Source organism: Stutzerimonas azotifigens DSM 17556 (genome assembly GCF_000425625.1).
Taxonomy (GTDB): Bacteria; Pseudomonadota; Gammaproteobacteria; order Pseudomonadales; family Pseudomonadaceae; genus Stutzerimonas; species Stutzerimonas azotifigens.
This window is the reverse complement of sequence record NZ_AUDU01000016.1, coordinates 1-56,517: the sequence shown is the minus strand read 5'-3', so window position 1 is coordinate 56,517 and position 56,517 is coordinate 1. Positions and strand designations below refer to the sequence as shown.

The window sequence follows — 56,517 nt, the reverse complement described above, 5'->3', positions numbered from 1 at the left end:
CCGGAGTGGCCAACCGGCTGACGCTCGAAGCCGTCGCCGGTGGTTCGCCGTTCAACGTGGCAGTCGGCCTGGCCCGGCTCGGCGTGCCGGCCGCGCTCTTCACCGGGCTGTCGACCGACCCCCTCGGGAACCAGCTGCTGCGCGTGCTGCAGGACGAAGGCGTGGAACGGCGTTTCCTGGTTCGCTTCGATGCGCCGACCACCCTGGCGACGGTCGGCGTCGGGGCCGACGGCTCCCCGGTGTACGGCTTCCGCGGCGACGGCTGCGCCGATCGCCTGCCGCGCCTGAAACACCTGCCGGCACTGGACGATGCGATTCGCGCCATCCACCTCGGCTCCTACTCGCTGGTGGTCCCGCCGGTCGCCGACACCCTGCTGGCGCTGGTCGAGCGCGAACAGGGCCGGCGCCTGATCAGCCTCGATCCGAACGTGCGTCTCAACGTCGAGCCCGATGCCGGAGTGTGGCGCGGGCGCGTCGAAGCGCTGGCCCGGTACGCGCACCTGATCAAGGTCAGCGACGAGGACCTGCGCGCGCTCTACCCGCACAGCCCCGCCGAGGCGATCGCCGAAAGCTGGCTCGGCGAGCGCTGCGAGCTGGTCCTGCTCACCCGCGGCAGCGGCGGCGCCAGCGTCTTCAGCCGGCGCCATGGCGCGCTCCACCTGCCTGCGCAGGCAACCCGGCTATGCGACACGGTCGGCGCCGGCGATACCTTCCAGGCGGCGGTGCTGGCCTGGTTGCACGCGCGCGGGCTCGCCGGACGGGAAGCCCTGGGCAGCCTGAGCCGCGCCGATCTCGGCGCCATGCTGGGCGTCGCCATCGCCGCCGCCAGCGTGACCTGCTCACGCACCGGCCCGGACCTGCCCCGCCGCCACGAGGTCCCCGGCCTGTCGCCGGCGGCCGGCTAGACCCTGCCGCCCGGCCTTTCGTACAGTCCCGCTGGCGCGATCCAGCCATCGACGGAACGACCACCGTGCACAACCACAGAACAACAAGAAACACCGACCCTTCCTACGAGCTGATGGACGACCACGACGGCCAGTCCCTCATCTATCGCGAGCACGGCTTCCCCTGCCCGCTGGTGCGCTGGCACAACCACAAGGAATACGAGCTGCACCTGATCGTCGCCAGCTCCGGCAAGGTCTTCATCGGCGACTATGTCGGCAATTTCGCACCCGACAGCCTGTTTCTCACCGGCCCGCACCTGCCGCACAACTGGATCAGCCAGGTGGACGAGGGCGAGGTGGTGCGCAAGCGCGACATGCTGGTCAACTTCACCGACGAGCTGCTGCAGGCCGCCAGCGGGGTGTTCTCCGAGCTGCGCCAGCTGACGCCGATGCTCGAACGCTCGCGCTACGGCATCGAGTTCCGCTGCCCCCGCACCATCCGCCGCGCCCGCCAGCTGATGCAGCAGGTGGCCGACTCGCAGGGCATGACCCGGCTCGGCTACTTCCTGATCATGCTGGAGCTGCTCGCTGCCTGCGACGACTATCAGCTGCTCTCGGGCGCGACCGCGGTGCAGCTCGGCGACGACCTGCACGTCGATCGCACCAACCTGGCGGTGAACTACATCTTCGCCCACTACATGCGCGAGCTGCCGCTGGAGGAAGTGGCCTCGCACCTGGGCATGAAGCCGACCTACTTCTCGCGCTTCTTCAAGCGCGCCACCGGGCGCTGCTACGTGGAGTTCGTCAACAGCCTGCGGATCAGCAAGTCCTGCGAACTGCTGGTCGACAGCGACAAGCCGGTCACCGACGTCTGCTTCGAGTCGGGCTTCAACAACCTGTCGAACTTCAACCGGCGCTTCCAGCAGCTCAAGGGCATGACGCCCTCGCGCTACCGCCGCCTGGCGATGGAGCGCCTCACCGAGCAGAACCGCGCCGGCTAATACGCTTTGCGCCGTCAAGAAACCGGACAGCCCGGCGCCCGGCCGCACGCCATGCGCCCTGCTCCACTGTGCGCCAATCTGCAGGACTGCAAGAAAGTATCGATCGCAGTGCCTCCAGGGCTTTGTCGGCGTGCGCCGGCGGGGCTGTAATGCTCCCGAACGCACGCCCAAGGGCATGCGAAAACAACAATAAGAGCTTCCGCCGCAGCGGGCGCGGAAGAGGAGTCCGACAATGAAGATCAGCAACGCGCTCATCGGCACCGGCTGCCTCGCCCTGGCGGGCTTCGCGCAGGCCGCCGAGACGGTCACCATCGCCACCGTCAACAACGCCGACATGATCCGCATGCAGCGCCTGTCGCAGACGTTCGAGCAGCAGCACCCCGACATCGACCTGGAATGGGTGGTGCTCGAGGAGAACGTGCTGCGCCAGCGCCTGACCACCGACATCGCCACCCAGAGCGGCCAGTTCGACGTGCTCACCATCGGCATGTACGAGGCCTCGCTGTGGGGTGAGAAGGGCTGGCTGGCGCCGATGACCGACCTGCCCGCCGACTATGCCGTCGACGACGTCTTCCCTTCGGTGCGCGAGGGGCTGTCGGTCGACGGCACGCTCTACGCCCTGCCCTTCTACGGCGAGAGCTCGATGACCTACTACCGCACCGACCTGCTCGAGCAGGCCGGCCTGGACATGCCCGAACGCCCCACCTGGACGCAGATCGCCGAGATGGCCGGCAAGCTGCACAAGCCCGAGCAGGAGCAGTACGGCATCTGCCTGCGCGGCAAGGCCGGCTGGGGCGAGAACATGGCCCTGGTCACCACCATCGCCAACGCATTCGGCGCGCGCTGGTTCGACGAGCAGTGGATGCCCGAATTCACCAGCCCCGAATGGCGCAAGGCGACGCAGTTCTACGTCGACACCCTCTCCAGCTACGGCCCGCCTGGCGCCTCGAGCAACGGTTTCAACGAGAACCTGGCGCTGTTCAACAGCGGCAAGTGCGCGATCTGGGTCGATGCCACCGTTGCCGGCTCCTTCGTCAGCGATCCGTCGCAGAGCAAGGTGGCCGACTCGGTCGGTTTCACCTTCGCCCCGCACGAGACCACCGAGAAGGGCTCGGCCTGGCTGTATTCCTGGGCGCTGGCCATCCCCACCACCTCCAAGCAGAAGGACGCGGCCATGGCCTTCGTCACCTGGGCCACGTCGCAGGCCTACGCCTCGCTGGTCGCCGAGACCGACGGCGTGGCCAACGTCCCGCCGGGCACCCGCGCCTCCACCTACAGCGAGGCCTACATGCAGGCGGCACCCTTCGCCGAGGTGACGCTGGAGTCGCTCAAGCAGGTCGACCCGGCCAACCCCTCGGCCAAGCCGGTGCCCTACATCGGCATCCAGCTGGTGACCATCCCCGAGTTCCAGGCGATCGGCACCCAGGTCGGCAAGATGTTCTCCGCGGCCCTGACCGGGCAGATGCCGGTCGAGCAGATGCTCGCCGCCGCCCAGCAGAGCACCGCCCGGGAGATGAAGCGCGCCGGCTACCCGAAGTGAGCCGCTGCGCCTGTACCACCCGGACACGCGAACGGCCGGACCTCACCCGCTCATGCTCGCCCAGGGAACGGGCCGGATCGGAGTTGCCGAGATGAACACCACCACCCTCCCTACCGCTCCCCGCACCACGGCGCCTGCGGCGCGGGCGGCCCGTGCCATGCGCCGGCTCGGGCCCGGCTGGTTCCTGGTCAGCCCCTCGGTCGCGCTGTTGCTGCTCTGGATGCTGGTACCGCTGGCGATGACCGTCTACTTCTCGACCATCCGCTACAACCTGCTGTACCCGGGCGACAACGATTTCGTCGGGTTCGAGAACTTCTACTACTTCCTCACCGATGCCGGCTTCGTTCCGGGCATGCTCAACACCCTGCTGCTGGTCGGCAGCGTGCTGCTGATCAGCGTGGTGCTCGGCGTACTGATCGCCGCCCTGCTGGAGGCGGCGGAATTCCCCGGCCGCGGCCTGGTGCGGGTGTTGCTGATCTCGCCATTCTTCATCATGCCCACGGTCAGCGCGCTGATCTGGAAGAACCTGCTGTTCCACCCGGTTTCCGGAATCCTCGCCGCGCTGTGGAAGTTCTTCGGCGCCCGCCCGATCGACTGGCTGGCCGAGTACCCGCTGCTGTCGGTCATCATCATCGTCTCCTGGCAATGGCTGCCGTTCGCGATCCTGATCCTGATGACCGCCATGCAGTCGCTCGACCAGGAGCAGAAGGAAGCCGCACGGCTGGACGGTGCCGGGCCGCTGGCGATCTTCTGGCACCTGACGCTGCCGCACCTGGCGCGGCCGATCGCCGTGGTGGTGATGATCGAGACGATCTTCCTGCTCTCCGTGTTCGCCGAAATCTTCACCACCACCAGCGGCGGCCCTGGCTACGCCTCCACCAACCTCGCCTACCTGATCTACAACCAGGCGCTGCTGCAATTCGACGTCGGCATGGCCTCGGCCGGCGGCCTGATCGCGGTGGTGATCGCCAACATCGCCGCCATCGTGCTGGTGCGCATGCTCGGCAAGAACCTGACGGAAAAGTACTGAGGGCCCCTCGATGCTCACGCTCAAGCAAAGCCGTCGCCTCACCACGGTACTGACCGGCACCCTGTCCTGGGCGCTGGCGCTGCTGCTGTTCTTCCCGATCCTGTGGATGCTGCTGACCAGCTTCAAGACCGAGCTCGAGGCCTTCGCCACGCCGCCGCAGTTCGTCTTCACCCCGACGCTGGAAAACTACCTGCACATCCAGGACCGCAGCGGCTACTTCAAGTACGCCTGGAACTCGGTGTTCATCGCCTTCGGCGCCACCGCGCTGGGCATGTTGATCGCGGTGCCGGCGGCCTATTCCATGGCGTTCTTCGAGACCCGCCGGACCAAAGGCACCCTGCTCTGGATGCTGTCGACCAAGATGCTCCCGCCGGTGGGCGTGCTGGTGCCGATCTACCTGCTGGCCAAGCAGTTCGGGCTGCTCGACACCCGCACCGTGCTGATCGTGATCTACACCCTGATCAACCTGCCGATCATGGTCTGGATGATCTACACCTATTTTCGCGACATTCCCCGCGACATCCTCGAAGCGGCGCGCATGGACGGCGCCAGCACGCTGCAGGAGATCGTCCAGGTGCTGCTGCCGATCGCCCGCGGCGGCCTGGCCTCCACCGTGCTGCTGTCGGTGATCCTGTGCTGGAACGAGGCATTCTGGTCGCTGAACCTGACATCGTCCAACGCCGCCCCGCTGAGCGCGCTGATCGCCTCCTACTCGAGCCCCGAAGGCCTGTTCTGGGCAAAGCTTTCGGCGGTCTCGACGCTCGCCTGCGCGCCCATCCTGATCTTCGGCTGGATCAGCCAGAAGCAGCTGGTGCGCGGCCTGTCCTTCGGCGCGGTGAAGTGAGCGTGCGCCGCCGGCCCATTCCCTCGGAGACCCGACATGGCTGAACTGAAGATCCGCAACCTGACCAAGGGCTTCGACGGCCTGGAGATCATCAAGGGCATCGACTTGGACATCCGCGACCGCGAGTTCGTGGTATTCGTCGGGCCCTCCGGCTGCGGCAAGTCGACCCTGCTGCGGCTGATCGCCGGGCTGGAGGACGTCAGCGGCGGGCAGATCGAACTCGACGGCCGCGACATCACCGACCTGCCGCCGGCCGCGCGCGACCTGGCCATGGTGTTCCAGACCTACGCGCTCTACCCGCACATGAGCGTGCGCCGCAACCTGTCCTTCGCCCTCGAGCTGGCCCGCGCCGACAAGCAGGAGATCGCCCGCAAGGTGGAGGACGCCGCGCGCATCCTCGAGCTCGGTCCGCTGCTCGAACGCAAGCCGCGCCAGCTGTCAGGCGGCCAGCGCCAACGGGTGGCGATCGGCCGGGCGATCGTGCGCAACCCCAGGATATTCCTCTTCGACGAACCGCTATCGAACCTCGACGCCGCGCTGCGCGTGCAGATGCGCCTGGAACTGGCGCGCCTGCACCAGGAGCTGAAGGCCACCATGATCTACGTGACCCACGACCAGGTCGAGGCCATGACCCTGGCCGACAAGGTGGTGGTGCTCAATGGCGGCCGCATCGAACAGGTGGGCTCGCCGATGACGCTCTACCACAGCCCGGCGAACATGTTCGTCGCCGCCTTCATCGGCACACCGAGGATGGGTTTTCTCAAGGGCCGGGTCGGCGCGGTGAACGCGGACGGCTGCGCCGTGGAAGTCGATGCCGGCTGCCGCCTGGTGCTGCCGCTGGGCGGCGCGGCGCTGGCCGTCGGCGATCCGGTGACCCTCGGCATCCGCCCGGAGCACCTGAACCGCAGCGAAACCGGCCCCTGCCTGATGGAGGTGACCGCCGACGTCAGCGAACGGCTCGGCAGCGACACCTACTGCCATGTGCGCACCGACTCCGGCGAGCCGCTGACCGTGCGTATCCGCGGCGATTTCTCGCCGCGCTACGGCGAGCGCCTGCGCCTGTCGCTGGACGTCGACCACTGCCACCTCTTCGACCGCGACGGGCAGGCCATCGGCCAGCCGCTGCAACAGGTCGCCTGAATTCCGCCGACCAGAGCGAGTACCGACGATGAAGTTGAATCGCCCGCATCTCAACGACCTGCCCGCACGCGTGGCGCGCCCCGGCTACGACCTGTCGCGGGTGCGCCCGGGCATCGCGCACATCGGCGTCGGCGGCTTCCACCGCGCCCACCAGGCGGCCTACACCGATGCCCTGATGAACACCGGCGAAGGGCTCGACTGGGGCATCTGCGGGATCGGCACGCGCGCCCCCGAACGTGCCATGCGCGATGCGCTGGCGGCGCAGGATCACCTCTACACGCTGGTGGAACTGGACGACCGGCCGGACACCGAGGTGCGCGTCATCGGCGCCCTGCGCGACATGCTGCTGGTGGACGATTCGCCGGAAACGGTGGTGGCGCAGCTGGCCGATCCGGCGATCCGCATCGTCTCGCTGACCATCACCGAAGGCGGCTACTGCATTGACGACGCCACCGGTGCATTCCGCGCCGACCTGCCGGAAATCCAGCATGACCTGGCCCAGCCGCAGGCGCCGATCAGCGTCTTCGGCCTGCTCTGCGAGGCCCTGGCGCGGCGTCGCGCGGCCGGCACGGCGCCGTTCACGGTAATGTCCTGCGACAACCTTCCGCACAACGGCGAGGTGACGCGCAAGGCCTTGCTGTCCTTCGCCCACCTGCGCGACGAACCGCTGGCCGCCTGGATCGAGCGCGAGGTGAGCTTTCCCAATGCGATGGTCGACCGCATCACGCCCATGACCAGCACCGCGCACCGCGAGGCGCTGGCCCGCGAGCACGGCGTCGAGGACGCCTGGCCGGTGGTTTGCGAGCCGTTCGTGCAGTGGGTGCTGGAAGACCGCTTCGTCGCCGGCCGCCCGGCCTGGGAAAAGGTCGGCGTACAGTTCACCGAGGACGTCACGCCCTACGAGGAGATGAAGATCCGGCTGCTCAACGGCAGCCACCTCGCCCTCACCTACCTCGGCTGGCTGCGCGGCTACCGCTATGTCCACGAGACCCTGGAGGACCCGCTGTTCATCGCCTACCTGCGCCAGTACATGGACCGCGATGTGACGCCGCAGCTGGCACCGGTGCCCGGCATCGACCTCGACGACTACAAGGACACGCTGATCCGGCGCTTCTCCAACCGAGCGATCGCCGACCAGCTGGAACGGGTGTGCTCCGACGGCTCGTCGAAATTTTCCAAGTTCACCGTGCCGACCCTCGAGCGACTGATCGCCGACGAGGCGCCGCTGGAGCGTGGTGCGCTGGTGGTAGCCGCCTGGGCGCTGTACCTCAAGGGCGTCGACGAGCATGGCGAGCGCTATGCGATTCCCGACCCGCGGGCGACCTTCTGCCAGGCGCTGGTGGAGGATGACGAGCGCCTGACTGAACGGCTGCTCGGCCGTGAGGAAATCTTCGGCCGGGTGATTCCGCGTTCACGAGCCTTCGTCGAGGCGTTCGAGCGCAACCTCGAACGCCTGCGCCGCGACGGCGTCGCAGGCGCGCTCCGGGCCGTGCTCGGCAACTGAGGGCGGCAGCATGTTCCTCGGCATCGACTGCGGCACCCAGGGCACCAAGGCGCTGGTCCTCGACGCGGCGCGCGGGCGGGTGCTCGGCGAGGGCGCGGCCTCCCACACGTTGATCAGCGGCGCCAACGGGCGCCGCGAGCAGGATGCGCCGCAGTGGATCGAGGCGCTGGTCGCGGCGAGCCGGGAAGCCATCGCCGCGGCCGGCATCGAGGGCGCGGCCATCGAGGCGATCGGCGTGTCCGCGCAACAGCACGGGCTCGTGCTGCTCGATGCAGACGGCACCCCGCTGCGGCCGGCCAAGCTCTGGTGCGACACCGAGTCGGCCGCCGAGAACGACGAACTGCTGGCCTGGCTGGGCGGTGCCGAGGGCTCGCTGGAGCGGCTCGGCGTCGCCCTCGCGCCCGGCTACACCCTGTCCAAGCTGCTCTGGACCCGGCGCCATCATCCCCGGCTGTTCGAACGCATCGCCCACATCCTGCTGCCGCACGACTACCTCAACCACTGGCTGACCGGCGAATGCCGGACCGAATACGGCGACGCCTCGGGCACCGGCTATTTCGATGTGCGACGGCGCCGCTGGGACCTGGAGCTGCTGCGCCACATCGACCCCGGCGGTGGCCTGGAGCGCGCCCTGCCCATTCTGGTCGAGGCCTCGGATGCGGTCGGCCGGCTGCGACCCGAGGCCGCCGGACGGCTCGGCCTGCGCCCGTGGGTAGCGGTCGCCAGCGGCGGAGGCGACAACATGATGGGCGCCATCGGCACCGGCAACATCGAGCCCGGCGCCATCACCATGAGCCTCGGCACCTCGGGCACCCTTTACGCCTACTCGGCCGAGCCGCGGATCAGCCCGCACCCGGCGGTCGCCACCTTCTGCTCCTCCAGCGGCGGCTGGCTGTCGCTGATCTGCACCATGAACCTGACCAACGCCAACGCCGCGATCCGCAACCTGCTGCAGCTCGACTTCGCCGATTTCGACGCCCAGGTGGAGCAAGCGCCGATCGGCAGCGCCGGCCTAACCCTGCTGCCCTTCTTCAACGGCGAGCGGGTCCCGCCGCTGCCACAGGCGAGCGGCAGCCTGCATGGCATGACCCTGGAAAACCTGACCCGGCCGAACCTGTGCCGGGCGGTGCTGGAAGGCGTGACTTTCGGCCTGCGCTACGGGCTCGACCTGCTGCGCGAAAGCGGCATCGCCAGCGAGCGCATCCGCCTGGTCGGCGGCGGCGCGAAGAACGCCCGGTGGCGACAGATGATCGCCGACGTCATGGCCACGCCGGTGATCTGCACCCGCCATGCCGAGGCCGGCGCGCTCGGCGCGGCGCTCCAGGCCGCCTGGTGCCATGCGCGTGGCCAGGACCCGGCGGCCAGCCTGGCGAAACTGTGCGAACGCTGCGTGGCGCTGGCGGAAGAGACCCAGACCTGGCCGCAGGACAGCGCCGTGCAGGCCTACGAGCAGGTCTATCGCCGCTATCGGGGGCTGGTGGAGCAGCTGTATCGCTGAGCGGCGTTCAGACGTGCAGCTGCGGCGGCTCGCGACCCTGGCGCTCGGCCAGGTAGCTTTCGATGAGGTAGCGGGCGATCGAGCGCGGCGGAGGCAGGGCCGGCAGGGCGTCCAGGCCGAACCAGCGCGCGTCCTCGATTTCCTCGGGCTGCGGAACGATCTCGCCGCTGTCGTAGGTGGCGTGGAAGCCGAGCATCAGCGAGTGCGGAAACGGCCAGCCCTGGCTGGCCCGGTAGCGCAGGTCGCGCACGGCGACGCCGACTTCCTCGCGCACCTCGCGCTCGACGCACTGCTCCACCGATTCGCCCGGCTCGACGAAGCCGGCCAGCGTGCTGTAGACGCCAGGCGCGAAGCGCGGCGAGCGCGCCAGCAGCAGCTCGTCGCCGCGGGTGACCAGCACGATCATGCTCGGCGAAATCCGCGGGTACTGGTGCAGCCCGCAGGCGGCACAGTGCATGGCACGCTCGCCGGGGTGCTGGGTCATGGGCCCGCCGCAGCGGCCGCAGAAGCGATGCTGGCTGGCCCAGGTGCCGATCTGCGCCGCATAGCCGAGCATCCGGAACAGGTCGTTGTCGGGCGTCTGCAGCATGAACTGGCGCAGACCCTGCCAGTGTGCCCCCGGCACCTCGGCGGTGTCGGTCAGCTCCAGCAGGTAGACGGGGTCGCCGTCGAAATAACCGAGGCCATGCTCGCTGGCCACGGGCAGCTCCAGCCGCCTGAGCCAGTCGCGCGGGAACAGCACGCCGTTGGGATCGGAAAGGAATTGCTGCCGGCAGTGCACCACCGCCCAGCCACCCGCCTTCGCCGGGTCGAGGACGGCGGCCTGCCAGCGCAGGCTCATCAGGCGGCCACCGGCATACCCAGCGCCCTGACGCTCTCGGCAGCCAGGTCCAGCACGCTCGAGCGGGACTGGTCATGGCGCAGCGCCGCGCCGCCCTCGAGGTAGTACTCGAGGCTGGTCAGCGCATCGGCGAGGGTTTCCAGCATCTGTTCGGAGGGCATCTGCGCACCTTCCACCATCTGTTTCTGGATGTAGTCGGCGCAGGCGCCGATGAGTTCCGCAGCGCGCGGCTGCTCGAGGAACCAGAGCCCGCCGCGGACCGCCTGCAGGCTGAACGGCACGTTGGCCAGGTGCAGCCTTTCGCCGCTGGATTCCAGATAGGCGGTGATCGCCCGCTTGGCCAGCGCGAGCCCCGCTGCCGCCTCGTCGAGCACCACGATGCGCGCTTCGGTCAGCTGGTGGTTGGCGAAGGCCTCGCCCTCAAGGCCCGGCAGCGCTTCCTGCGGGCGCGCGTCGCGGCGCTCGCCCCGCTCCAGGTTGGCCACCATGCTTTCCACGTACAGCACCGCATCGGCCAGCTTCTGCAGCTGCAGGGGCGCCGGCGGTTGCTCGTGGCTCCAGCCGGACACGGTGGACAGCTGCACCTGCAGCGTGTTGGCGGCCGACGACAGGCCGACCATGCCGAGCGTCTTGGCCAGCTTGCCGAGCAGGCTGTGCAGGCTGGAGAAGCCGTCGGCCGGCGCCGCGCCCCGTTCGATGAGGTCCAACAGGTCCTTCAGGCTGGTCAGTTCCTCGCGGATCGCCGAGGACAGCGAACGCATGACCGCCTGGCCCGGGCCGGCCAGGCGCTGGTATTCCTCTTCCAGCAGATGGTCGGTGAACGGCAGCGGCGACAGGCTGAATACGCCGCGCACCTCGCTGGCCGCCGGGCCGGAGGTGTCGGCCAGCGCGACGATGTAGAGCAGTTCCTTGAGCAGACCGCGCGGCGCTTCGTGGCCGGGGTTGCCGATCAGCTGGCGGAGTTCCCGATCCAGGCGCGAGAACATCTGCTTGCGCGAGCGACGCGGCAGCAGCTGGCCGTCCGTCTGCGCCTCCACGGCGGCCGCGCCGACCCAGCACAGGCGCCCGCCGGGGGTGTTGGCCAGCAGTTGGTCGAGGCGCCCCAGGGCGCGCGCCATCAGCTTCAGGCTCGCCTGCAGGTTCTCTTCGCGGATGAAGCCGAGCAGCCCGACCTGGTACATCTGCCGCAGGCGGCGGGCCTCGGTGGCGCGCGCGGCGGGATCGCGCTCGGCCACGGTGACCGGCGGCCGGGCCTGGTCGAGGCGAACGCTGAAGAAGAAGCTCTCCGGCAGCGGCGCCTGGCCGCTGCTCATGCGCAGCGTGTTGATCGCCGGCAGCAGCACCTCGGGCATTTCCTGGCGGCTGGCGTCGACGCTTTCCAGATAGCGGCCGAGCACGTAGAGCGCGTTGCTCACCGCCGCCAGCTGGCCGTCGCGCTCCTCGCCGGCGCCCACCGGGATGTCCGTCGCCAGCTGCAGGATTTCCTGCGCCAGCAGTTCGGCACCGGTCAGTTCGATCAGGGCGAGCGTGCCGCGCACCTGCTGCAGGCCCTCCACGGCCTGTTGCAGCAGGCTGCCATTGTTGCGGTCGAGGATGAAGTGTTCGAGGCTCTGCTCGGCTTCTCCCATGGTCGCGAACAGTTCGTCGCGCACCATGCCCAGCGATGTGGCTCCAGTAACCATGCCTAGTGCGCCTCCCGCGCAGCGTTATCGTAGGGCATCAGTCGTCGAATTCCGGCGTCTGCCTGCCGAGGTGGGCTGCCATCGCCACCTTGAGGTCCGGGGCCTGCAGCATGGCGGCGTTCCAGGTCGCCACGTACTCCAGCCCGTCGTCGACGCGGTGATCGCGCATGTAGCGGATCATCTGCTTGGTGCCCCGGATCGCCAGCGGCGATTTGCCGGCGATCTCGCGGGCCAGCGCCTGAACGCCCTGCATCAGCGCGGCCTGGTCGTCGAAGGTGCGGTTGACCAGGCCGATGCGGCAGGCCTCGTCCCCTTCCACCATCCGCCCGGTGTAGGCCAGTTCGCGCATCATGCCGTCGCCGATCAGGCGCGGCAGCCGCTGCAGCGTGCCGACGTCGGCGGCCATGCCCATGTCGATCTCCTTGATGGAGAAGCGCGCATCACGGGTGCTGTAGCGCATGTCACAGGCCGAGACGAGATCGATGGCGCCCCCCAGGCAGTAGCCCTGGATCGCCGCCAGCACCGGTTTGCGGCAGTGGTCCACGGCGTTCAGGGAGGCTTGCAGGCTGTGGATCTTGCGCCGCAGCCGCTCGGCGTTGCGGCCGACGTCCGGCCCCATTTCGGCGGCCGCCTGGGCGAGCATCTGCAGGTCGATGCCGGAAGAGAAGTGCTTGCCCTCGCCCGACAGCACGACGACCCGCACCGCGTCGGTCTCGTCGACCCAGCGGAAGATCTCGACGATCTCGCGCCAGAAGTCGGCGTTCATGGCGTTGAGCTTGTCCGGCCGGTCGATCGCCACCTGGGCGATGCCGTCGGCCAGATCGACGCGGAAAGCTTTGTATTCGGTCACGCGTTCATCCTCGACGCAGGATGTGAAGGCAAGAAGTCAGCAGCGGCCAACTATAACAAGCGCCCGGTGAATGTCGATGCGCCCGAATGTGATCGAGCACACAGCGACCGGAAGCTGAGCGCCATTTTCGATTGTCGCCGTAAACCGCTGATCTTGCGGCATATGCCGTTACCCCAGGATAGCCGTAAACGGCGCGCGCATGCCTGCCGCTGGGTGAACCGGGCGGCGCTCCGCTTCGGCCCACCCATTCACCGCCGGGCCGCCCTGTCGCCGCGAGGGCGCGCCTCCCACAGGATGGAGGCATCTCCGTGCAGGACCCGGTCGCAGGCAGAGCCTGCAGGGGCGTGTCGCCATGCCTTTCCCTTCTCCTCCGGGAGAAGGTGGCCCGCAGGGCCGGATGAGGGATTCCGGCGAAGGACGAACAAGCCGGAGTGCCTGCGCTCGGCTCATTGCCGGATGCAATCGACCGTGTAGACCACCCTGCCCGTTTCGTCCGGATCGTCGCGCAGGCCGTGCACGTCGGCGTCGAAGCCCGGGAACGCCTCGGCGAAGGCCTGGGCGAACCTCAAATAGTCCTGGATCGAACGGGTCTGCTCGGTGAAACGCTCGCCGGGCATGATCAGCGGAATGCCCGGCGGATAGGGCACCAGCATGACCGCCGAGATGCGTCCTTCCAGTGCCTCCACCGGCACCGCTTCCACCTCGCCACGGACCAGCTTGTCGTAGGCATCCGACGGAATCATGGCCAGTTGCGGCAGCGCGGTGTACATCCGGCGCATGGCCTTGGCGGTAGCGTTCCTGCGGTAGCAGGCGTGCAGCGCGTCGCACAGGTCGCGCAGCCCCATGCCCTGGTAGACCGTCCCGCCGGCGACCGCCACCGACGGCAGCGCGTCGCACAGCGGCACGTTCGCATCGTAGTGGCGCTTGAATTCCAGCAGCTCGGTCAGCAGCGTGCTCCACTTGCCCTTGGTGATGCCCATCGAGAACAGCACGAGGATCGAGTACAGGCCGGTCTTCTCCACCACCAGCCCGCGCTCCCAGAGGAACTTGCTGACCACCGCGGCGGGTATGCCCTGTTCACCCAGGGTGCCCGCGGCGGTGAGCCCCGGGGTGACCAGGGTGACCTTGATCGGATCGAGCAGCACGTAGTCGTCGGCGATGTCGCCGAAGCCGTGCCAGTCGGCCTCCGGCTGCAGCAGCCAGTCGCCGGTGACCACCTCGTCGGCGCCGTCGGCCACCGGCGGCTGCCAGATGTCGAACCACCAGTCGTCCGGGCCGAGGTTGCGCCGCAGGTTGGCCAGCGCGCGGCGGAAGCTCAGCGCCTCGTCGAAGGTCTCCTGGATCAGCGAACGCCCGGCCGGCCCCTCCATCATCGCCGAGGCGACGTCCAGCGAGGCGAGGATGCCGTACTGCGGCGAGGTGGAGGTGTGCATCATGAAGGCTTCGTTGAAACGGTCGCGGTCGAGCTGGCGGGTCTGGCTGTCCAGCACGTGGATCATCGAGGCCTGGCTGAAGGCGGCGAGCAGCTTGTGCGTGGAGTGCGTGGTGAACACCAGCGGCCCCTGCTCGCGGGTGTCCATGCCGTAGCGGCCGTCGTAGAACTCGTGGAAGGCGGCGTAGGCGTACCAGGCCTCGTCGAAGTGCAGCACCTCGACGGTGTCGCCGAGGGTGCGCTTGATCAGGTTGGCGTTGTAGCAGAGCCCGTCGTAGGTCGAGTTGGTGATCACCACGAGCCGGACTTTGGGCTCGCGCCCGGCTGCCAGCGGGTTGGCGGCGATCTTCGCGGCGATCGAGGCCGGTGCGAACTCCTCCAGCGGAATCGGCCCGATGATGCCGAGCTCGTTGCGCGCCGGGGTCAGGTAGATGGGGATCGCCCCGGTCATGATGATCGCGTGCAGGATGGATTTGTGGCAGTTGCGGTCCACCAGCACGATGTCGCCGCGCGAGACCATCGAGTGCCAGACGATCTTGTTCGCCGTCGAGGTGCCGTTGATCACGAAGAAGGTGTGGTCGGCGCCGAAATTGCGTGCTGCCCGCGCCTCGGCAGCGGCCAGCGGCCCGGTGTGGTCGAGCAGCGAACCGAGCTCCGGCACCGATACCGACAGGTCCGAGCGCAGCGTGTTCTCGCCGAAGAACTGGTGGAACGCCTGCCCCACCGGGCTCTTGCGAAACGCCACGCCGCCGCCGTGGCCGGGCGTGTGCCAGGAGTAGTTCGACTCGCCGGTGTGCTGCACCAGCGCGCGGAAGAACGGCGGCAGCAGCCCCTCGAGGTAGGTACGGGCGGCGCGCGCCACCTGCCGGGCGAGGAACGGCACCGTGTCCTCGAACAGATAGAGCAGGCCGCGCAGTTCGTTCAGGTCAGCCATCGCCTCGGCCGGCGCGTTCTCGATGGTGACCTGCTCGCCCAGCGCGAAGATCGGCAGCCTGGGCGCCCGGCGGCGGGAAACGCGGATCAGCTCGACCACGTCCTTGAGCAGGCGCTGGTTGTCCCCGGCGCCTTCGGCGGCGACCAGGATGCAGGCCAGCGCGTGGTGCGTCGAGGCGACGATGCGCCCCTCGGCGGAACTGGCGGTGTGCAGGATGTTGAAGCCGTCGCGTTCGAGTTCGGTGGCGATGCCCCTGACCCGCTCGCCGGCGACGGTATCGGCGGTGATGTCGCGGTGGACGATGAGGATGGAGAACTTGAGGTCTTTGTACATGAAGCCGTCCTGAAGGGTCCCTCCTTCAGGGTAGAAGCTCCATGGCCCGACCGAAAGGCCGTTCGGCCGACGCTCAGGCGGGCTCCGCAGCCCGTGCGTGCGCCGCCTCGGCGGCCTGCTGCTCGAGCTGCACCCACAGCGGCGTGCCGCCGGCGGCCTTCTCGATGGCCGCCATGCGGGCGACGTGCGCGGCCAGCTCTTCCTCGCTGGCACGCAGCACCGGCGTGCGCGGGCGCTCGGCCGGCAGCCGGCGAATCGGGCTCGGCTGCGGGCGGCCGCCGTTGCTGCCGTCGGCGCCTTCGCCGGCGAGCGAGAGGTGGGTCTGCCCGCCGGTCATCGCCAGATAGACGTCGGCGAGAATCTCGGCGTCGAGCAAGGCGCCGTGCAGGTCGCGGCCGGAGTTGTCGACCCCGTAGCGCTTGCACAGCGCGTCGAGGTTGTTGCGCTGCCCCGGGTGGCGCTCGCGGGCCATCATCAGGGTGTCGAGCACCGAGCAATGCTGGGCGATGTCGGAACGGTCCTGCTGCCCGAGCAGCGCGAACTCGTTGTTGATGAAGCCCACGTCGAACGCCGCGTTGTGGATGATCAACTGGGCATCCTTGATGAATTCGAAGAACTCGTCGGCGACCTCGCGGAAGCGCGGCTTGTCGATCAGGAACTCGTTGGTGATGCCGTGGACGGCGATCGCGCCTTCGTCGACCTCGCGGTCCGGCTGCAGGTAGACGTGGAAATGCCGGCCGGTCAGCCGCCGGCCCTGCAGCTCGACGCAGCCGATCTCGATGATCCGGTGGCCATCGGTGACCGGCATGCCGGTGGTTTCGGTATCCAGCACGACGCTGCGCATGAGGTTCTCTCTACTTCTTTATGAGGTTCACAGGACCGGCTGGCGCTTGGCTTGCACCACGCCGCGGTTGGCCAGCAGATCGGCCCGTTCGTTGCCGGGATGTCCGTTGTGCCCGCGCACCCACTCCCAGACCACCTGGTGACGGCTGACCTGCTCGTCGAGCGCCTGCCACAGGTCGGCGTTCTTCACCGGCTGGCGGGTAGCGGTTTTCCAGCCGCGCTTCTTCCAGTTCTTCATCCACTCGGTGATGCCCTGCATCACGTACTGCGAGTCGGTCACCAGGCGTACCTGGCAAGGCCGCTTGAGCTCGGCCAGCGCGCGGATCGCCGCCATCAGCTCCATGCGATTGTTGGTGGTGTCCGGCTCGCCGCCCCAGAGCTCGCGCTCGACGCCCTTGTAGACGAGCAGCGCACCCCAGCCGCCCGGCCCGGGATTGCCCTTGCAGGCGCCATCGGTATAAATCTCGACCACATCGTCGCTCATCGCAGGGGGCGGGCTCCGCTATTTCAGGTTGCGCCGGCTGATCTTGGCGACCGGCATGGGAATGAGCTTGCCGACCCGCTGTCGCGGCGGCTGGCGCAGGGGCCGCAAACCGACCATCAGTTTGCGGGCGACCAGCACGTAGAAGCCGCCGGTCGGCGTCTGCATCCGCTGCCCCAGGGCTTCCACCCGTTCCAGGCGCGACTGCCATTGGCTCGAAGAAAGCGGCGGACAATAGCACCCGTACCGTCGATTCTCCAGTGCGAAACCAAGCAGGTTCAGCCAGTCGCCGACGCGCGACGCGCCGAAGCAATGCGCCTGGCGCAGGGCCTCGCGCGACATCGCCCGGCGCGCGCCCCACAGGCTCCAGGGGTTCAGGCCGACGATCAGCAGGTGCCCGCCCGGGCGGACGCTGCGCGCCGCCTCGCGCAGCAGCGCATGGGGCGACAGGCTGAAGTCCAGGCCATGCTGCAGCACCACCGCGTCGGCCGCGTGCTCGCCCAGCGGCCAGGCCCGTTCGTCGCAGGCGATCTCGTTGCCGGGCAGCGGCGCGCCCAGACGGACGGTGCGCTTGATCTTCTCCGGCTCGATCAGCGCCTCGGCGCAAGGCGCGTAGTGGATCAGGTAACTGCCGAAACAGCGGGCCAGTTCGCGCTCGATCAGGGGGCGCTCCTGCTGCAGCAGCTGACGGCCCAGCGGACCGTCGAACCAGGCGCGGGCCTGTCGCGTCAGCTCCAGCCATTTCTCGTCGGGATGTGCGTCGCTCATCGCATTTCCTCCTCGGACGGTGGATTCGGACGGGTAGCGATCCGATTGCCGATCCTTTGCTAGGATGCCCCTTTGTCACTGACTTGGCGACCCGGACATGCTGCAGATCGAAGCTCTTCCCGCGTTCACCGACAACTACATCTGGCTTCTCAAGGACAACGAGCGGCGGCAGTGCGTTGCGGTCGACCCGGGCGATGCCGCGCCGGTACTGGCCTGGCTGGATAGCCATCCGGGGTGGCGACTGAGCGACATCCTGGTCACCCACCACCACCACGACCACGTCGGCGGCGTGGCGGCCCTCAAGCAGGCCACCGGCGCGACCGTCTACGGCCCGGCCAGGGAAAAGATCCCGGCGCGCGATGTCGCGCTCGACGACGGCCAGCGGATCGAGGTGCTCGGCTGCCGGCTCGAGGTCATCGAGGTGCCCGGGCACACGCTCGGCCACATCGCCTACTTCCATCCCGACCACGAACGGCCGTGGCTGCTCTGCGGCGACACGCTGTTCGCCGGCGGCTGCGGTCGGCTGTTCGAGGGCACCGCCGAGCAGATGCACCACTCGCTGCAGCGCCTCGCCGCGCTGCCGGCCGAGACCCGGGTCTACTGCACGCACGAATACACCCAGGGCAACCTGCGCTTCGCCCGCGCCGTGGAGCCGGGCAACCGGGCGCTGGCGCAGCGCGCCGAAGAAGTCTCGCGGCTGCGCGAGGCGGGCGCCATCACCCTGCCGAGCGACCTCGCCCTCGAGCGCGAGACCAACCCCTTCCTGCGTTGCGACCTGCCGCAGGTGCAGGCCGCGGCGGCGGCCCAGGCGGGAACGGAGTGCGATACGCCGCTGCAGGCATTCGCCGCGCTGCGGCAGTGGAAGGACCGGTTCTAAAGCCAACCAATGCCCAAAAAGGAGGCGTTGCGCTTGACCCTCCCCGGAAGCGATTCCTAGAATCGCCGCACTTCGCACCCAGGGGAACCCCTCAGCCAATGCCGCCAGCCCGAAAGGAACGCCGCGGTCCAGACGCCTTGGCAGCCTCTGGACGGGCCACGGCCCTAGCCCTCTGCATCGCCCTCGCCGGCTGCCAGAGCAACGGAATCCAGGATCAGGCCACGCCCGCGCGCGTCGGCACCCTGGGCAATCAGGTCGAGCAGGAGCCCGAGTGGCTGACCAGCGCGGCCGTGCCCGTGGTCCGTGAAGACGTCTGGGATCGCATGCGCGACGGCTTCGCGCTGCAGGACTACCTGGGCAGCAACCCGCGCATCGAGCAGCAGCGCCTGCTCTACGCCAGCAACCCGTCCAACGTCGAGGTCGCCTGCGAGCGCGGCGCGCCCTACCTGCACTACATCGTCGAGCAGCTCGAAGAGCGCGACATGCCGCTGGAACTGGCGCTGCTTCCGCTGATCGAGAGCTCCTTCAATCCACTCGCCTACTCACGGGCGCACGCGGTCGGGCTCTGGCAGTTCATTCCCTCGACCGGCCTGCACTACAACCTGCGGCAGACCCGCTGGTACGACGGGCGGCGCGACCTGATCGCCTCGACCAACGCGGCGCTGAACTACCTGCAGCGCCTGCACGACATGTTCAACGGCGACTGGCTGCTGGCCCTGGCGGCCTACAACGCCGGCGAAGGCACGGTCAGCCGGGCGATCGAGCGCAACCAGCGCGCCGGGCTGCCGACCGACTACTGGAACCTGCGCCTGCCGAAGGAAACCCAGGACTACGTGCCCAAGCTCCTGGCGGTCTCGCAGATGGTCAACACGCCGGATGCCTACGGCATCTCGCTCGACCCGATCGCCAACGAACCCTATTTCGAAGTCATCCCGCTCAAGCACCGGATGGATCTGGCGCGGGTGGCCAAGCTCGCCGACCTCGACGAGGACGAGCTGTTCCAGCTCAACCCGGCCTTCACTCGCCGCATCACGCTGGACGGCCCCCAGCACCTGCTCGTGCCGCTGGACAAGGCCGAGATGCTCGAGGCCAACCTGGCGCTGATGAAGCCGCAGGACCTGGTGGACTGGCAGGAATATCGCGTGCGCCCCGGCGACAGCCTTGGCGCCATCGCCAACCGCTACAACCTGAGCGTCAACATCATCAAGGACATCAACCGCCTGCGCAGCGACCGGCTGGACATCGGCCAGGTGCTGAGCATCCCGGCGCCGGCCGGGGGCGGCACGACGCAGCAGGCGCTGCATGCGGTCGCGCACAATACCGCCAGCACGCCGCGCACCTACCGGGTGCGCCCGGGCGACAACCTCTGGGACATCGCGCGCAACAACAACGTCACGGTGCGCAACCTGCAGCGCTGGAACCGTCTCTCGGGCAGCAACCTCAAGGTCGGCCAGGCGCTGTTCCTGCAGGGGCCGGGGGTGACCGAGCAAAGCGAGCGGCCGGCGACCTACTACAAGGTCCGCAAAGGCGATTCGCTGTATGCGATCGCCAAGCGCTTCAACGTCGGCCTGAACACCCTTCAGCGCTGGAACCCGGGCAGCGCCGCGACGCTGCAACCGGGCCAGACGCTCACGCTCTACCTGCCCCACTGAGCATCAGCGGGGCTTGCCGAGCGCCTCCAGGCAGCGGCCGGTCAGCTGGGTGAAGCGCTGGAACGCAACGAATTGTTCGTGTTTCAGCGCCCGCCCCGAACACCTCGAGTCGGCGTACAGCACCCCGATCGGACGGCTTCCGGCCATCACCGGCGCGACGAAGAACATTCCCCTTCCCAGCACCTGCCGCATGCCGTCGGTCACCAGATCGTCCAGGCTGTAGCTGGCGGGCACGCCCATCCAGATGGCCTGTCGCTGCCGCAGCACGTAGCTGAAGATGTCCGCCGGGCGCGCGCCCTCCACCGGCAGCCTGAAGCCTTCCATCCAGCCTTGCGTGCCCTCGCCCACCGCGCGGCGCACGCGGAAGCTGGTCTGCCCCTCGGCGAGCACGGCCAGCATCACCCGCTCGAGCCCGACGCCGCGGTGCAACCCGTCCAGCACGCTGTCGAGCACCGGCTCCAGCCCGGCGCCGCCGCTCGCCATCATGCCCAGGTCCTGCAGGGCGCGCTGGGTGAGCGCCGGGTCGGGTTGCAGCAGGCGCGCCTTGCGCTGCTCCTGCTGCACCCGGATCTGGACCAGGTCGGTATGCGGGATCAGGTCGCACAGCCGGCCTGCGCCGAACGTCCTGGCGACGTCGATCGCCTCGTCGGCGCTGGCGAGGATCTGCTGCAGGGCGTCCTCCTCGCTGACGCCGGTGAAAGCCGCGGTTTCCCGCACCAGCGCCTCCATGGCCGGGCAGTCCCAGCCGCCCAGGGCCGCCTGGCTGATCCGCGCACCGAGGCTCACGGCGCGGACGCCGGGGTCCTTGCTGCCTGGGCTGGCAGCCGCCAGGCTGGCGAGATCACCGAGGTTCCAGCTCCTGATGAGCCCCTGGGTCAGTTGGCGGAAGCTGGTGCCCAGCACGCGCTGGGCCGTCGCTTCGCGTTCGCTGCCCGGACGCGCCAGTTCGACCACCAGCTCGTCCGCCTGCTCGCCCCCGCAGCCCCAGATGGCGAGTTCGCCGAGGTCGTGCAGCAAGGCCGCGATGAAGACTTCCTCCTGATCGCGCACCAGCACGTAGCCGGCGATGTTGCGTGCCTGAACCGCGGCATGGAACGAGCGGGCCAGCAGTTCCTGCAACTGCTCGCGGGACGCGCGGGCCAGCAACTGGTCGATCAGGCTGACCGACAGACCGATCAGGCGCACGCTGTCGAAGCCGATCAGCACGATGGCCCGCGAAATCGTCTTGATGTTTTCCTGGGAGGGGTTGTAGTAGCTGCTGTTGGCGACCCGCAGCACCTTGGAGGTCAGGGCCGCGTCGCGCAGCAGCACGTCGGCGAGCTGTCGTACCGAGGCATCGGCTTCCTGGGTCAGGCGGTGAAGGTCGCTTACCACGATGGCCAGCGCGGGCAGTTCGGCTTCGTTCAGCCGCTGAACCCACGCCTGCAGGCCATGACTGCGTTCGCTCAAGATCCAAACCTCACGCCCGACTTCAGGGCGTCTCGACGCCGGCAGTTTGCCTGAGGCCGGCGGCCTTTTTCCAGCGGGTTCAAGCTGATACTGTACCGCCGGTAAACCGACCGCCGCCACGGAGCGGGACCACCGTTTGATGCGACGCCTTTTCCTGCTCCTGACCAGCCTGAGCCTCAGCTTTCCCGCCCTGGCAGCCCTTAGCCAGAGCCATGGATTCGCACAGTTCGGATCGCTCAAATACCCCGCCAGCTTCACCCATTTCGACTGGGTCGACCCCGACGCGCCCAAGGGCGGCACCGTCCGCCTGATGGCCACCGGCACCTTCGACACGCTCAATCCCTATACCTTCAAGGGAACCAGCCCGAGCGGCACGCCGGGCTTTCTCGACTACGGCGTGTCCGAATTCAACGAGCCATTGATGGTCGGCACCGGCCTCTATGACCCGTCCGGCGACGAGCCGGCCTCCAGCTACGGCCTGATCGCCCGCTCGGTGGAATACAGCGACGATCGCAGCTGGGTAGTGTTCAACCTTCGCCCGGAAGCGCGCTTTCACGACGGCAAGCCGATCACGGCCTATGACGTCGCCTTTTCCTACCGCACCCTGGTCGCCGACGGCCACCCGCGCTACCGGACCGACCTGGCCGGGGTCAAGCGCGTCGACATCCTCGACCGCCACCGCATCCGTTTCGTGTTCGATCGCAGCGACAACCCGCTGCTGATCATGCGTCTCGGCGAGCTGCCGGTCCTGCCACAGCACTACTGGCAGGGCCGCGCGTTCGCCGCGACGACCTTCGAACCGCCGCTGGGCAGCGGCCCCTACCGGATCGTCGAGGTGCGCCCCGGACGGCGCATCGTGTTCCAGCGGGTGAAGGACTGGTGGGGCGCCAACCTGCCGGTCAACCGCGGCAAGTACAACTACGACCGCATCGAGGTGGAGTTCTACCGCGACAACACGGTCGCCTTCCAGGCCTTCAAGGCCGGCGAGTTCGACTTCTATATCGAGCACCAGGCGAAGAACTGGGCGACCGGCTACCACTTCCCCGCCGTGCTGCGCGGCGACGTGATCCGTGCCGAGATCCCGCACCAGATCCCCACCCAGACCCAGGCACTGTTCATGAACGGCCGCCGCGCGCCCTTCGGCGACCGGCGCGTGCGCGAGGCGCTCGGCCTGATGTTCGATTTCGAATGGACCAACCGGACCCTCTTCTACGGCGCCTACGAACGCAGCGAGAGCTATTACCCCAACAGCGTGTTCGCCGCCACCGGCAAGCCGGAGGGCCGCGAATGGCTGCTGCTCTCGCCGTACCGCAAGCAGCTGCCCGCCGAACTGTTCGGCGAGCCGTTCCGCCTGCCGGTTACCGACGGCCGCGGCATTCCCCGCGAGACGCTCAGGCGCGCCATGGGGCTGCTCGCCGAAGCCGGCTGGAAGCCGAGCGGGCAGCGCCTGCGCAACGGCCAGGACACCCCGCTGCGCTTCGAGATCCTGCTGGTCAATCCGGGCCTTGAGCGAATCCTGCAGCCTTATACGGAGAACCTGGCCCGCATCGGCATCGAAGCGAACCTGCGGATCGTCGACCGCGCCCAGTACAAGCACCGGCTCGACCAGTACGACTTCGACATGATCCTGATGACGCTGCCGCAGAGCCTGAGCCCCGGGCTGGAGCAGTGGCTGTACTTCCATTCCAGCCAGGTGGACGTCAAGGGCGGGCGCAACTATGCCGGCATACGCAACCCCGTCGTCGACGACCTGCTCGTCACGCTGCTCGCGGCGCAGACCCGCGACGAGCAGGTCGCGGCGGCCAAGGCGATCGATCGGGTGCTGCTGTGGAACCACTACAGCATCCCCAACTGGTACATCGACTACCACCGCATCGCCTATCGCAACCGATTTGCCCATGTCACCACGCCCCCTTATGCGTTAGGGTTGCGCGCGTGGTGGCTGAAGAGCCAGGAGAAGCTTCGATGATCAAGACCCTGCGGACCCCGTTGCCATGGCTGGTGACCGCTCTGCTGGTAGCGTTCGCGACCGCCGCCCAGGCGGCGCCGCAACACGCGCTGACGCTGTACGACGAAAAGCCCAAGTACCCCGCCGACTTCAGCCACTTCGACTACGTCAATCCGCACGCTCCCAAGGGCGGCGTCCTGCGCCAGGCGGGTTTCGGCAGTTTCGACACGCTCAACCCCTTCATCAACAAGGGCGTGTCGGCCGACGACATCGGCCTGGTCTACGACACCCTGACCGTGAACAGCCTGGACGAGCCCTTCAGCGTCTACGGGCTCATCGCCGAGAAGATCGAAAAGGCGCCGGACAATCGCTGGGTTCGCTTTTACCTGCGGCCGGAGGCGCGCTTCCATGACGGTACCCCGATCACCGCCGAGGACGTGGTCTTCACCTTCGACACCCTGATCAGCCAGGGCGCCCCGCAGTACCGCGCCTATTACGCGGACGTCGACCGCGCGGTCGCCGAGGCCCCCAACAAGGTCCGTTTCGATTTCAAGCATGGCGCCAACCGGGAGCTGCCGCTGATCCTCGGGCAACTGCCGGTGCTGCCCAGGCACTGGTGGGCCGAGCGCGATTTCGCCGCCGGCAGCCTCGAACCCCCGCTGGGCAGCGGCCCCTATCGGGTCGAGCGCGTGCAGCCCGGCCGCACGATCCGCTACGCGCGGGTGAAGGACTACTGGGCCAGGGACCTGGCGGTCACCCGCGGCTTCTACAACTTCGACACCCTGGTGTACGACTACTACCGCGACATGACGGTCGCGCTCCAGGCGTTCAAGGCCGGGCAGTTCGATTTCTGGCTCGAGACCAGCGCGAAGAACTGGGCGACCGCCTACGACATCCCCGCGGTGAAGGACGGGCGGATCGTCAAGGAGGAGATCCGCAACCACAATCCCACGGGCATGCAGGGCTTCATCTTCAACATCCGCAAGCCGCTGCTGGCCGATCGCCGGGTGCGCGAGGCCCTGGCCCTGCTGTTCGACTTCGAATGGGCGAACCGCCAGCTGTTCAACGGCGCCTACACCCGCACGCTCAGCTACTTCGACAACTCCGAACTGGCCTCGCGCGGCATGCCCGGCCCCGAGGAGCTGAAACTGCTCGAGCCGCTGCGCGGCAAGATTCCCGACGAAGTCTTCGAGAAGCCCTTCTCCCTGCCGGTGACCGAGGCCAACGGCATCATCCGCGAGCAGCAGCGCCAGGCCTACAAGCTGCTGCTCGACGCCGGCTGGAAGATCGAGAACGACCACATGGTCGACGCCCAGGGCAAACCGGTGAAGCTCGAGTTCCTGCTGGTGCAGGCCGACTTCGAGCGCGTACTGCTTCCGTACAAGCGCAACCTGGCCGACCTCGGCATCGAGCTGGAGATCCGCCGGGTCGACGTCTCGCAGTACATCAACCGGCTGCGCTCGCGCGACTACGACATGATCGTCGGCGGCTTCGGCCAGTCCAGCTCGCCGGGCAACGAGCAGCGCGAGTACTGGCACTCGTCCAGCGCCGACAACCCGGGCAGCCGCAACTTCATCGGCCTGCGCGACCCGGCGATCGACACCCTGGTCGAACAACTGATCGGCGCCGACTCGCGCGAGGAACTGGTGACCCGCACCCGCGCGCTCGACCGCGTGCTGCTCTGGGGCCACTACGTGGTGCCGAACTGGCACATCAAGACCTGGCGGGTCGCCTACTGGAGCCACCTGCAGCACCCGCAGACCACGCCGGAGCACGACCTCGGCCTGATGACCTGGTGGCGCCAGCCCGACAAGCCGATGCCGACCATCGATCCGGCCTTCGACCCGGAAGACGCGCCCGCAACCGACGGCGACCAGCCGGCCACGGAGCAGTGACATGCTGGCGTACATCCTTCGTCGCCTGTTGCTGATCGTGCCGACCCTGTTCGGCATCCTGCTGATCAACTTCATCATCATCCAGGCCGCACCGGGCGGTCCGGTGGAGCAGGCCATCGCCAAGCTCGAGGGCTTCGAGGGCGCCACCAGCCGCATTGCCGGCGGTGGCTCCGAAGTCTCCGCCGCCGGCTCCAGCTACCGCGGCGCCCAGGGCCTGGACCCCGACCTGATCGCCGAGATCGAGCGGCTGTACGGGTTCGACAAGCCCGCGCCCGAGCGCTTCTGGATCATGCTCAGCAACTACGCCAAGTTCGACTTCGGCGAGAGCTTCTTCCGCGACGCCAAGGTGACCGAGCTGATCATCGAGAAGATGCCGGTCTCCATCTCGCTGGGGCTCTGGAGCACGCTGATCATGTACCTGGTGTCGATCCCGCTGGGGATCGCCAAGGCGACCCGGCACGGCAGCCGGTTCGACGTCTGGACCAGCTCGGTGATCGTGGTCGGCTACGCCATCCCGGCCTTTCTGTTCGCCATCCTGCTGATCGTGCTGTTCGCCGGCGGCAGCTACTGGAACTGGTTCCCGCTGCGCGGGCTGACCTCGAACAACTTCGACGAGCTGACGCTGGGAGGCAAGATCATCGATTACTTCTGGCACCTGGTGCTGCCGGTAACGGCGCTGGTGATCGGCAACTTCGCCACCCTCACCCTGCTGACGAAGAACAGCTTCCTCGACGAGATCAACAAGCAGTACGTGGTGACCGCCCGCGCCAAGGGGCTGTCGCGCAACCGCGTGCTCTACGGCCACGTCTTCCGCAACGCCATGCTGATCATCATCGCCGGCTTCCCCTCGGCCTTCATCGGCATGTTCTTCACCGGTTCGCTGCTGATCGAGGTGATCTTCTCCCTCGACGGGCTCGGCCTGCTGAGTTTCGAGGCCGCGGTGAACCGCGACTATCCGGTGGTGTTCGGCACGCTGTTCCTCTTCACTCTGCTCGGCCTGCTGGTCAAGCTCATCGGGGACCTGACCTACACCTTCGTCGATCCGCGCATCGACTTCGAAAGCAGGGAGGTCTGAGATGCGTCTGTCCCCCCTGAATCAGCGCCGCTTCGCCCTGTTCAAGGCCAACCGGCGCGGCTGGTGGTCGCTCTGGCTGTTTCTTGCGCTCTTCGTGCTGACGCTCGGCGCCGAACTCATCGCCAACGACAAGCCGATCGTGGTGCACGTGAATGGCGAGTGGTACTTCCCGGTGCTCAAGCGCTACCCGGAAACCACCTTCGGCGGCGAATTCCCCCTGCAGACCAACTACAAGAGCCCCTACATCCAGGAGCTGATCGCCGCACAGGGCGGCTGGATGCTCTGGCCGCCGATCCCCTTCGACTATTCGAGCATCAACTACGACCTGCAGGTGCCGGCGCCCGCCCCGCCGTCCTGGCAGAACTGGCTGGGCACCGACGACCAGGGCCGCGACGTGCTCGCCCGGGTCATCTACGGCTTCCGCATCTCGGTGCTGTTCGCCCTCACGCTGACCGTGCTGAGCTCGATCATCGGAGTGATCGCCGGTGCGCTGCAGGGGTTCTACGGCGGCTGGGTGGACCTGCTCGGCCAGCGGCTGCTGGAAATCTGGTCCGGTCTACCGGTGCTCTACCTGCTGATCATCCTGGCCAGCTTCGTGCAGCCGAATTTCTGGTGGCTGCTGGGCATCATGCTGCTGTTCTCATGGATGAGCCTGGTCGACGTGGTGCGCGCCGAATTCCTCCGCGGGCGCAACCTCGAGTACGTGCGCGCCGCGCGCGCGCTGGGCATGCGCAACAGCGCCATCATGTTCCGCCACATCCTGCCGAACGCCATGGTCTCGACCATGACCTTCATGCCCTTCATTCTCACCGGGGCGATCGGCACCCTCACGGCGCTGGACTTCCTCGGCTTCGGCCTGCCGCCAGGCGCCCCCTCGCTGGGCGAGCTGGTGGCGCAGGGCAAGGCCAACCTCCAGGCGCCCTGGCTGGGGATCACCGCCTTCCTGGTGCTGGCGCTGATGCTGACGCTGCTGGTGTTCATAGGCGAAGCGGCGCGCGACGCCTTCGACCCGAGGAAGTGACATGACGGCGAACCTCATCGAAATACGGGACCTGGCCGTCGAATTCAGCCACGGCGACAGCAGCCAGCGAGTGGTGCACGAGGTCAGCTTCGACATCCCGCGCGGCGAAACCCTCGCCCTGGTCGGCGAAAGCGGCTCCGGCAAGTCCGTCACCGCCCACTCGATCCTGCGCCTGCTGCCCTACCCGCTGGCGCGCCATCCCTCCGGCCGGATCCTCTACGACGGCCAGGACCTGCTGGCGGCGAACGAGAAACGCATGCGCCAGATCCGCGGCAACCGGATCGCCATGGTCTTCCAGGAGCCGATGACCTCGCTCAACCCGCTGCATACCGTCGGCAAGCAGATCGGCGAAGTGCTCGCCCTGCACAAGGGCATGCGCGGCAAGGCGGCGAACCAAAGGACGCTCGAACTGCTCGAGCTGGTCGGCATCCCGGAGCCGCACACGCGCATCCGCGCCCTCCCCCACGAGCTGTCCGGCGGCCAGCGCCAGCGCGTGATGATCGCCATGGCGCTGGCCAACGAGCCCGAGCTGCTGATCGCCGACGAGCCGACCACGGCGCTGGACGTCACCGTCCAGCTGAAGATCCTCGAGCTGCTCAAGGAACTGCAGGCGCGCCTCGGCATGGCGATACTGCTGATCAGCCACGACCTGAACCTGGTGCGGCGGATCGCGCACCGGGTATGTGTCATGCAGAGCGGTCGCGTCGTCGAACAGGCGTCCTGCGACGAACTGTTCCGCTCGCCGCAGCATCCGTACACCCGCGAACTGCTCGCCGCCGAACCGAGTGGCGAGCCGGTCGCTGTGCCGGAATCGACGACGCCCTTGCTCGAGGTCGAAGACCTGCGCGTGTGGTTCCCGATCAAGAAGGGACTGCTGCGCCACACCGTCGACCACGTCAAGGCCGTCGACGGCGTAAGCTTCGTCCTTCCGCAGGGCCAGACGCTCGGAGTCGTCGGCGAGAGCGGCTCGGGCAAGTCGACGCTGGGGCTGGCCCTGCTCAGGCTGCTGTCGAGCCAGGGTGCGATCCGCTTCAGGGGGCAGGCGCTGGACGGCATGAGCCAGGCCGGCGTCCGCCCGCTGCGGCGGCAGATGCAGGTGGTGTTCCAGGATCCGTACGGGAGCCTGAGCCCACGCATGTCGGTCGGCCAGATCGTCAGCGAGGGACTGCACATCCACCGGCAGGGAAGTGCCGCGGAGCAGGAACAGGCCGTCATAGATGCACTCACGGAGGTGGGGCTGGATCCGGAGACCCGGCACCGCTATCCGCATGAGTTTTCCGGCGGCCAACGGCAGCGCATCGCCATCGCGCGTGCGCTGGTGTTGAAGCCGGCGCTGATTCTTCTGGACGAGCCGACATCCGCGCTCGACCGGACGGTTCAGCGTCAGGTGGTGGAGCTCCTGCGCAACCTGCAGGCGAAGTACGACCTGACGTACCTGTTCATCAGCCATGACCTGGCGGTGGTACGGGCGCTGAGCCATCAGCTGATGGTGATGAAGCAGGGAAAGATCGTGGAACAGGGGCCGGCGGAGGACATTTTCGCCAGACCGCAACATCCATACACGCAGCAGTTGCTGGAGGCCGCTTTCCTGGCGCCGGCATCTGCCGAACAAGCAGAAGAGGAACAAGCACATGGGTTTTCTCACCGGTAAGCGCGCGCTGATCGTCGGCGTGGCCAGCAAGCTGTCGATCGCCTCCGGCATTGCCGCCGCGATGCATCGCGAAGGCGCCGAACTGGCATTCACCTATCAGAACGACAAGCTCAAGGGCCGCGTCGAGGAATTCGCCGCCAGCTGGGGGTCGAGCGCCGACCTGTGCTTCCCCTGCGACGTGGCGAACGACGACGAGATCGCCAAAGTGTTCGAGGCGCTGGAGCAGAAGTGGGACGGGCTGGACATCATCGTCCACTCGGTCGGCTACGCCCCGGGCGACCAGCTGGACGGCGACTTTACCGAGGTGACCACGCGGGAGGGCTTCCGCATCGCCCACGACATCAGCGCCTACAGCCTGGTGGCACTGGCCAAGGCCGGCCGCCCGATGATGCAGGGCCGCAACGGCAGTATCCTGACCCTGTCCTACCTGGGCGCCGAGCGCACCATGCCCAACTACAACGTCATGGGCATGGCCAAGGCCAGCCTCGAAGCAGGCGTTCGCTACCTCGCCGGCAGCCTCGGCCCGGAAGGCACCCGCGTCAACGCCGTGTCTGCCGGCCCGATCCGCACCCTGGCAGCCTCGGGCATCAAGAGCTTCCGCAAGATGCTGGCCGCCAACGAGCGCCAGACCCCCCTGCGCCGCAACGTGACCATCGAAGAAGTCGGCAACGCCGGCGCCTTCCTCTGTTCCGACCTGGCCTCGGGTATCAGCGGCGAGATCCTCTACGTCGACGGCGGCTTCAACACCACCGCCATGGGCGCGCTCGAAGACTGATCCTCCCGCGCCGCCTGCGCCCCTTCCCACTGGCAAGGAGGCGTAGGCGGCAACCGCCGGCATCGCCGGCGCGTCGCCCCTCCGCAGGGACAGCCTCTGCCTGCGACCTGGCCATGCGAAGATCGCGGTCAAGACCCCCCACGCAGGAGCGAGGGGGGACGCCCAGTCCTTGCTCACGAATCCTTCCTAATCCGCCCCCGCTGGCTCGGGTCCGAATGCTCGGCACGCTCCTGTGGGAACGGTCTCGACCGCGAATGGATGCCTGTAGGCTCGGCTCATGACGCCAACTCTCGGCATTTTTCTTGGCAGAACCTGCAAGCATGAAAAAACCCGCCAAGGCGGGTTTATTCATGTCAGGCGATCGGGCTGCTGATCACTCACGCTCGATCTTGGCTTGGGCCTGCAGCCACTCGCGATAGGCGGAGAAGTCCTGCTGCCCGGCACGGGAAGCGAGGAACCGGCGATATTCCTGCAGCTCCTGCTCGGAGAGTTCGTCCTGGGGGACACCGACGCCGTGCAGCTCGAGCACCACGTAGTCTCCGTTGGCCAGCGACACCCCCTGGTAGGTCGGCTGCTCGCCGTCAGGCTTGGGCATGCGGAACACGGCCTGCAGCACCATCGGGTCGATGCCTTCCTGATTGCGGGTCGCTGCCTCGGTACGAGCCCAGGCCTCGGGACCGGTCTTGTCCTCTCCTGCCCGCAGGCTTGCCAGCAGCGCCTCGCCCTCCTTGCGTGCCTGCTCCGCGGCCTTTTCGCCGCGCAGCTGCTGGGCGATCCGCTCGCGAACCTCCTCCAGCGGCAGTATCTCCGGCTGGATATGCTCCTTGACGCGGACCACCACGGCGGTGTCCGGGTCCAGCTCGATGACGTTGCTGTTGGCGCCATCGCCGAGTACCTCGTCGCTGAACGCCGCCTGGATCACCTGGCGGTTGGAGGCGATCCCTTCGCCGCCTTCACGACCGAAGGCCGGTGTGGTCTGCACTTGCAGCCCGAGTTCCTGGGCCGGCTGCGCGAGATCCGCGGCTTCGAAGGCGCTGTCCTCTAGCTGCTTGGTCAGCTCGACGAAGCGCTGCTCGACCCGCTGCGACTTGAGTTCGCGCTCGAGTTCCGGCCTCAGGCTCTCGAAGGTCGGCACTTCCGGCGCCCGCACGTCGAGCAGCTTGATCAGGTGCCAACCGAACTCGCTGCGCACCGGCTCGGACACCTGCCCCTTTTCCAGTGCGTAGAGGGCATCCTCGAACGCCTCGTCGTACACGCCGGGACCGGCGAACCCCAGATCCCCGCCCTGGCTGGCGGAACCCGGGTCTTCCGAGGCCTCCTGGGCCAGCGCGGCGAAGTCCTCGCCCTGCCCCACCCGCTGCGCCAGCGCGTCGATACGGGCCTTGGCGGCCTGGTCGTCGGTGTCGTCGTCCACTTCCACCAGGATATGGGCCGCGCGCCGCTGCTCCGCCAGGTTGGCGATATGCGTCTGGTAAAGCCCCTGTAGCGCCTGCTCGTCGAGTTCGATCTGATCGAACAGGTCTTCCTTGTTGAGCTCAACGTATTCGAGCACCACCTGCTCGGGGGAGCGGAACTGCTCGCGATTGGCCTCGTAGTAGCTCCCGATCTCCGCCTCATCCACGCTCACGGCCTCGAGCGAGGCCGGGATAGTGCGGCTGGAATAGTCGCGCGTCTGGCGCTCGAGCTCGGCGAACTGGCGGACCTGCTGGTCGGTCACGAAGGCCGTACCCGCGATGCCGGCACGCAGCTGGGCGATGAGCATCTCCTGCTCCAGCAGCTCGCGGAACTGCATGCGGGTATAGCCCATCTGCTGCAGCACCTGATCGAAGCGGGCCGCTTCGAACCGGCCGTCGACCTGGAATTCGGGCGTTTGCAGGATCAGTTGGTCGAGCGCCTGATCGGAGAACGCGAAGTCCGCACCCCTGGCAGCCTGAAGCAGCAGCATGCGCTCGATCAGGCCGGACAGCGCCGACTGACGGAGCATGCCGTCGTTCAGCAGGGAGGGATCGAAACTGTTGCCGAGCTGCTGTGCGAGCTGACGCCGCTGCATGTTGACCGCCTGGTCCAGCTCGGTTTGGGAAATCTCTTCGCCGTTGACCTCGGCGACGGTGCCACGATTGGCGGCGGCATTGAAGATGGCGTCGAAGCCCGTCAGTGCGAGCAGCATGATGATGACGCCGATAATCGTCTTGGCGATCCAGCCTTGGGAATTGTCCCTGATGTTCTGAAGCATGCGTCCCCCAGGAATCGCTGCGCATAGCCACCGCAGCACGGGTGGGTTGCAGATACAGATAAGAGAAAAGGCGCATCCGGGGATGCGCCTTCTCGGGGCCTCGAAGCGGTTTGCCTGTCCCCCACGCCACCGGCGTAACAGGATCGATCGTTAGACGAACCGCTTCCCGGCTTCTGCCAGGGCGCTCGGCCGCTGGCCGAACGCTTAGTTGACCGCGTCCTTGAGTGCCTTGCCGGCCTTGAAGCCCGGAATCTTGGCTGCTTCGATGCTGATCGGCTTGCCGGTCTGCGGGTTGCGGCCGGTACGTGCTGCACGCTCCTTGACGGCGAAGGTACCGAAACCAACCAGTACTACCGAGTCGCCAGCCTTCAGGGCACCCGTAACGGATTCGATTACTGCATCCAGCGCACGGCCAGCAACAGCTTTCGGGATATCAGCAGATGCAGCAATCGCATCGATCAGTTCCGATTTGTTCACTCTTGGTCCCCTTATTCCTGTTGAGTCATTTCTTAATTTGTGTAAGCAAAGCGGTGCTGGAGTGGCACTGACACAAAGGGCCGATTTATATCAAGGGCCTTAAAAATGTGTCAAGGAAGCCTCCCCGGCTAATGCGTGCTGATTCGCTCCTTGGAATCAGGCTCGCGCGTATCATCCTTTGCAACCATGTCGGGAGCCGCGTCTGGCAAGGGCTCCGGCGCGTATTGCAGCGCAATTTGCAGGACCTCGTCAATCCACTTGACCGGCCGAATTTGCAGGTCTTGCTTAATATTTTCAGGAATTTCTCTCAGGTCACGTTTGTTCTCTTCCGGAATTATCACGGTCTTGATTCCGCCGCGATGAGCAGCCAACAATTTTTCTTTCAGGCCGCCAATCGCCAGTACCTGGCCACGCAGGGTGATTTCGCCGGTCATCGCGACGTCGGCGCGAACCGGAATCTGGGTCATCGCCGAGACCAGCGCGGTGCACATGCCGATGCCGGCGCTCGGGCCATCCTTCGGCGTCGCGCCTTCGGGCACGTGGATGTGGATGTCATGCTTCTCGTGGAAATCCGGCGCGATGCCGAGGCTCGCCGCACGGCTACGCACCACGGTCAGCGCCGCGGTGATCGACTCGCCCATGACGTCGCCCAGCGACCCGGTCTTGATCAGGCGCCCCTTGCCCGGAACGGCAGCCGACTCGATGGTCAGCAGTTCGCCGCCGACCTGCGTCCAGGCCAGCCCGGAGACCTGGCCGATCTGGTCCTGCTGCTCGGCCAGGCCATAGCGGAACTTGCGTACGCCCAGCAGATGCTCCAGTGAGTCCGGCGAGACGGTGACCTGGACCGACTTCTTCGCCACATGCTCCTTCACCACCTTGCGGCAGACCTTGGCAATCTGCCGCTCGAGGCTGCGCACGCCGGCCTCGCGGGTGTAGTAGCGGATGATGTCGCGCAGCGCCTCTTCCTCGATCGTCAGCTCGCCCTTCTTCAGCCCGTTGGCCTGGGTCTGCTTGGGGACCAGGTAGCGCAGGGCGATGTTGACCTTCTCGTCCTCGGTGTAGCCGGGCAGGCGGATGACCTCCATGCGGTCCAGCAGTGGCGCCGGGATGTTCATGGAGTTCGCGGTGCACAGGAACATCACGTCCGAGAGGTCGTAGTCGACCTCCAGGTAGTGGTCATTGAAGTTGTGGTTCTGCTCCGGGTCCAGCACCTCGAGCAGGGCCGAGGCCGGATCGCCACGCATGTCGCTGCCCATCTTGTCGATCTCGTCGAGCAGGAACAGTGGATTGCGCACACTAACCTTGGTCATCTTCTGAATCAGGCGGCCGGGCATCGAACCGATGTAGGTCCGCCGGTGGCCGCGGATCTCCGCTTCGTCACGCACCCCGCCGAGGGCCATGCGCACGAACTTGCGGTTGGTCGAGCGGGCGATGGATTCGGCCAGCGAAGTCTTGCCGACCCCGGGCGGCCCGACCAGGCAGAGAACCGGGCCCTTGAGCTTCTTCACGCGCTTCTGCACGGCGAGGTACTCGAGGATGCGCTCCTTGACCTCCTCCAACCCGTAGTGGTCGGCGTCGAGGACCTCCTCGGCCTTGGCCAGGTTCAGGCGGACCTTGCTCGCCTGCTTCCAGGGCACGTTCACCAGCCAGTCGATGTAGGAGCGCACGACGGTCGCCTCGGCCGACATCGGCGACATCTGCTTGAGCTTGTTCAGCTCGGCCATGGCCTTGGCGTGGGCGTCCTTGCTGAGACCGGCGTTCTCGATGCGCTTCTTGAGGTCGTCGATCTCGTTGTGACCCTCGTCGATGTCGCCCAGCTCCTTCTGGATCGCCTTCATCTGCTCGTTGAGGTAGTACTCGCGCTGGCTGCGCTCCATCTGCTTCTTCACGCGGCCGCGGATGCGCTTCTCGACCTGCAGCAGGTCGATCTCGGCGTCGAGCAGGGCCAGTACATGCTCGACCCGCGCCGGCAACTCGGTGATTTCGAGGATTTCCTGCTTCTGCTCGATCTTCAGCGCCATGTGCGCCGCCATGGTGTCCACCAGGCGGCTGGGTTCGTCGATGCTGGTCAGCGACGACAGCACCTCGGCCGGCACCTTCTTGCCGAGCTGCACGTATTGTTCGAACTGGCTCAGCAGGCTGCGCACGAATACTTCGGCCTCGCGATCGCTGACCTCGGCCTCGTCGATCAGGCTGACGCGCGCGCGGCAGTGCTCGTCCGCCTCGAAGAAGCGCTCGATGCGGCCACGCTGCTCGCCCTCCACCAGGACCTTCACGGTGCCGTCAGGAAGCTTGAGCAATTGCAGGACGGTGGCTACGGTACCGACCCGGTAGAGCGCCTCCTCGCCCGGATCGTCGTCGCCGGGGTTCTTCTGCGCCAGCAGCAGGATCTGCTTGTCGCCTGCCATGGCCGCCTCGAGCGCCTCGATGGACTTCTCACGCCCAACGAACAGCGGTATCACCATGTGCGGGTAAACCACGACGTCACGCAGCGGCAAAAGGGGCAATTCGATGGTTGCTTTCATAAATATCAGCTCTACGGCGGCCTGCCGGCCGTGATCGGAGGGAACAGCCTCTGGTTAAGATGAGGGCGCCCCCTGTAAAAAACAAGAACATCCATGAACGACAAAGGGGCCCGGAGGCCCCTTTTCCCTTACGCCTCGGGCGCTGCCTTGGCGGGTGGTTCGGCATTCTCGTAAATCAGCAGCGGCTTGGACGCGCCGTCGATCACACTCTCGTCGATGACCACCTTGCTGACGTCCTTCTGCGAAGGGATGTCGTACATGGTGTCGAGCAGTACGCCTTCGAGGATCGAGCGCAGCCCGCGGGCACCGGTCTTGCGCTCCAGCGCGCGACGGGCGACGGCCTTGAGCGCGTCCGGACGGAATTCCAGATCCACGCCTTCGAGTTCGAACAGCTTGCCGTACTGCTTGGTCAGCGCGTTCTTCGGCTCGGTCAGGATCTGGATCAGCGCCGGCTCGTCCAGTTCGTCCAGCGTCGCGATCACCGGCAGACGACCGACGAACTCCGGAATCAGGCCGAATTTGACCAGATCGTCAGGCTCCACCGCACGCAGCGCCTCCCCTACCTTCTTGCCCGGGTCCTTGCTACGCACCTCGGCGTTGAAGCCGATGCCGCCCTTGGTCGCGCGGTTCTGGATCACCTTTTCCAGGCCGGCGAAGGCGCCGCCGCAGATGAACAGAATGTTGCGCGTATCGACCTGCAGGAATTCCTGCTGCGGGTGCTTGCGCCCGCCCTGTGGCGGAACCGAGGCCACGGTGCCTTCGATCAGCTTGAGCAGCGCCTGCTGGACGCCCTCGCCCGACACGTCGCGGGTGATGGAAGGGTTGTCCGACTTGCGCGAGATCTTGTCGATCTCGTCGATGTAGACGATGCCCATCTGGGCTTTCTCGACATCGTAGTCGCACTTCTGCAGCAGCTTCTGGATGATGTTTTCCACATCCTCGCCGACGTAGCCCGCCTCGGTGAGCGTGGTGGCGTCAGCGATGGTGAAGGGTACGTTGAGCAGGCGTGCCAGGGTTTCAGCCAGCAACGTCTTGCCCGAGCCGGTCGGCCCGATCAGCAGGATGTTGCTCTTGCCGAGCTCGACATCGTCCTTCTTGTCACGCTGGTTCAGGCGCTTGTAGTGGTTGTACACCGCTACCGCCAGGATCTTCTTGGCGCGTTCCTGACCGATGACGTACTGGTCGAGAATGCCGCTGATCTCCTTAGGCGCAGGTAATTTGTGCGCGTTGCTCTCGGTCTGCGCTTCCTGCACCTCCTCGCGGATGATGTCGTTGCACAGGTCGACGCATTCGTCGCAGATGAAGACCGAGGGACCGGCAATCAATTTGCGCACTTCATGCTGGCTCTTGCCGCAAAAAGAGCAATAAAGCAGTTTGCCGGAGTCCTCGCCGTTGCGGGTATCAGTCATTCAATCAATCCAATCGGGAAGGCTTGGAAAACAAGATGAAGGCAATCGTGGGCTTTTTCAAGCCCACGGCCGAGCCGGACATCGCCGGCGGGGGGCGATCAGACGGCCAGTTGGCGACGGGTCAGGACCTGGTCGATGAGGCCGTATTCGACGGCCTGCTCACCGCTCATGAAGTTGTCGCGGTCGGTGTCGCGTGCGATGACGTCCAGCGGCTGGCCGGTGTGCTCGGCCAGCACCTTGTTCAGTCGTTCGCGGATCGTCAGGATCTCGCGGGCGTGGATTTCGATGTCCGAGGCCTGCCCCTGGAAGCCGCCGAGCGGCTGGTGGATCATCATCCGCGAATGCGGCAGGCAGAAACGCTTGCCGGCCGCACCGCCCGCCAGCAACAGAGCGCCCATGCTGCAGGCCTGCCCTACGCAGATGGTGGAGACGTCGGGCTTGATGAACTGCATGGTGTCGTAGATCGACATGCCCGCAGTCACCGAGCCGCCCGGCGAGTTGATGTACAGGTGGATGTCCTTCTCCGGGTTCTCCGCCTCGAGGAACAGCAGCTGGGCCACGATCAGGTTGGCCATGTAGTCCTCGACCTGGCCGACCATGAAGATCACCCGCTCCTTGAGCAGGCGCGAGTAGATGTCGTAGGCACGTTCGCCGCGAGCGGACTGCTCGATCACCATCGGGACGAGGCCGCCGGCAGCCTGGATGTCGGGTGCTTGCATCAAAGAATTGCGGGACATGTTCCTGCGTTACTCCCTTTGTCATGCCTCAAACACATAAGCCAGCACGAGGCTGGCTTATGTTTGTGCGCTCGAATTGTAGAGACCTGTCAGCCCGCTTGCTGGGCTTCCGCAGGTTTGACGGCTTCTTCGTAGGGGACCTGCTTGTCGGTCACCTTCGCCTGCTGCAGCACAGTATCTACAACTTGCTCTTCGAGCACAACCGAACGGACTTCGTTCAACTGCTCGTCGTTCTTGTAGTACCAGGCCACCACCTGCTCGGGTTCCTGATAGGCGGAAGCCATCTCCTCGATCAGCTCGCGTACGCGCGCTTCGTCCGGCTTGAGCTCGTGCTGCTTGACCACCTCGGCGACGATCAGCCCCAGCACCACGCGGCGCTTGGCCTGCTCGGTGAAGAGCTCGGCCGGCAGCTGGTCGGGGTTGATGTTGCCGCCGAATTGCTGAACGGCCTGACGACGCAGACGATCGACCTCGTTGCCGATCAGCGCCTGGGGCACCTCGATCGGGTTGGTGGCGATCAGCCCGTCCATGACCTGGTTCTTGACCTTGGACTTGATGGCCTGGCGCAGCTCGCGCTCCATGTTCTTCTTCACTTCGGCGCGGAAGCCTTCGAGGCCCCCTTCCTGGACGCCGAACTGGGCGAAGAAGGCGTCGTCCAGCTCGGGCAGCTGAGGCGCGGCGACGCTGTTGACGGTCACGGTGAACTCGGCGGTCTTGCCGGCCAGCTCGAGGTTCTGGTAGTCCTCGGGGAAGGTCGGGTTGATGACGCGCTCTTCACCGGCCTTGGCGCCCACCAGGGCGTCCTCGAAGCCGGGGATCATGCGACCGGAGCCAAGCACCAGCTGGGTGCCCTTGGCCGAACCGCCAGCGAAGGCTTCGCCGTCGATCTTGCCGACGAAATCGATGTTCAGCTGGTCACCGTTCTCGGCGGCGCGCTCGACGGCCTCGTAGCGGGTGTTCTGCTTGCGCAGGATGTCGAGCATGTTGTCGACGTCCGCGTCGGTCACTTCCGACTGCAGGCGCTCGATCTCGATGCCGTCGAAGCCGGCGACGGTGAACTCGGGGAACACCTCGAAGGTGGCAACGTACTCGAGGTCCTTGCCCTTCTCGAACACCTTCGGCTCCACCGAGGGGGCGCCGGCCGGGTTGAGCTTCTCGGCCACCACGGCCTCGTAGAAGGTCGCCTGGATCAGGTCGCCCAACGCTTCCTGACGCGCAGCGGCTTCGTAGCGCTGGCGGATGACGCTCATCGGTACCTTGCCAGGACGGAAGCCCGGAATCTTCGCACGACTGGCAGTCTGCTGCAGACGCTTGTTGACTTCGTTCTCGATGCGCTCGGCCGGTACGCCGATGGTCATGCGGCGCTCGAGAGCGGAGGTGCTTTCAACAGAAACTTGCATGGGTCTTCCTCGTTGCACAGACATAAGCCGGCATTCCGGCCGCAAAGTGGGCATGCATTCTAGTGGGTCGATTGAAAGAAGTCACCCTGCCCAGGTTGCACGCGAAGGACAGCCCCCGGCCGGGTGCGCGGTCGCGGGAGGACACCATGCGGCACGCCCGCGGACTGCGACGGGGCAGCCGGCGCCCCTATATAAGGAAGCGCGGCGTCACGCGCCGTCAGCGACGCGTGCGCCGCACCCCGACGAGGAACCAGAACACCAGGCCCAACACCGGAAACAGCGATATGCCGATCGCCCAGAGCGCCTTGCTTCCCACGCTCCGTTCGCTCTTGAACACGCTCACGATGGCCAGCAGGTCGAGCACGATGACGGCCGCCGCCGCGGCGATCATTGAATAGGTCAGCGAATCGGACATGATGCCTCCCGAAGCGGAGTCGTTTCGCCTCGACTCCTTCTGCCCATGCTAGCGCCTGGATTCGAACGAAAGCGCTATGCCGATCGCCAGCCCCACGCCAATGCCCATCACGACGTTGTCGGCGAGCGCCCCGATGACGACTCCGATCGCCAGCCCGGCGCCTACCCCAAGTGATTTTCGGTTTCTCATTACGCAAGAGTAGACCTTGCACCCCGCTTGCCCGCCCGGCGACAACATTTCATCGGCAAGCGGGAATGAACCGCCAAGCCGGTCGCCCCGCCGCAAGGCCTGGTACGACGACCAGGACGTAGAGCATGAAAGGTCGGACAAGAGAGCCCTTGAGTCAGGACTTGAGGAGGTCGGAGACACCCTCGGGCAGCCCCATCACGATGGCTGATAGCTATTACCCTGCAAGGCCCTTTGCTAGCTTGCCAAGCTGTTGCGCCTGGCCGGATGCTTCCTTAAAGCAGCTCAGCTGCGCCTGACCATCCAAGCGCAAGCACGAGAAGACTTTTGTTTCAACGGACTGCTTCGCACTCAGCAGTTGGCAGGACAGACCGCCCACTCCGATGGAGAAGGCGGTGAGCACGATCGGTATAGCTTTCAGCATCAGGATTCCTCGACGATCTGTCAGTAGTGGTAGCGACAGGCCACTACATAGACCATCTCATCCTCCGGCAAGTACACCAAGCGGTGTTCCTTAGTGATCCGGCGGGACCAGAACCCCGTAAGGTCACCGGACAGCGGCTCCGGCTTGCCCGTGCCCTTGAAGGGATTCCGATAACACTCCTCGAGCAGATTGTTGATCTCCTCGACGATCTTCATGTCTTCCTGCTGCCACGAGAGGTAGTCCTCCCAAGCAATGTCCGTCCAGGCTACACGGGCAGTTTTCGCGCGAACCTTATTGCCTTGTTTCTTCTTGCTCATCAGTCGGTAGATCCCGAACTCGGGCCTTACCGGCTCGCAGCTGAGCGATGGACTCGGCTAAACGGCTGGCATTCTTCGGCGAGCTCAGCAGGTGCATCGTTTCCTGCATGCTGTTGAAGTCACTGAGCGACAGCAACACTACGTGGTCCCCGCCGGTGCGGGTCACCACTGTAGGTGCGTGGTCGCGACAGACGTCGTCCATCGTCTGCTTCAAGCTGGCTCGGGCCTGGCTAAAAGTCAGAATATTCATGGTGGCACTCTAATCTGGGTGGGTGTCTGCCGGGCATCCATGCCCCGGCTTCCGCTTCGTTGGACGGACAAATAGTACAACATCCTGTACCATTTTCAACCAAAGCTTGCGCCGTTTCTTGCTAGGGCCTGGCGAATCCTTGTTCGGCGCCGTTACGCTTGTGCTCTCTGAAGAGATTTGCCATAGATACACAGGCGATCATCAACTTCATCGGCGGCGCCATCGGCCTGCTGGCGCTGGGCGGGCTGGTGATGACCCAAATGCCGAAGGCGTGGCAGACCACTGATGGCTGGCGGCTCGAGCCTGGCCGGCATGGTATGCCACCACTCGGTACCGTCCGGCCGCTTGACGGAACGCTCCGAGCCCCTCGGGATCTCGATCAAGCATGCCCTGCATGGGCGTATGACGAGCGCGAGACGGGCGATCATTTCAGGCCGCGCGAGCAGCTCGGCTCGATCCATTCCGCAAAGCTGGACGAAGAGAGGATGACAGCCCTCTGTCGATCGAACGGTGAACGCTCGGCCAGCATTCGGGCCGGGTTTGCCAAGGCATGTGAAAAGGCGGGGATATCGGACTTCCTGATCCACGACCTACGCCATACCTGCGCGGCTCATCTGATCAGCGCGGGGTGCCGCTCACCGAGGTGAGGGACCTGCCGGGGCACAGCACCATCATGATGACCGAGCGCTATGCCCACTGGCCCCAGCGAGGGTCCGAGATGCGGTCGCGATTCTGGACGGGTTGGCGGATGTGCGTGACAGCTTGTGTGTCACGATCTCGCTGCGTGGAAGGTCCAGTGCATCAAGGAGGCCGAGGCTTGAAGCTCGTAACCCCTTGGTTTAGACGGTGGTGCGGACGGAGAGACTCGAACTCTCACACCTTGCGGCACTGGAACCTAAATCCAGCGTGTCTACCAATTTCACCACGTCCGCAAAACGGGCTGGAAACCAAGACGCCAGGCATCGCCTGGCGTCTGAAATATGGGGTGGACGATGGGAATCGAACCCACGACACCAGGAGCCACAATCCTGTGCTCTACCAACTGAGCTACGCCCACCATATCTGTGCTTGCTTCGAGCCGGATGGCGCACCCGGCAGGACTCGAACCTGCGACCATCCGCTTAGAAGGCGGATGCTCTATCCAGCTGAGCTACGGGCGCTTTATCTGCATTCATCGGAGCGCAGACTTTATGCTCCGGCCCGAAGGGATGTGGCTCCCGACAAGCCTTGTTACCCAGCCGCAGGCTGTGCTCGACAAGCGGGGCGAATCTTATAGAGCAGTCCCTGACGCGTCAACACAAAAAAACGAAAAATACTTGGAGGAAAAGGAGTTACGCCTTTTACGCGACCACCCGCCTTTGCCCCTCACGCTCGGCATGCGAGAATGCGCGTCCTTTTTTCCACCCCTCGACGACACCAAGGTTCATGACCGCACAACTGATCGACGGCAAGCAGATCGCTGCCGACATCCGTCTCCAGATCGCCGAACGCGTCACCCAACGCCGCAACCAGGGGCTGCGCGCGCCGGGCCTCGCGGTCATCCTGGTGGGCAGCGACCCGGCCTCGCAGGTCTATGTGGCACACAAGCGCAAGGATTGCGAGGAAGTGGGCTTCCATTCCGTCGCCCACGACCTCCCCGCCGATACCCGCCAGGACGACCTCCTCGCCCTGATCGACACGCTCAACGACGACCCGGCGATCGACGGCATCCTCGTCCAACTGCCGCTGCCGGCGCACCTGGATGCCTCGCTGCTGCTCGAGCGCATTCGTCCGGACAAGGACGTGGACGGCTTCCACCCCTACAACATCGGCCGGCTGGCCCAGCGCATGCCGCTGCTGCGCCCGTGCACCCCCAAGGGCATCATGACCCTGCTGCACAGCACCGGCGTCGACCTGTACGGGCTGGACGCGGTGGTCGTCGGGGCCTCCAACATCGTCGGCCGCCCCATGGCGCTGGAGCTGCTGCTGGCCGGCTGCACCACCACAGTGACCCACCGCTTCACCCATGACCTGGCCAGCCACGTTTCCCGTGCCGACCTGGTCGTGGTGGCGGCCGGCAAGCCGGGGCTGGTCAAGGGCGAATGGATCAAGCCCGGAGCCATCGTCATCGACGTCGGCATCAACCGCCAGGCCGACGGCCGCCTGGTCGGCGACGTGGAATACGAGCCGGCGCTGGCACGTGCCGCCTGGATCACCCCGGTACCCGGCGGTGTCGGCCCGATGACCCGCGCCTGTCTGCTGGAAAACACCCTGCACGCCGCCGAGCACCTGCACGTCTGATTCCGTCGGCGGAATGAAGAAGGGCGCTCTCGGGCGCCCTTTTTCGTTCCATGACAATCAGTCAGCCAGTCGCCAGGTCGTGCCGCCCTTCCCGTCTTCCAGCAGCACGCCCATGGCGGTGAGCCGGTCGCGGATGCGGTCGGATTCGGCCCAGTTCTTCTCGGCACGCGCTTGCAGGCGGGCAGCGATCAGGCGCTCCACCTCCTGCGCATCGACCCGTCCTTGGGCGCCGGCCTGCAGAAACGCCTCCGGCTCCAGCTGCAGAATGCCCAGCGGCTCGGCCAGTGCCTTCAGGCGTGCCGCGAGACCAGCGGCGGCGGCCGGCTCGGACTCGCGCAGACGGTTGATCTCTCGAACCATCTCGAACAGCACCGCGCAGGCTTCCGGCGTGTTGAAATCATCGTCCATGGCCGCGGCGAAGCGCTCCTCGAAGGCCTCGCCTCCGGCCGGCGCGACGCCCGGCAGCCCCTTGAGCGCATGGTAGAAGCGCTCGAGCGCGCCCTTGGCTTCCTTCAGGCTTTCCTGCGAATAATTGATCGGGCTGCGGTAATGGCTCGCCACCAGCAGGTAGCGCACCACTTCCGGATGGAATTTCTCCAGCACGTCGCGAATGGTGAAGAAATTGCCGAGCGACTTGGACATCTTCTCGCCGTCGACCCGCACCGCGCCGGCGTGCATCCAGGCCTTGGCGTACGGCTGGCCGGTGGCCGCCTCGCTCTGGGCGATCTCGTTCTCGTGATGGGGGAACACCAGGTCAGGCCCGCCGCCGTGGATGTCGAAGGTCTCGCCCAGGCAGCAGGTGGACATCACCGAGCACTCGATGTGCCAGCCGGGCCGCCCCGCGCCCCAGGGCGAGGGCCAGCACGGCTCGCCCGGCTTGGCGGCCTTCCACAGGACGAAATCGAGCGGATCCTCCTTGGCCTCGCCCACCTCGATGCGGGCGCCTATTCGCAGGTCCTCGATGCGCTTGCGCGAAAGCTTGCCGTAGCCCTGGAAGCGGCCGACGCGGTAGTACACGTCGCCGTTGCCGGGCGCGTAGGCGAAGCCCTTGTCGATCAGCGTCTGGATCATCGCGTGCATCCCGGTGATGTGCTCGGTGGCACGCGGCTCCTGGTCCGGACGCTGCACGCCGAGCCGCGACTCGTCCTCGTGCATCGCCTCGATCATGCGCGCCACCAGCGCCTCGAAGGGCTCGCCGTTCTCGTTGGCGCGACGAATGATCTTGTCTTCGATGTCGGTGATGTTGCGTACGTAGGTCAGCTCGTAGCCGCTGCGCCGCAGCCAGCGGGCGATGACGTCGAAGGCGACCATCACCCGTGCGTGGCCGATGTGGCAGAGGTCGTACACGGTCATGCCGCAGACGTACATGCGTACCTGGTTGCCGTCCAGCGGCACGAAGGCTTCCTTGTTCTTGGTCAGGGTGTTGTAGATGGCGAGCATGTGGTTTTACCGATTCGGAAAAGGCCATGCGAAAAGGCGGGCCGGGGCCCGCCCCTGACAGGGTGCCGGCATGGCACCCGGACGGATCAGCCGCCCCAGGAATCCCGCAGCGTGACGGTACGGTTGAACACCGGGCGGCCCGGCTGGCTGTCCTTCAGGTCGACGCAGAAATAGCCTTCGCGCTCGAACTGGAAGCGGTCCTCCGGCCGGGCCTGGGCCAGCGAGGGCTCGGCCCGGCAGCCGCTCAGCACCACCAGCGACTCCGGGTTGATGTTGTCGAGGAAGCTGCCGCCCTCTTCGGCCTTTTCCGGATTCGCCGAGCGGAACAGCCGGTCGTAAAGGCGAACCTCGCATTCCACGTTGCCCTCGGCCGGCACCCAATGGATCACGCCCTTGACCTTGCGGCCCTCGGGGTTCTTGCCCAGGGTGTTCGCATCGTAGCTGCAGCGCAGCTCGACGATGTCGCCGGAGGCGTTCTTGACCGCCTCGTCGGCTCGGATCACGTAGCTGCCGCGCAAGCGCACCTCGCCGCCGGGCACCAGGCGCTTGTAGCCCGCAGGTGGATTCTCCTCGAAATCGCCGGCGTCGATGTAAAGCTCGCGAGAGAACGGCAGCACCCGCACGCCCATGTCCTGCTTGGGATGGCGCGGCAGCTCGAGGTTCTCCACCTGCCCTTCCGGGTAATTGGTGATGACCACCTTGAGCGGCTTGAGCACGCACATGGCGCGCGGCGCGTTGGCGTCCAGGTCCTCGCGGATGGCGAACTCGAGCATGCCGATGTCCACCACCCCGCCGGCACGGTTGACGCCAATCATGTCGCAGAATGTGCGGATCGAGGCCGGCGTGTAGCCGCGACGGCGGTAGCCGGACAGGGTCGACATGCGCGGGTCGTCCCAGCCGGCCACGTGCCCTTCATCCACCAGTTGCTTGAGCTTGCGCTTGCTGGTGATGGTGTAGTTCAGGTTGAGCCGGGCGAACTCGTACTGGCGCGGTCTGGCCGGCACCGGCAGGTTCTCGAGGAACCATTCGTAGAGCGGGCGATGGTCTTCGAACTCCAGCGTGCAGATCGAGTGGGTGATGCCCTCGATCGCGTCGGACTGGCCATGGGTGAAGTCGTAGCTCGGGTAGATGCACCACTTGTCGCCCGTCTGGTGATGATGGGCATGACGGATGCGATAGAGGATGGGGTCGCGCAGGTTCATGTTCGGCGACGCCATGTCGATCTTGGCCCGCAGCGCGCGGGCGCCGTCCGGGAACTCGCCGGCGCGCATGCGTGCGAACAGGTCGAGGTTCTCCTCGACGCTGCGGTCGCGGTAGGGGCTGTTGCGGCCCGGCTCGGTCAGGGTGCCGCGGTATTCTCGCGCCTGCTCCGGCGACAGGTCGTCGACATAGGCCTTGCCGGCGTGGATCAGGTGGAGGGCCCATTCATGCAGCTGGTCGAAGTAATCCGACGCATAGCGCTCCTCGCCGGCCCAGCTGAAGCCCAGCCACTGGACGTCCGCCTTGATGGCGTCGATGTACTCCTGGTCTTCCTTGGCCGGGTTGGTGTCGTCGAAACGCAGGTTGCAGCGGCCGCCGAACTCTTCGGCCAGGCCGAAGTTCAGGCAGATCGACTTGGCATGACCGATGTGCAGGTAACCGTTGGGCTCCGGCGGAAAGCGGGTCACCACTTCCGCGTGCTTGCCCGATTCGAGGTCGGCCTGGACGATGGGGCGTAGGAAATTCGAAGCGGCGGGTGTTTCGGGCTTGCTCATGATGTCCTTACGGTATGCAGTGCGCGGCACAGGGTAGGCCGACCAAATCAAAGCGCTTATCATAGCGGACCCGTCAAACCCCTGACAGGGCTCTGCGCCCCCGATCGGGGACCGGCGGTACGAAGCCTCGGCTCGGTACCCGCTGCCGGCCACACGTCGAGTCTGTCTGTCCACCGTTACGGAATTCACCATGATCAAACTGCACACCAATCACGGCGTCATCACGCTCGAGCTGTTCGAAGACAAGGCACCGGCAACCGTTGCCAACTTCAAGGAGTACGTGAAGGCCGGCCACTACGACAACACAGTCTTCCACCGCGTCATCGGCAATTTCATGATCCAGGGCGGCGGCTTCGAGCCCGGCATGAAACAGAAGCCCACCCGCGCGCCGATCAAGAACGAGGCCAACAACGGCCTGTCGAACAAGGTCGGGACCATCGCCATGGCCCGCACCATGGAGCCGCATTCGGCCTCCGCGCAGTTCTTCATCAACGTCGCCGACAATACCTTTCTCGACCACACCGCGCCTACCGTGCAGGGCTGGGGCTACGCCGTGTTCGGCGAAGTGGTCGAAGGCATGGACGTGGTCGAGAGCATCAAGGGCGTGGCCACGACCATGAAGTCGGGTCACCAGGACGTGCCGGTGGACGACGTGGTGATCGAGAAGGCCGAGATCGTCGACTGACGATGACCAGCCTGCTGATCTCCGATCTGCACCTGCAGGAGGAACGCCCGGACATCACCCGGGCGTTTCTGCATTTTCTCCAGACGAAGGCCGCGCAGGCCGAGGCGCTGTACATTCTGGGCGACTTCTTCGAGGCCTGGATCGGCGACGACGGCATGTCCACCTATCAGCGCTCCATCGCCGACGCCCTGCGCAGCCTCGCCGACCGCGGCGTACGCATCTACCTGATGCACGGCAATCGCGACTTCCTGCTCGGCGAGCGCTTCTGTCGGATGGCCGGCTGCGCGCTGCTCGCCGACCCGAGCGTAACCACGCTGGCAGGCGAGTCGGTACTGCTGATGCACGGGGACAGCCTGTGCACCCGCGACCAGGCCTACATGCGCCTGCGACGCTGGCTGCGCAATCCCGTCTCCCTGTTCGTACTGCGCCACCTGCCGCTGTCGGTACGGCGCCGGCTGGCAAGCCGCCTGCGCAACGAAAGCCATGCTCAGACGCGCATGAAACCGGCCGACATTGTCGACGTCACGCCCGAGGAGGTGCAGCGGGCGCTGCGCGCCGCCGGACTGCGCACCCTGATCCATGGCCATACGCACCGCCCGGCCGAGCATCGGCTGGACGTCGACGGCACCCCCGCACGGCGCCTGGTGCTGGGAGACTGGGAGGCGCGGGGCTGGTTCATCGAGGCCGACGCCGGCGGCCTGCGCCTGCTCCCCTTCCCCTTCCCCTTCGACTGAAACTCAGGCGGCGGCCGGTACGCCGCTATGGAAGCGGAACTCGCCGTCCGCTTCGCTCATCAGCTCGTATTCGCGGACCCGCACGCGCGCGACGGTCGCCTCGACGTCCGCCCGCTCGCCATAGAGGTAGGCAAGCTTCAGGTAATCCTGGAAATGCCGCGCCTCGGATTTCAGCAGGCCGTGGTAGAACCTGCCGAGCTCCTCGTCGAGGTGCGGCACCAGCAGCGCGAAGCGCTCGCACGAGCGCGCCTCGATGAAGGCGCCGATGACCAGCGTGTCGGCCAGGCGGAAGGGTTCGTGGTTGCGCGCCAGCTCGCGCAGGCCGGCGGCGTAGCGGGAGGAACTGACCTGGCGCAGCGCGATGCCACGCCTGCGGATCAGCGTCAGCACCTGCTCGAAGTGCCTCAGCTCCTCGCGCGCCAGGCGCGACATGCGGTGCTGCAGGTCCGGCTTGTCGGTGTAGCGGAACATCAGCTGGAACGCCGTGCCCGCGGCCTTCTTCTCGCAGTTGGCGTGGTCGAGCAGCATCAGCTCCTGGTTGGCCAGCGCGGCCTCGATCCAGCCCAGCGGCGTGGCGCCGCCGAGAAACTCATGCAAATCGTCAGTCACGTGCAGCTCCAGCAGGTCGGGCGGACTGCGGCGACGCCGCAGCGGGTGCGAATTATACGGATCGCGGGAGCGCCGGCCAGCCCGCCGAGCCGGCAGACCTAGACGCGCATCTCGACGCCTTCGACGAGAAACCGCGGCGCGATGTAGCGATCGTAGTGCGCCTCCGACAGCAGGAAGAATTCCTGGTCGATGGCGTCGCGCAGCCGCGGCAGTGACCAGTCGCGAAATTCCGGCAGCAGCGCCACCCCGTAGGCCTCGAGCTGGCGAATGGCACGCGCGCCGCGGGCGATCAGCTGGTAGGCCCAGCAGTAAGGTGACTGCTCGGGTACGAAGCGGATCTGCCGCGCCTCCAGCTGCCGGCGCAACAGCGGCGCATCGAACACCTGCACCTTGGCTTCCATCACCTGCGCCAGCAGCTGCTCGAGGCGGCGCCAGACCGCGCGCTTCTCCTCGTCGCTGTAGGCGTTCCAGTTGACCACCTCATGGTGAAAGCGCTTGCAGCCGCGGCAGACCCGGTCGCCATAGACGGTTGAGCAAAGGCCCACGCAGGGCGTCTTGATTCGGTGAGCGGTCATGGCAAAGGGGACAACGACGATCGAGGCGGCATCTTAGACTTTTGTACAATCCGGGTCATCCCGGGGTAGGCCGCGCACCCCGAAACGCTGGCTCCGACCCGCCGGGCCGGGCCCCGGGCGCCAGTCCCGACGGTCCCCGCACGCCGCCTGCCGCTTAACTTTGCGGGGCCTTTCCAGTAGAATCGCTTCGCCGTTTTAGGCGCCACTGTCCCAAGAAGCTGTTTTCAAAGCGTCACGAGCACAGTCAACCCGGCCCGACCGGATGCGCGGTTCTGCGCCGCATCCGGCCCCTCTCCCGGCGTAAAACTTTGAAAACAGCTTCCGGATGAGCGTCCCGATAGCTGTTGGGACCAATGATGAGGGAAAAACTGTGCTTGAAGCCTATCGCAAACACGTAGAAGAGCGTGCCGCCCAGGGCGTCGTGCCTCAGCCGCTCAACGCCGAGCAGACCGCTGGCCTGGTCGAACTGCTGAAGAACCCGCCGGCCGGCGAAGAAGAATTCCTCGTAGACCTGATCTCCAACCGTGTACCGCCGGGCGTGGACGAGGCCGCCTACGTGAAGGCCGGCTTCCTGTCCGCTGTCGCCAAGGGCCAGGCCGGCTCCCCGCTGATCAGCAAGCAGCGCGCCGTCGAGCTGCTGGGCACCATGCAGGGCGGCTACAACATCGCCACCCTGGTCGAGCTGCTGGATGACGCCGAACTGGCCACCATCGCCGCCGAGCAGCTCAAGCACACCCTGCTGATGTTCGACGCCTTCCATGACGTCGCCGAGAAGGCCAAGGCCGGCAACGCCGCGGCCCAGGCGGTGATGCAGTCCTGGGCCGACGGCGAATGGTTCAAGGCGCGCCCGGCCGTGCCGGAAAAGCTCAGCCTGACCGTGTTCAAGGTCCCGGGCGAAACCAACACCGACGACCTGTCGCCGGCGCCGGACGCCTGGTCGCGCCCCGACATCCCGCTGCACGCCCTGGCCATGCTGAAGATGGCCCGCGAAGGCATCGAGCCGGTACAACCCGGCGCCATCGGCCCGCTGAAGCAGATCGAAGCGGTCAAGGCCAAGGGCTTCCCGGTCGCCTACGTCGGCGACGTGGTCGGCACCGGCTCCTCGCGCAAGTCCGCCACCAACTCGGTGCTGTGGTTCTTCGGCGACGACATCCCCTACGTGCCGAACAAGCGCGCCGGCGGCTTCTGCTTCGGCTCCAAGATCGCCCCGATCTTCTACAACACCATGGAAGACGCCGGCGCCCTGCCGATCGAGTTCGACGTGTCGAACCTGAACATGGGCGACGTGATCGACGTCTACCCGTACGCCGGCAAGGTCTGCAAACACGGCAGCGACGAGGTCATCTCGACCTTCGAACTGAAGACCGAGGTGTTGCTCGACGAAGTGCGCGCCGGCGGCCGTATCCCGCTGATCGTCGGTCGCGGCCTGACCGAGAAGGCCCGCGCCGAACTGGGCATGGGCCCGTCCGAGCTGTTCAAGAAGCCGGAAGCGCCGGTCGACAGCGGCAAGGGCTACACCCTGGCGCAGAAGATGGTCGGTCGCGCCTGCGGTCTGCCGGAAGGCAAGGGCGTTCGCCCGGGCACCTACTGCGAGCCGAAGATGACCACCGTCGGCTCCCAGGACACCACCGGCCCGATGACCCGCGACGAGCTCAAGGACCTGGCCTGCCTCGGCTTCTCCGCCGATCTGGTGATGCAGTCGTTCTGCCACACCGCGGCCTACCCCAAGCCCATCGACGTCAAGACCCACCACACCCTGCCTGACTTCATCATGACCCGCGGCGGCGTGTCCCTGCGTCCGGGCGACGGCATCATCCACAGCTGGCTGAACCGCATGCTGCTGCCCGACACCGTCGGCACCGGCGGCGACTCGCACACCCGCTTCCCGATCGGCATCTCCTTCCCGGCCGGCTCCGGCCTGGTGGCCTTCGCCGCCGCCACCGGCGTGATGCCGCTGGACATGCCCGAATCGGTGCTGGTGCGCTTCAAGGGCAAGATGCGCCCCGGGATCACCCTGCGCGACCTGGTGCACGCCATCCCCTACTGCGCCATCCAGAAGGGCCTGCTGACCGTCGAGAAGAAGGGCAAGAAGAATATCTTCTCCGGCCGCATCCTCGAGATCGAAGGCCTGGAAAGCCTCACCGTCGAGCAGGCCTTCGAACTGTCCGACGCCTCCGCCGAGCGTTCCGCGGCCGGCTGCACCATCAAGCTGTCAAAGGAATCGATCGCCGAGTACCTGCAGTCGAACATCACCCTGCTGCGCTGGATGATCAGCGAAGGCTACGGCGATGCCCGCACCCTGGAGCGCCGTGCCCAGGCGATGGAAGCCTGGCTGGCCGACCCGCAGCTGCTGGAAGCCGATGCCGACGCCGAGTACACCGAGGTGATCGAGATCGATCTGGCCGAGGTGACCGAGCCGGTCCTCTGCGCACCGAACGATCCGGACGACGCCCGCCTGCTCTCCCAGGTGGCCGGCGACAAGATCGACGAAGTGTTCATCGGTTCGTGCATGACCAACATCGGCCACTTCCGCGCCGCCGGCAAGCTGCTGGACAAGGTCAAGGGCGGCATCCCGACCCGCCTGTGGCTGGCCCCGCCGACCAAGATGGACGCCCACCAGCTGACCGAGGAAGGCTACTACGGCATCTACGGCAAGGCCGGTGCGCGCATGGAAATGCCGGGCTGCTCGCTGTGCATGGGCAACCAGGCCCGCGTGGCGTCTAACGCCACCGTGGTCTCGACCTCGACCCGTAACTTCCCGAACCGCCTGGGCGACGGAGCCAACGTGTACCTGGCCTCCGCCGAGCTGGCTTCGGTGGCATCGATCCTCGGTCGCCTGCCGACCGTCGAGGAGTACATGCAGTACGCGGCGGACATCGACAGCATGGCGGCGGACGTCTACCGCTACCTGTCGTTCGACCAGATCGCCGAATTCCGGGAAAGTGCCGAGAAGGCGAAGATCCCGGTCGTGCAGGCCTGATCCAACCGCTGAATGAAAAAGCCCCGCTCCGCGGGGCTTTTTCATATGCGCCAATCCCGGGACGCCCCGTTCAGGCAGGCCATGCGCGCCTGAGGCTGCGAATTCCGGACAAAAGAAAACCCGGCTGATGCCGGGTTTTCTTTGCAGCCGGTCGGGCTATCAGCGCACCTGCGCTTCGACCTCGGCTTCCACGCGGCGGTTGATCTGGCGACCTTCCTCGGTGGCGTTGTCGGCCACCGGGCGGCTTTCGCCGTAACCGATGGCATTCACGCGGTTGCTTTCCAGGCCGTACTGGTTGACCAGTACGTCACGTACCGCGTTGGCGCGGCGCTCGGACAGGCGCTGGTTGTACTGGTCGGTGCCCACCGAGTCGGTGTGACCTTCGACGGTGGTGCTGGTCTGCGGATACTGCTGCATGAAGTCGGCGAGGTTCTTGATCTCGGCGTAGCTCTCTTCACGCACCTGGGCGCGGTCGAAGTCGAACTTCACGTCCAGCTCCACGCGAACGACTTCGGGCGCGGCCGGCTCGGGTTCCGGCTCGGCCATCGGTGCGGGCGCGGCGACCGGCTCCGGGGCCGGCTCGACAGCGGCAACGCGCTGCGTGCTGCCACCGAAATTCAGGCCCACGCCGACACCGGCCATCCACTCGCCTTCGTTGGCGTCGATGTTGTACATGCCGTCGACGCTCGCCTTGGCGAACAGGTTCTCGGTGAAGTAGTACTTCACGCCGGTACCGATGTTGGTGAAGGTGCTGCGGTCACGACCGCTGCGGGCCGCCTGGCCGAGGCTCTGATGGGCGACGCCGGCCGACACGTACGGACGCAGGCCCACGCCCGGCTCGCCGAAGTGGTAGACGGCGTCCAGCGAGGTCAGGCTGCCCTTGATGTTCTTGTGACCACCATCGATGCCGACCGGATCGTCGGAAGTCAGGTCGTGGTATTCGCCGTAGGACAGGCCCAGCGATACGTCGTCGGTCAGGAAGTAGCTGACACCGGCGCCGTACAGCTCGCCTTCGTCCTCGATGTTGCGCGAGCTGTCGGTGTAGTACTGCTTGCCGAAAGCTTCCACCTCGACGGCGCCCTGGCCCTGTGCCAGAGCACTGAAGGAAGTGGCGGCAACCAGAGAGCCGATAACGACGCCCAAGGTGTTTTTCAGTTCCATCCGTTAATCCCCATCTGTTGGTTGGTATCAGAACAAATCCAAGGAAACCGGCTTTGTCGAGCAAAGTTCGTCCGCTGCGACATCAGACAAACTATATCGATTAAGTTTCGGTTATCCCTGAAAATTTTTCTCGAAGTTTATCCAGAGCCCGCTTGTAACGCATCTTGGTCGCGCTCAAGCCCATATGCATGATGTCGGCGATTTCCTGGAACTCGAGCTCGGCGACGAAACGCAGTACGAGAATCTCCCGATCAATGGGGTTGACATGAACCAGCCAGCGGTCCAGTCCGCCTTTCTCCTCCAGTTTCGGAGCCTTCTCGTCGGAGGCCTCCTCCAGCGGGTCGAGGCTCAGGGCATCGAGCAGGCGGCGCTTTCGCCGCTCCTTGCGATACTGGGTAATACACTCGTTATAAGTGATGCTATATAGCCATGTCTTGAACTTGGACTTGCCTTCGAAAGTCTTGAGTCCATATAAGACCTTGAGCATGACTTCCTGACAGACGTCATCGGCATCCCGATCGTTGCCGAGATATCGCGCGCATACATTGAACAATGTGCGCTGGTAGCGCCGCATCAGTTCCTCATATGCACGCGTGACATGAAACAGCTCGACGTGCGCGCGCTCGACCAACTCCTCGTCGGAGAGAAGACGTGGGTCATAGCGCATGATCGGCGAGTGGGGCTTAGTCAAGACGCGTCGGGCCGGCAGTCAGGGTCGAGGTGCCTTTACCGAGCACCGGAAAATGGCGGCATACGATAGCAGATCGCAATCCAATAAGCGCGCTCACCGACTGCCGACGCGCTGCTCCAGCAGAACGCGGTTGGGGACCGATACGATCTCCCCCGCGTCGGTGAGCAGCAGCGTCTTGACCGTGCCGATCTCCTCGATCTGACCTTCCAGCTCCGGCAGGCTGACCCGCTGCCCGACCTCGTAAAGCTCACGCACATAGATCCCGGCGAGGATCTGGCTGACCAGCTCGCGGCTGCCGAGGCCCAGGGCCAGGGCGACCGCCAGCGCGACCGCGGTCAGGACGATGGCGATGACATAGTTCAGCAGTTCGGTCTTCACCTCGAGCTGGCCGATCGCCACGGAGATGGCGATGATGATCACCAGCCCCTGGGCCACCCGGCCGAGGCCGCCCGCGTAATCCAGGCCGACGCCTTCCGCGGCGCCCCTGACCAGGCCGTTCACCAGCTGCGCCAGGAGCATGCCCGCCAGCAGGATCAGCGCGGCGCCGAACACCTTCGGCAGGTAGAGCGCCAGCACGTCGAGCGTCGCCGAGACGCGCTCGAGCCCCAGCGATTCGGCTGCCGAGACGAAGAACACCAGCAGCACGAACCAGTAGACGATCTTGCCGATCAGCGTCGACAGGGGCACCCGGATGCCGGCGCGGCCGAGCAGCTTGGTCAGGCCGGTGCCCGCCATCAGCCGGTCGAGCCCGACCTTGGCGAGCAGCTTGGACAGCAGCGTATCGAGCAGCTTGGCGACGAGGAAGCCGACCAGCACCACCAACAGGGCGCCGAACAGCCGCGGGATGAAGGCGGCGATCGACGTCCACAACGAACTCATCGCAGCGAGCAGACTCTGGGTCCAGGGATTGAATTCCATGATCAATCGGCCTTGTCGTTGGAGGAATGAGGACCGCGCCGACGGCATACCGGCGACACGTGGGGCGCACCGTTGGTGATGGCCATCAGCAGCGCCGGCAGCCAGTTGCCCACCAGGGCGAACAGGTCACCCGCGCCGACCTGCCGGTTGGCCGTTTTCAGGACGCGATCGAGACAGGCATCGTCGTCGTGGGGTGACGGCGCATTGAGCATGTCTTTCAGGGACTGTTCGAAGGGATCTTGCATGGCTCTTCTCTCGGCACGCAGTGCGGCGTGCGGTCTAGACGCCCCGACAGCGAACGGGGTCACATTCACAGCCAGCGCAGGCGGCGGAATATCCACCACTGGCACACGGCGATGAGCACCACCAGCGCGCAGGCGATGGCGAAGCCGTAGGGATTGTCCGCTCCCGGGATGCCGCCCACGTTGATCCCCAGCAAGCCGGTGAGGAAGGTCATCGGCAGGAAGAAGCCGGTGACGATGCCGAGCAGGTACATGGTCCGGGTCATGCGTTCGCTGCGACGGCGCTGGTCCGACTCGAGCACCAGGTTGACCCGCTCGCGCACCAGGTCGAGCTCCTCCAGGAAACGTACGAGCCGGTTGCTCAGCTCGTTCCAGTAATCGCCGTCGTCGGCCACGAACCAGGACAGTCGGCAGCGCGTCAACTGCCCGTAGATGTCGCGCTGCGGCAGCAGGAAACGGCGCAGGCTGGCGGCGGTGCGGCGCAGCGACAGCAGGTCGTCCGAGGCGGGTTCGTAGCGCGCGTCATGGTCCAGCCGCTCCTCTTCGACGTCGATACGGTCGCCGAGCCGTACCACCAGCTCGTCGACCCGCTCGGTCAGCGAGTCTGCCAGATAGAGAAGCACCTCGGACGCCGTTCTCGGCCCGCTGCCCTGTTCCAGTTGCTCGATCACCTGCTCGGTGGCGCGCAACGGCCGCAGGCGCAGCGAAATGACCCGGCGCGCCTCGGCATGGATGCGCAGGCTGACCATGTCTTCCGGCTGGGCGTCCGGATTCAGGTTGACCCCGCGCAGGAATACCAGCAGCGATTCGTCCGGCAATGGCAGCAGACGCGGCCGGGTGTTCTCCTCGAGCAGCAGGTCGCAGGCGAATTCGCTCAGGCCGCTGCGCTCGTAGAGCCAGCGCTGCGCCGGCGGGCAACTGCGGTCCCAATGCAGCCAGAGGCTCTCGCCCTCCGCCAGTTGCAGGGACTCCAGCGCCTGCGCGTCGATCGCCCGCGCCCCGCCCCGACCGTCGAGCACCCGTGCGTGAATCAGTCCCAGCGTCGCGTCATCACTCGCCTGCATGCCTGCCCCTTTCATTAAAAAGCCCGGCTATGCCGGGCTGCATTGCCGCCCCCGCCCTTCACTCCGGCATCTGCAAAGGCTCCGGAGAGACGACGATGCCGTTGTTATCGGCATAGACGTATTCGCCCGGGCGGAAGGTGACGCCGCAGAAGGTCACGGGCACGCCGAGCTCCCCAACGCCGCGCTTGAACGACTTCATGGGATGGCTGGCGAGCGCCTGCACACCCAGGTCGGTCTGCGCCACCACGTCCACGTCGCGGATGCAGCCATAGACGACGATGCCTTCCCAGCCGTTCTTCGCCGCCTTCTCCGCGAGCATGTCGCCGAGCAGCGCGCAGCGCAGGGAGCCGCCGCCGTCGACCACCAGGACCTTGCCGATGCCGTCCAGCTCGACCTGCTCCTTCACCCTCGAGTTGTCCTCGTGGCATTTCACCGTGACGATCTGCCCCCCGAAGGAGTCGCGACCGCCGAAATTGCTGAACATGGGTTCGACCACCTGGATCTTGTCCGGATAGGCGTCGCAGAGGTCGGGCGTGATGTATTGCATGGTCCACTCCTGGTTGAGACGAATCAGAGGGTCAACGTCGATGCGGTCGCCGTCGGGTGCCTGTGGAACCGGGAAGCGCCGGCCAAGGGGCATCGAGTGGCAGACCACCGACAGGGTCGAACGTTACCGGCGAGGCCGTTCGGAAAGCGCGTCTCGCAGCCTCGACAGATGCTCCAGGCTGCGGACAGGCTCTGGCCCGCCTTGAATGTGAGCGGTCAAACGAAACGGGTCAGATATTAGCGGCCCGCTTGCGGGCTGAACACCGCCCGTCGGTTTCGCAAGGCACTGCACCTCCCGCAGGTGCGCAGCCACGTCGCTACAGGTGTTGAGAGGCGCGGGCTCGGGGCAAGTTCTCGATTGGCAGGCTTCGCCTGCCTGTCGCCGCGAGGGCGCGCCTCCCACAGAGGGTTGCCTGCGTTGTGCCGGATCCCGGTCGCAGGCAGAGCCTGCTCCTACAGATTCAGGTCGCGGCCACGAACAGCGCCGGAGCGCTTTTCCCTTCTCCCGCGGGAGAAG

Annotated in this window: 50 protein-coding genes and 3 tRNA genes (1 of these 53 only partly in view); 22 read left to right on the top strand and 31 right to left on the bottom strand. The window is 66.3% G+C overall.

The features are described from left to right. The 8 genes from H610_RS0100265 to xylB form a co-directional block, all read left to right on the top strand. Positions 1-905 carry the 3' portion of a carbohydrate kinase family protein gene (locus H610_RS0100265; RefSeq protein ID WP_028237855.1) on the top strand. It extends 55 nt beyond the left edge of the window, so 905 of the gene's 960 nt are visible here — the last part of the coding sequence; the start codon falls outside the window, past its left edge; the stop codon is at positions 903-905. Positions 906-1,018: 113 nt separating this feature from the next. Continuing rightward, entirely contained in the window at positions 1,019-1,885 is an 867-nt protein-coding gene (locus H610_RS0100260; RefSeq protein ID WP_051231398.1) for an AraC family transcriptional regulator, read from the top strand. A 232-nt stretch (positions 1,886-2,117) separates the two neighbouring features. Next, positions 2,118-3,425 (top strand): ABC transporter substrate-binding protein, encoded by a 1,308-nt coding sequence (locus tag H610_RS0100255; protein WP_028237853.1) that lies wholly within the window; start codon positions 2,118-2,120, stop codon positions 3,423-3,425. A 91-nt stretch (positions 3,426-3,516) separates the two neighbouring features. Continuing rightward, entirely contained in the window at positions 3,517-4,455 is a 939-nt protein-coding gene (locus H610_RS0100250; protein ID WP_028237852.1) for a carbohydrate ABC transporter permease, read from the top strand. A 10-nt stretch (positions 4,456-4,465) separates the two neighbouring features. After that, on the top strand, positions 4,466-5,299 hold the full coding sequence (locus H610_RS0100245) for a carbohydrate ABC transporter permease (protein ID WP_028237851.1): 834 nt from the start codon (positions 4,466-4,468) through the stop codon (positions 5,297-5,299). A 36-nt stretch (positions 5,300-5,335) separates the two neighbouring features. Beyond that, complete coding sequence (locus H610_RS0100240) at positions 5,336-6,439, top strand: ABC transporter ATP-binding protein (RefSeq protein WP_028237850.1); 1,104 nt, start codon at positions 5,336-5,338, stop codon at positions 6,437-6,439. A 28-nt stretch (positions 6,440-6,467) separates the two neighbouring features. Continuing rightward, positions 6,468-7,943, top strand: a complete 1,476-nt coding sequence (locus H610_RS0100235) for a mannitol dehydrogenase family protein (protein WP_028237849.1) — start codon at positions 6,468-6,470, stop codon at positions 7,941-7,943. Positions 7,944-7,953: 10 nt separating this feature from the next. Beyond that, entirely contained in the window at positions 7,954-9,441 is a 1,488-nt protein-coding gene (xylB, locus tag H610_RS0100230; RefSeq protein WP_028237848.1) for a xylulokinase, read from the top strand. Positions 9,442-9,448: 7 nt separating this feature from the next. On the opposite strand, the gene nudC is transcribed toward xylB, so the two are convergent. The 7 genes from nudC to H610_RS0100195 all read right to left on the bottom strand — a co-directional run bounded on the left by nudC (position 9,449) and on the right by H610_RS0100195 (position 17,605). Beyond that, entirely contained in the window at positions 9,449-10,282 is an 834-nt protein-coding gene (nudC, locus tag H610_RS0100225) for an NAD(+) diphosphatase (protein ID WP_028237847.1), read from the bottom strand. Continuing rightward, positions 10,282-11,964: a hypothetical protein gene (locus tag H610_RS0100220; RefSeq protein ID WP_028237846.1), complete on the bottom strand. Its 1,683-nt coding sequence runs from the start codon at positions 11,962-11,964 to the stop codon at positions 10,282-10,284. Before H610_RS0100220 ends, nudC begins: the two co-directional genes overlap by 1 nt. Positions 11,965-12,001: 37 nt before the next feature. Next, positions 12,002-12,814, bottom strand: a complete 813-nt coding sequence (locus H610_RS0100215) for a crotonase/enoyl-CoA hydratase family protein (protein WP_028237845.1) — start codon at positions 12,812-12,814, stop codon at positions 12,002-12,004. Between the two features lie 446 nt (positions 12,815-13,260). Continuing rightward, entirely contained in the window at positions 13,261-15,513 is a 2,253-nt protein-coding gene (locus H610_RS0100210) for an Orn/Lys/Arg family decarboxylase (RefSeq protein ID WP_028237844.1), read from the bottom strand. Between the two features lie 73 nt (positions 15,514-15,586). Next, complete coding sequence (gene dnaQ, locus H610_RS0100205) at positions 15,587-16,357, bottom strand: DNA polymerase III subunit epsilon (protein WP_028237843.1); 771 nt, start codon at positions 16,355-16,357, stop codon at positions 15,587-15,589. A 27-nt stretch (positions 16,358-16,384) separates the two neighbouring features. Further along, positions 16,385-16,840 (bottom strand): ribonuclease HI, encoded by a 456-nt coding sequence (gene rnhA, locus H610_RS0100200; protein ID WP_028237842.1) that lies wholly within the window; start codon positions 16,838-16,840, stop codon positions 16,385-16,387. Between the two features lie 18 nt (positions 16,841-16,858). Then, positions 16,859-17,605, bottom strand: a complete 747-nt coding sequence (locus H610_RS0100195; RefSeq protein ID WP_028237841.1) for a class I SAM-dependent methyltransferase — start codon at positions 17,603-17,605, stop codon at positions 16,859-16,861. Between the two features lie 97 nt (positions 17,606-17,702). On the opposite strand from H610_RS0100195, the gene gloB reads away from it, so the two are divergent. Further along, positions 17,703-18,482, top strand: a complete 780-nt coding sequence (gene gloB, locus H610_RS0100190; protein ID WP_028237840.1) for a hydroxyacylglutathione hydrolase — start codon at positions 17,703-17,705, stop codon at positions 18,480-18,482. A gap of 98 nt (positions 18,483-18,580) precedes the next feature. Further along, positions 18,581-20,134: a lytic transglycosylase domain-containing protein gene (locus tag H610_RS0100185; RefSeq protein ID WP_084166330.1), complete on the top strand. Its 1,554-nt coding sequence runs from the start codon at positions 18,581-18,583 to the stop codon at positions 20,132-20,134. Positions 20,135-20,137: 3 nt separating this feature from the next. Here the strand turns inward: H610_RS0100185 and H610_RS0100180 are convergent, their stop codons facing one another. After that, positions 20,138-21,583: an HDOD domain-containing protein gene (locus tag H610_RS0100180; protein WP_152529021.1), complete on the bottom strand. Its 1,446-nt coding sequence runs from the start codon at positions 21,581-21,583 to the stop codon at positions 20,138-20,140. A 139-nt stretch (positions 21,584-21,722) separates the two neighbouring features. Between H610_RS0100180 and H610_RS0100175 the strand changes: the two genes are divergently transcribed. From H610_RS0100175 to fabI, 6 genes are read left to right on the top strand one after another with little or no spacing between them, the layout of a single operon-like run. After that, a complete protein-coding gene (locus tag H610_RS0100175) occupies positions 21,723-23,552 on the top strand; it encodes an extracellular solute-binding protein (protein ID WP_028237837.1) in 1,830 nt (609 codons plus the stop codon). Then, complete coding sequence (locus H610_RS0100170) at positions 23,549-25,426, top strand: extracellular solute-binding protein (protein ID WP_051231396.1); 1,878 nt, start codon at positions 23,549-23,551, stop codon at positions 25,424-25,426. The genes H610_RS0100175 and H610_RS0100170 overlap by 4 nt, the downstream gene beginning before the upstream one ends. A 1-nt stretch (position 25,427) precedes the next feature. Then, positions 25,428-26,501, top strand: a complete 1,074-nt coding sequence (locus tag H610_RS0100165; RefSeq protein ID WP_028237835.1) for a microcin C ABC transporter permease YejB — start codon at positions 25,428-25,430, stop codon at positions 26,499-26,501. 1 nt (position 26,502) lies between these two features. Continuing rightward, on the top strand, positions 26,503-27,522 hold the full coding sequence (locus H610_RS0100160; protein ID WP_028237834.1) for an ABC transporter permease: 1,020 nt from the start codon (positions 26,503-26,505) through the stop codon (positions 27,520-27,522). A gap of 1 nt (position 27,523) precedes the next feature. After that, complete coding sequence (locus H610_RS0100155) at positions 27,524-29,173, top strand: ABC transporter ATP-binding protein (RefSeq protein ID WP_028237833.1); 1,650 nt, start codon at positions 27,524-27,526, stop codon at positions 29,171-29,173. Next, positions 29,154-29,948, top strand: a complete 795-nt coding sequence (fabI, locus tag H610_RS0100150; RefSeq protein ID WP_028237832.1) for an enoyl-ACP reductase FabI — start codon at positions 29,154-29,156, stop codon at positions 29,946-29,948. The genes H610_RS0100155 and fabI overlap by 20 nt, the downstream gene beginning before the upstream one ends. Before the next feature lie 373 nt (positions 29,949-30,321). Here the strand turns inward: fabI and H610_RS0100145 are convergent, their stop codons facing one another. From H610_RS0100145 to H610_RS0100115, 7 genes are all read right to left on the bottom strand, one after another. Continuing rightward, positions 30,322-32,181: a SurA N-terminal domain-containing protein gene (locus H610_RS0100145; protein WP_028237831.1), complete on the bottom strand. Its 1,860-nt coding sequence runs from the start codon at positions 32,179-32,181 to the stop codon at positions 30,322-30,324. 204 nt (positions 32,182-32,385) lie between these two features. Continuing rightward, entirely contained in the window at positions 32,386-32,658 is a 273-nt protein-coding gene (gene hupB / locus H610_RS0100140) for a nucleoid-associated protein HU-beta (protein ID WP_028237830.1), read from the bottom strand. 128 nt (positions 32,659-32,786) lie between these two features. Further along, entirely contained in the window at positions 32,787-35,183 is a 2,397-nt protein-coding gene (gene lon, locus H610_RS0100135; RefSeq protein ID WP_028237829.1) for an endopeptidase La, read from the bottom strand. Between the two features lie 128 nt (positions 35,184-35,311). Beyond that, complete coding sequence (gene clpX, locus H610_RS0100130) at positions 35,312-36,592, bottom strand: ATP-dependent Clp protease ATP-binding subunit ClpX (protein WP_028237828.1); 1,281 nt, start codon at positions 36,590-36,592, stop codon at positions 35,312-35,314. A gap of 98 nt (positions 36,593-36,690) precedes the next feature. Further along, the gene (gene clpP / locus H610_RS0100125) at positions 36,691-37,329 is read right to left on the bottom strand and encodes an ATP-dependent Clp endopeptidase proteolytic subunit ClpP (protein ID WP_028237827.1); all 639 of its coding nucleotides are present in this window, start codon (positions 37,327-37,329) and stop codon (positions 36,691-36,693) included. Between the two features lie 89 nt (positions 37,330-37,418). Next, on the bottom strand, positions 37,419-38,729 hold the full coding sequence (gene tig / locus H610_RS0100120; protein WP_028237826.1) for a trigger factor: 1,311 nt from the start codon (positions 38,727-38,729) through the stop codon (positions 37,419-37,421). 217 nt (positions 38,730-38,946) lie between these two features. Next, positions 38,947-39,144, bottom strand: a complete 198-nt coding sequence (locus H610_RS0100115; RefSeq protein WP_028237825.1) for a PLD nuclease N-terminal domain-containing protein — start codon at positions 39,142-39,144, stop codon at positions 38,947-38,949. A gap of 45 nt (positions 39,145-39,189) precedes the next feature. Between H610_RS0100115 and H610_RS26055 the strand changes: the two genes are divergently transcribed. Continuing rightward, positions 39,190-39,318, top strand: coding sequence for a hypothetical protein (locus H610_RS26055; RefSeq protein WP_256380889.1), 129 nt, complete (start codon positions 39,190-39,192; stop codon positions 39,316-39,318). Between the two features lie 229 nt (positions 39,319-39,547). Here the strand turns inward: H610_RS26055 and H610_RS0100105 are convergent, their stop codons facing one another. The 3 genes from H610_RS0100105 to H610_RS0100095 are packed head-to-tail and all read right to left on the bottom strand — an operon-like array spanning position 39,548 to position 40,321. After that, positions 39,548-39,754 carry a hypothetical protein gene (locus H610_RS0100105; protein WP_028237824.1) on the bottom strand — a complete coding sequence of 69 codons (207 nt, stop codon included), beginning with the start codon at positions 39,752-39,754 and terminating at the stop codon, positions 39,548-39,550. A 20-nt stretch (positions 39,755-39,774) separates the two neighbouring features. Further along, the gene (locus H610_RS22965; RefSeq protein ID WP_408054984.1) at positions 39,775-40,074 is read right to left on the bottom strand and encodes a Txe/YoeB family addiction module toxin; all 300 of its coding nucleotides are present in this window, start codon (positions 40,072-40,074) and stop codon (positions 39,775-39,777) included. Then, a complete protein-coding gene (locus H610_RS0100095; RefSeq protein WP_028237822.1) occupies positions 40,046-40,321 on the bottom strand; it encodes a type II toxin-antitoxin system Phd/YefM family antitoxin in 276 nt (91 codons plus the stop codon). The genes H610_RS22965 and H610_RS0100095 overlap by 29 nt, the downstream gene beginning before the upstream one ends. A gap of 158 nt (positions 40,322-40,479) precedes the next feature. Between H610_RS0100095 and H610_RS25845 the strand changes: the two genes are divergently transcribed. Beyond that, on the top strand, positions 40,480-40,968 hold the full coding sequence (locus H610_RS25845) for a site-specific integrase (RefSeq protein ID WP_028237821.1): 489 nt from the start codon (positions 40,480-40,482) through the stop codon (positions 40,966-40,968). A gap of 200 nt (positions 40,969-41,168) precedes the next feature. Here the strand turns inward: H610_RS25845 and H610_RS0100085 are convergent. The 3 genes from H610_RS0100085 to H610_RS0100075 form a co-directional block, all read right to left on the bottom strand. After that, positions 41,169-41,253, bottom strand: a tRNA-Leu gene (locus H610_RS0100085). A gap of 49 nt (positions 41,254-41,302) precedes the next feature. Beyond that, positions 41,303-41,378, bottom strand: a tRNA-His gene (locus H610_RS0100080). 26 nt (positions 41,379-41,404) lie between these two features. Beyond that, a tRNA-Arg gene (locus H610_RS0100075) sits at positions 41,405-41,481 on the bottom strand. Between the two features lie 265 nt (positions 41,482-41,746). Between H610_RS0100075 and folD the strand changes: the two genes are divergently transcribed. Then, positions 41,747-42,601, top strand: a complete 855-nt coding sequence (gene folD, locus H610_RS0100070; RefSeq protein WP_028237820.1) for a bifunctional methylenetetrahydrofolate dehydrogenase/methenyltetrahydrofolate cyclohydrolase FolD — start codon at positions 41,747-41,749, stop codon at positions 42,599-42,601. Between the two features lie 57 nt (positions 42,602-42,658). On the opposite strand, the gene cysS is transcribed toward folD, so the two are convergent. Next, positions 42,659-44,041, bottom strand: coding sequence for a cysteine--tRNA ligase (gene cysS / locus H610_RS0100065; protein ID WP_028237819.1), 1,383 nt, complete (start codon positions 44,039-44,041; stop codon positions 42,659-42,661). Positions 44,042-44,127: 86 nt separating this feature from the next. Further along, positions 44,128-45,795 carry a glutamine--tRNA ligase/YqeY domain fusion protein gene (locus H610_RS0100060; RefSeq protein ID WP_028237818.1) on the bottom strand — a complete coding sequence of 556 codons (1,668 nt, stop codon included), beginning with the start codon at positions 45,793-45,795 and terminating at the stop codon, positions 44,128-44,130. A gap of 190 nt (positions 45,796-45,985) precedes the next feature. Between H610_RS0100060 and H610_RS0100055 the strand changes: the two genes are divergently transcribed. Together H610_RS0100055 and lpxH are read left to right on the top strand one after the other, a co-directional pair. Next, positions 45,986-46,480 (top strand): peptidylprolyl isomerase, encoded by a 495-nt coding sequence (locus H610_RS0100055; protein ID WP_028237817.1) that lies wholly within the window; start codon positions 45,986-45,988, stop codon positions 46,478-46,480. 2 nt (positions 46,481-46,482) lie between these two features. Further along, positions 46,483-47,214: a UDP-2,3-diacylglucosamine diphosphatase gene (gene lpxH / locus H610_RS0100050; RefSeq protein WP_028237816.1), complete on the top strand. Its 732-nt coding sequence runs from the start codon at positions 46,483-46,485 to the stop codon at positions 47,212-47,214. A 3-nt stretch (positions 47,215-47,217) separates the two neighbouring features. On the opposite strand, the gene miaE is transcribed toward lpxH, so the two are convergent. Both miaE and H610_RS0100040 read right to left on the bottom strand, forming a co-directional pair. Further along, the gene (miaE, locus tag H610_RS0100045) at positions 47,218-47,829 is read right to left on the bottom strand and encodes a tRNA-(ms[2]io[6]A)-hydroxylase (RefSeq protein WP_028237815.1); all 612 of its coding nucleotides are present in this window, start codon (positions 47,827-47,829) and stop codon (positions 47,218-47,220) included. Between the two features lie 92 nt (positions 47,830-47,921). Beyond that, a complete protein-coding gene (locus tag H610_RS0100040) occupies positions 47,922-48,398 on the bottom strand; it encodes a DUF1289 domain-containing protein (RefSeq protein ID WP_028237814.1) in 477 nt (158 codons plus the stop codon). 370 nt (positions 48,399-48,768) lie between these two features. Here H610_RS0100040 and acnB point away from each other — a divergent pair, with 370 nt between their 5' ends. Continuing rightward, positions 48,769-51,378, top strand: coding sequence for a bifunctional aconitate hydratase 2/2-methylisocitrate dehydratase (gene acnB / locus H610_RS0100035; RefSeq protein WP_028237813.1), 2,610 nt, complete (start codon positions 48,769-48,771; stop codon positions 51,376-51,378). Positions 51,379-51,537: 159 nt separating this feature from the next. On the opposite strand, the gene H610_RS0100030 is transcribed toward acnB, so the two are convergent. From H610_RS0100030 to rraA, 6 genes are all read right to left on the bottom strand, one after another. Next, positions 51,538-52,539 (bottom strand): OmpA family protein, encoded by a 1,002-nt coding sequence (locus H610_RS0100030; protein ID WP_028237812.1) that lies wholly within the window; start codon positions 52,537-52,539, stop codon positions 51,538-51,540. A 100-nt stretch (positions 52,540-52,639) separates the two neighbouring features. Beyond that, entirely contained in the window at positions 52,640-53,230 is a 591-nt protein-coding gene (sigX, locus tag H610_RS0100025; RefSeq protein WP_028237811.1) for an RNA polymerase sigma factor SigX, read from the bottom strand. A gap of 93 nt (positions 53,231-53,323) precedes the next feature. After that, on the bottom strand, positions 53,324-54,148 hold the full coding sequence (locus tag H610_RS0100020) for a mechanosensitive ion channel family protein (RefSeq protein WP_028237810.1): 825 nt from the start codon (positions 54,146-54,148) through the stop codon (positions 53,324-53,326). Between the two features lie 2 nt (positions 54,149-54,150). After that, on the bottom strand, positions 54,151-54,393 hold the full coding sequence (locus H610_RS0100015) for a hypothetical protein (RefSeq protein WP_028237809.1): 243 nt from the start codon (positions 54,391-54,393) through the stop codon (positions 54,151-54,153). 65 nt (positions 54,394-54,458) lie between these two features. Continuing rightward, entirely contained in the window at positions 54,459-55,454 is a 996-nt protein-coding gene (locus tag H610_RS0100010; protein WP_028237808.1) for a zinc transporter ZntB, read from the bottom strand. Positions 55,455-55,512: 58 nt separating this feature from the next. Further along, the gene (gene rraA / locus H610_RS0100005; protein ID WP_028237807.1) at positions 55,513-56,001 is read right to left on the bottom strand and encodes a ribonuclease E activity regulator RraA; all 489 of its coding nucleotides are present in this window, start codon (positions 55,999-56,001) and stop codon (positions 55,513-55,515) included. Positions 56,002-56,517 lie beyond the last annotated feature (516 nt).

What these genes read in the sequence shown, in the direction of transcription:
- H610_RS0100260 (WP_051231398.1), top strand. Translation starts at nt 1,019, where the DNA reads ATGGACGACCACGACGGCCAGTCCCTCATCTATCGCGAGCACGGCTTC.
- H610_RS0100255 (WP_028237853.1), top strand. Translation starts at nt 2,118, where the DNA reads ATGAAGATCAGCAACGCGCTCATCGGCACCGGCTGCCTCGCCCTGGCG.
- H610_RS0100250 (WP_028237852.1), top strand. Translation starts at nt 3,517, where the DNA reads ATGAACACCACCACCCTCCCTACCGCTCCCCGCACCACGGCGCCTGCG.
- H610_RS0100245 (WP_028237851.1), top strand. Translation starts at nt 4,466, where the DNA reads ATGCTCACGCTCAAGCAAAGCCGTCGCCTCACCACGGTACTGACCGGC.
- H610_RS0100240 (WP_028237850.1), top strand. Translation starts at nt 5,336, where the DNA reads ATGGCTGAACTGAAGATCCGCAACCTGACCAAGGGCTTCGACGGCCTG.
- H610_RS0100235 (WP_028237849.1), top strand. Translation starts at nt 6,468, where the DNA reads ATGAAGTTGAATCGCCCGCATCTCAACGACCTGCCCGCACGCGTGGCG.
- xylB (WP_028237848.1), top strand. Translation starts at nt 7,954, where the DNA reads ATGTTCCTCGGCATCGACTGCGGCACCCAGGGCACCAAGGCGCTGGTC.
- nudC (WP_028237847.1), bottom strand. Translation starts at nt 10,282, where the DNA reads ATGAGCCTGCGCTGGCAGGCCGCCGTCCTCGACCCGGCGAAGGCGGGT.
- H610_RS0100220 (WP_028237846.1), bottom strand. Translation starts at nt 11,964, where the DNA reads ATGGTTACTGGAGCCACATCGCTGGGCATGGTGCGCGACGAACTGTTC.
- H610_RS0100210 (WP_028237844.1), bottom strand. Translation starts at nt 15,513, where the DNA reads ATGTACAAAGACCTCAAGTTCTCCATCCTCATCGTCCACCGCGACATC.
- dnaQ (WP_028237843.1), bottom strand. Translation starts at nt 16,357, where the DNA reads ATGCGCAGCGTCGTGCTGGATACCGAAACCACCGGCATGCCGGTCACC.
- rnhA (WP_028237842.1), bottom strand. Translation starts at nt 16,840, where the DNA reads ATGAGCGACGATGTGGTCGAGATTTATACCGATGGCGCCTGCAAGGGC.
- H610_RS0100195 (WP_028237841.1), bottom strand. Translation starts at nt 17,605, where the DNA reads ATGAGCGACGCACATCCCGACGAGAAATGGCTGGAGCTGACGCGACAG.
- gloB (WP_028237840.1), top strand. Translation starts at nt 17,703, where the DNA reads ATGCTGCAGATCGAAGCTCTTCCCGCGTTCACCGACAACTACATCTGG.
- H610_RS0100185 (WP_084166330.1), top strand. Translation starts at nt 18,581, where the DNA reads ATGCCGCCAGCCCGAAAGGAACGCCGCGGTCCAGACGCCTTGGCAGCC.
- H610_RS0100175 (WP_028237837.1), top strand. Translation starts at nt 21,723, where the DNA reads ATGCGACGCCTTTTCCTGCTCCTGACCAGCCTGAGCCTCAGCTTTCCC.
- H610_RS0100170 (WP_051231396.1), top strand. Translation starts at nt 23,549, where the DNA reads ATGATCAAGACCCTGCGGACCCCGTTGCCATGGCTGGTGACCGCTCTG.
- H610_RS0100165 (WP_028237835.1), top strand. Translation starts at nt 25,428, where the DNA reads ATGCTGGCGTACATCCTTCGTCGCCTGTTGCTGATCGTGCCGACCCTG.
- H610_RS0100160 (WP_028237834.1), top strand. Translation starts at nt 26,503, where the DNA reads ATGCGTCTGTCCCCCCTGAATCAGCGCCGCTTCGCCCTGTTCAAGGCC.
- H610_RS0100155 (WP_028237833.1), top strand. Translation starts at nt 27,524, where the DNA reads ATGACGGCGAACCTCATCGAAATACGGGACCTGGCCGTCGAATTCAGC.
- fabI (WP_028237832.1), top strand. Translation starts at nt 29,154, where the DNA reads ATGGGTTTTCTCACCGGTAAGCGCGCGCTGATCGTCGGCGTGGCCAGC.
- H610_RS0100145 (WP_028237831.1), bottom strand. Translation starts at nt 32,181, where the DNA reads ATGCTTCAGAACATCAGGGACAATTCCCAAGGCTGGATCGCCAAGACG.
- lon (WP_028237829.1), bottom strand. Translation starts at nt 35,183, where the DNA reads ATGAAAGCAACCATCGAATTGCCCCTTTTGCCGCTGCGTGACGTCGTG.
- clpX (WP_028237828.1), bottom strand. Translation starts at nt 36,592, where the DNA reads ATGACTGATACCCGCAACGGCGAGGACTCCGGCAAACTGCTTTATTGC.
- clpP (WP_028237827.1), bottom strand. Translation starts at nt 37,329, where the DNA reads ATGTCCCGCAATTCTTTGATGCAAGCACCCGACATCCAGGCTGCCGGC.
- tig (WP_028237826.1), bottom strand. Translation starts at nt 38,729, where the DNA reads ATGCAAGTTTCTGTTGAAAGCACCTCCGCTCTCGAGCGCCGCATGACC.
- H610_RS0100115 (WP_028237825.1), bottom strand. Translation starts at nt 39,144, where the DNA reads ATGTCCGATTCGCTGACCTATTCAATGATCGCCGCGGCGGCGGCCGTC.
- H610_RS26055 (WP_256380889.1), top strand. Translation starts at nt 39,190, where the DNA reads ATGCTAGCGCCTGGATTCGAACGAAAGCGCTATGCCGATCGCCAGCCC.
- H610_RS0100105 (WP_028237824.1), bottom strand. Translation starts at nt 39,754, where the DNA reads ATGCTGAAAGCTATACCGATCGTGCTCACCGCCTTCTCCATCGGAGTG.
- H610_RS0100095 (WP_028237822.1), bottom strand. Translation starts at nt 40,321, where the DNA reads ATGAATATTCTGACTTTTAGCCAGGCCCGAGCCAGCTTGAAGCAGACG.
- folD (WP_028237820.1), top strand. Translation starts at nt 41,747, where the DNA reads ATGACCGCACAACTGATCGACGGCAAGCAGATCGCTGCCGACATCCGT.
- cysS (WP_028237819.1), bottom strand. Translation starts at nt 44,041, where the DNA reads ATGCTCGCCATCTACAACACCCTGACCAAGAACAAGGAAGCCTTCGTG.
- H610_RS0100060 (WP_028237818.1), bottom strand. Translation starts at nt 45,795, where the DNA reads ATGAGCAAGCCCGAAACACCCGCCGCTTCGAATTTCCTACGCCCCATC.
- H610_RS0100055 (WP_028237817.1), top strand. Translation starts at nt 45,986, where the DNA reads ATGATCAAACTGCACACCAATCACGGCGTCATCACGCTCGAGCTGTTC.
- lpxH (WP_028237816.1), top strand. Translation starts at nt 46,483, where the DNA reads ATGACCAGCCTGCTGATCTCCGATCTGCACCTGCAGGAGGAACGCCCG.
- H610_RS0100040 (WP_028237814.1), bottom strand. Translation starts at nt 48,398, where the DNA reads ATGACCGCTCACCGAATCAAGACGCCCTGCGTGGGCCTTTGCTCAACC.
- H610_RS0100030 (WP_028237812.1), bottom strand. Translation starts at nt 52,539, where the DNA reads ATGGAACTGAAAAACACCTTGGGCGTCGTTATCGGCTCTCTGGTTGCC.
- H610_RS0100020 (WP_028237810.1), bottom strand. Translation starts at nt 54,148, where the DNA reads ATGGAATTCAATCCCTGGACCCAGAGTCTGCTCGCTGCGATGAGTTCG.
- H610_RS0100015 (WP_028237809.1), bottom strand. Translation starts at nt 54,393, where the DNA reads ATGCAAGATCCCTTCGAACAGTCCCTGAAAGACATGCTCAATGCGCCG.
- H610_RS0100010 (WP_028237808.1), bottom strand. Translation starts at nt 55,454, where the DNA reads ATGCAGGCGAGTGATGACGCGACGCTGGGACTGATTCACGCACGGGTG.
- rraA (WP_028237807.1), bottom strand. Translation starts at nt 56,001, where the DNA reads ATGCAATACATCACGCCCGACCTCTGCGACGCCTATCCGGACAAGATC.